The 57,671-nt window shown below is 27.5% G+C and carries 50 protein-coding genes and 2 tRNA genes (2 of these 52 only partly in view); 13 read left to right on the top strand and 39 right to left on the bottom strand.

Annotated elements, in window-relative coordinates; all coding sequences use genetic code 11:
• The 6 genes from ABIV_RS04615 to ABIV_RS04590 all read left to right on the top strand — a co-directional run.
• On the top strand, positions 1-590 hold the 3' end of the coding sequence (locus tag ABIV_RS04615; RefSeq protein ID WP_228254335.1) for a fibronectin type III domain-containing protein. The gene continues 685 nt to the left of window position 1, outside the view; only the last 590 of its 1,275 coding nucleotides appear in the window; its start codon lies off the left edge, out of view; its stop codon occupies positions 588-590.
• Between the two features lie 3 nt (positions 591-593).
• Positions 594-1,787 (top strand): tRNA (guanosine(46)-N7)-methyltransferase TrmB, encoded by a 1,194-nt coding sequence (gene trmB / locus ABIV_RS04610; RefSeq protein WP_114838785.1) that lies wholly within the window; start codon positions 594-596, stop codon positions 1,785-1,787.
• Entirely contained in the window at positions 1,787-2,449 is a 663-nt protein-coding gene (locus ABIV_RS04605; protein WP_114838784.1) for a cell division ATP-binding protein FtsE, read from the top strand. The genes trmB and ABIV_RS04605 overlap by 1 nt, the downstream gene beginning before the upstream one ends.
• Positions 2,436-3,254, top strand: a complete 819-nt coding sequence (locus tag ABIV_RS04600) for a cell division FtsX domain-containing protein (RefSeq protein ID WP_114838783.1) — start codon at positions 2,436-2,438, stop codon at positions 3,252-3,254. The genes ABIV_RS04605 and ABIV_RS04600 overlap by 14 nt, the downstream gene beginning before the upstream one ends.
• Positions 3,247-4,551, top strand: a complete 1,305-nt coding sequence (locus ABIV_RS04595) for a murein hydrolase activator EnvC family protein (protein WP_114838782.1) — start codon at positions 3,247-3,249, stop codon at positions 4,549-4,551. Before ABIV_RS04600 ends, ABIV_RS04595 begins: the two co-directional genes overlap by 8 nt.
• A 121-nt stretch (positions 4,552-4,672) precedes the next feature.
• Positions 4,673-6,520, top strand: coding sequence for a GGDEF domain-containing protein (locus tag ABIV_RS04590; RefSeq protein ID WP_114838781.1), 1,848 nt, complete (start codon positions 4,673-4,675; stop codon positions 6,518-6,520).
• A 22-nt stretch (positions 6,521-6,542) separates the two neighbouring features.
• Here ABIV_RS04590 and ABIV_RS04585 read toward each other — a convergent pair whose 3' ends face one another.
• Complete coding sequence (locus ABIV_RS04585) at positions 6,543-6,875, bottom strand: hypothetical protein (protein WP_114838780.1); 333 nt, start codon at positions 6,873-6,875, stop codon at positions 6,543-6,545.
• Positions 6,876-7,026: 151 nt separating this feature from the next.
• Here ABIV_RS04585 and ABIV_RS04580 point away from each other — a divergent pair, with 151 nt between their 5' ends.
• Complete coding sequence (locus ABIV_RS04580) at positions 7,027-7,599, top strand: class I SAM-dependent methyltransferase (RefSeq protein ID WP_114838779.1); 573 nt, start codon at positions 7,027-7,029, stop codon at positions 7,597-7,599.
• A 7-nt stretch (positions 7,600-7,606) separates the two neighbouring features.
• On the opposite strand, the gene ABIV_RS04575 is transcribed toward ABIV_RS04580, so the two are convergent.
• A complete protein-coding gene (locus ABIV_RS04575; RefSeq protein WP_114838778.1) occupies positions 7,607-10,045 on the bottom strand; it encodes a PAS domain-containing sensor histidine kinase in 2,439 nt (812 codons plus the stop codon).
• A 24-nt stretch (positions 10,046-10,069) separates the two neighbouring features.
• On the bottom strand, positions 10,070-10,861 hold the full coding sequence (locus ABIV_RS04570; protein ID WP_114838777.1) for a substrate-binding periplasmic protein: 792 nt from the start codon (positions 10,859-10,861) through the stop codon (positions 10,070-10,072).
• Positions 10,862-11,034: 173 nt separating this feature from the next.
• On the opposite strand from ABIV_RS04570, the gene ABIV_RS04565 reads away from it, so the two are divergent.
• Positions 11,035-14,403, top strand: a complete 3,369-nt coding sequence (locus ABIV_RS04565; RefSeq protein WP_114838776.1) for an ABC transporter substrate-binding protein — start codon at positions 11,035-11,037, stop codon at positions 14,401-14,403.
• A 33-nt stretch (positions 14,404-14,436) separates the two neighbouring features.
• On the opposite strand, the gene ABIV_RS04560 is transcribed toward ABIV_RS04565, so the two are convergent.
• From ABIV_RS04560 to ABIV_RS04550, 3 genes are all read right to left on the bottom strand, one after another.
• Complete coding sequence (locus tag ABIV_RS04560; protein WP_114838775.1) at positions 14,437-16,989, bottom strand: methyl-accepting chemotaxis protein; 2,553 nt, start codon at positions 16,987-16,989, stop codon at positions 14,437-14,439.
• Between the two features lie 151 nt (positions 16,990-17,140).
• Positions 17,141-17,635 (bottom strand): redoxin domain-containing protein, encoded by a 495-nt coding sequence (locus ABIV_RS04555; protein WP_114838774.1) that lies wholly within the window; start codon positions 17,633-17,635, stop codon positions 17,141-17,143.
• Between the two features lie 99 nt (positions 17,636-17,734).
• Complete coding sequence (locus tag ABIV_RS04550) at positions 17,735-18,331, bottom strand: peroxiredoxin (RefSeq protein ID WP_114838773.1); 597 nt, start codon at positions 18,329-18,331, stop codon at positions 17,735-17,737.
• Positions 18,332-18,500: 169 nt separating this feature from the next.
• On the opposite strand from ABIV_RS04550, the gene ABIV_RS04545 reads away from it, so the two are divergent.
• The 3 genes from ABIV_RS04545 to ABIV_RS04535 all read left to right on the top strand — a co-directional run bounded on the left by ABIV_RS04545 (position 18,501) and on the right by ABIV_RS04535 (position 22,056).
• Positions 18,501-19,094, top strand: coding sequence for a LysE family translocator (locus ABIV_RS04545; protein ID WP_114838772.1), 594 nt, complete (start codon positions 18,501-18,503; stop codon positions 19,092-19,094).
• A gap of 28 nt (positions 19,095-19,122) precedes the next feature.
• The gene (gene sigZ / locus ABIV_RS04540; RefSeq protein ID WP_114838771.1) at positions 19,123-19,683 is read left to right on the top strand and encodes an RNA polymerase sigma factor SigZ; all 561 of its coding nucleotides are present in this window, start codon (positions 19,123-19,125) and stop codon (positions 19,681-19,683) included.
• A gap of 78 nt (positions 19,684-19,761) precedes the next feature.
• A complete protein-coding gene (locus ABIV_RS04535) occupies positions 19,762-22,056 on the top strand; it encodes a glutamine--tRNA ligase/YqeY domain fusion protein (protein ID WP_114838770.1) in 2,295 nt (764 codons plus the stop codon).
• Positions 22,057-22,093: 37 nt separating this feature from the next.
• Here the strand turns inward: ABIV_RS04535 and ABIV_RS04530 are convergent, their stop codons facing one another.
• Together ABIV_RS04530 and ABIV_RS04525 are read right to left on the bottom strand one after the other, a co-directional pair.
• Complete coding sequence (locus ABIV_RS04530) at positions 22,094-22,696, bottom strand: RraA family protein (RefSeq protein WP_114838769.1); 603 nt, start codon at positions 22,694-22,696, stop codon at positions 22,094-22,096.
• A gap of 9 nt (positions 22,697-22,705) precedes the next feature.
• Positions 22,706-23,509, bottom strand: a complete 804-nt coding sequence (locus ABIV_RS04525; protein ID WP_114838768.1) for a DnaJ domain-containing protein — start codon at positions 23,507-23,509, stop codon at positions 22,706-22,708.
• A 186-nt stretch (positions 23,510-23,695) separates the two neighbouring features.
• On the opposite strand from ABIV_RS04525, the gene ABIV_RS04520 reads away from it, so the two are divergent.
• On the top strand, positions 23,696-25,384 hold the full coding sequence (locus tag ABIV_RS04520; protein ID WP_114838767.1) for a protein adenylyltransferase SelO family protein: 1,689 nt from the start codon (positions 23,696-23,698) through the stop codon (positions 25,382-25,384).
• Positions 25,385-25,450: 66 nt separating this feature from the next.
• Here ABIV_RS04520 and ABIV_RS04515 read toward each other — a convergent pair.
• The 11 genes from ABIV_RS04515 to rpmB all read right to left on the bottom strand — a co-directional run bounded on the left by ABIV_RS04515 (position 25,451) and on the right by rpmB (position 34,876).
• A tRNA-Asn gene (locus ABIV_RS04515) sits at positions 25,451-25,525 on the bottom strand.
• A 36-nt stretch (positions 25,526-25,561) separates the two neighbouring features.
• Positions 25,562-25,636: transfer RNA gene (locus tag ABIV_RS04510), tRNA-Asn, on the bottom strand.
• Between the two features lie 73 nt (positions 25,637-25,709).
• A complete protein-coding gene (locus tag ABIV_RS04505; protein ID WP_114838766.1) occupies positions 25,710-26,627 on the bottom strand; it encodes a radical SAM protein in 918 nt (305 codons plus the stop codon).
• A gap of 79 nt (positions 26,628-26,706) precedes the next feature.
• Positions 26,707-27,744: a uroporphyrinogen decarboxylase gene (gene hemE, locus ABIV_RS04500; RefSeq protein WP_114838765.1), complete on the bottom strand. Its 1,038-nt coding sequence runs from the start codon at positions 27,742-27,744 to the stop codon at positions 26,707-26,709.
• Between the two features lie 30 nt (positions 27,745-27,774).
• Entirely contained in the window at positions 27,775-28,287 is a 513-nt protein-coding gene (locus ABIV_RS04495) for a YqhA family protein (protein ID WP_205526953.1), read from the bottom strand.
• Positions 28,287-29,324, bottom strand: a complete 1,038-nt coding sequence (locus ABIV_RS04490) for an aspartate-semialdehyde dehydrogenase (protein ID WP_114838764.1) — start codon at positions 29,322-29,324, stop codon at positions 28,287-28,289. Before ABIV_RS04490 ends, ABIV_RS04495 begins: the two co-directional genes overlap by 1 nt.
• On the bottom strand, positions 29,324-31,906 hold the full coding sequence (gyrA, locus tag ABIV_RS04485; RefSeq protein ID WP_114838763.1) for a DNA gyrase subunit A: 2,583 nt from the start codon (positions 31,904-31,906) through the stop codon (positions 29,324-29,326). Before gyrA ends, ABIV_RS04490 begins: the two co-directional genes overlap by 1 nt.
• A gap of 127 nt (positions 31,907-32,033) precedes the next feature.
• Positions 32,034-32,255: an HP1242/YdcH family protein gene (locus ABIV_RS04480; protein WP_114838762.1), complete on the bottom strand. Its 222-nt coding sequence runs from the start codon at positions 32,253-32,255 to the stop codon at positions 32,034-32,036.
• 83 nt (positions 32,256-32,338) lie between these two features.
• Positions 32,339-33,520, bottom strand: coding sequence for a bifunctional glutamate N-acetyltransferase/amino-acid acetyltransferase ArgJ (gene argJ, locus ABIV_RS04475; RefSeq protein ID WP_114838761.1), 1,182 nt, complete (start codon positions 33,518-33,520; stop codon positions 32,339-32,341).
• Between the two features lie 15 nt (positions 33,521-33,535).
• Entirely contained in the window at positions 33,536-34,663 is a 1,128-nt protein-coding gene (locus ABIV_RS04470; protein ID WP_114838760.1) for a potassium channel family protein, read from the bottom strand.
• 24 nt (positions 34,664-34,687) lie between these two features.
• Entirely contained in the window at positions 34,688-34,876 is a 189-nt protein-coding gene (gene rpmB / locus ABIV_RS04465) for a 50S ribosomal protein L28 (RefSeq protein ID WP_114838759.1), read from the bottom strand.
• Positions 34,877-35,023: 147 nt separating this feature from the next.
• On the opposite strand from rpmB, the gene ABIV_RS04460 reads away from it, so the two are divergent.
• Complete coding sequence (locus tag ABIV_RS04460; protein WP_114838758.1) at positions 35,024-35,827, top strand: DNA ligase; 804 nt, start codon at positions 35,024-35,026, stop codon at positions 35,825-35,827.
• On the opposite strand, the gene ABIV_RS04455 is transcribed toward ABIV_RS04460, so the two are convergent.
• The 20 genes from ABIV_RS04455 to ABIV_RS04360 form a co-directional block, all read right to left on the bottom strand.
• A complete protein-coding gene (locus ABIV_RS04455) occupies positions 35,824-36,684 on the bottom strand; it encodes a glycosyltransferase (RefSeq protein WP_114838757.1) in 861 nt (286 codons plus the stop codon). The two genes, ABIV_RS04460 and ABIV_RS04455, sit on opposite strands and share 4 nt — an antisense overlap.
• 2 nt (positions 36,685-36,686) lie before the next feature.
• The gene (gene gmhA, locus ABIV_RS04450; RefSeq protein ID WP_114838756.1) at positions 36,687-37,253 is read right to left on the bottom strand and encodes a D-sedoheptulose 7-phosphate isomerase; all 567 of its coding nucleotides are present in this window, start codon (positions 37,251-37,253) and stop codon (positions 36,687-36,689) included.
• On the bottom strand, positions 37,250-38,692 hold the full coding sequence (gene rfaE1, locus ABIV_RS04445; RefSeq protein WP_114838755.1) for a D-glycero-beta-D-manno-heptose-7-phosphate kinase: 1,443 nt from the start codon (positions 38,690-38,692) through the stop codon (positions 37,250-37,252). The genes gmhA and rfaE1 overlap by 4 nt, the downstream gene beginning before the upstream one ends.
• Positions 38,693-38,695: 3 nt before the next feature.
• Positions 38,696-39,709, bottom strand: a complete 1,014-nt coding sequence (gene rfaD / locus ABIV_RS04440) for an ADP-glyceromanno-heptose 6-epimerase (RefSeq protein WP_114838754.1) — start codon at positions 39,707-39,709, stop codon at positions 38,696-38,698.
• Positions 39,710-39,771: 62 nt separating this feature from the next.
• Positions 39,772-41,499, bottom strand: coding sequence for a polysaccharide biosynthesis protein (locus ABIV_RS04435; protein ID WP_114838753.1), 1,728 nt, complete (start codon positions 41,497-41,499; stop codon positions 39,772-39,774).
• Positions 41,500-42,609, bottom strand: a complete 1,110-nt coding sequence (gene pglE / locus ABIV_RS04430; RefSeq protein ID WP_114838752.1) for a UDP-N-acetylbacillosamine transaminase — start codon at positions 42,607-42,609, stop codon at positions 41,500-41,502. It abuts the gene before it with no gap.
• A 3-nt stretch (positions 42,610-42,612) separates the two neighbouring features.
• The gene (locus tag ABIV_RS04425) at positions 42,613-43,206 is read right to left on the bottom strand and encodes an acetyltransferase (protein ID WP_114838751.1); all 594 of its coding nucleotides are present in this window, start codon (positions 43,204-43,206) and stop codon (positions 42,613-42,615) included.
• A gap of 1 nt (position 43,207) precedes the next feature.
• The gene (gene pglC, locus ABIV_RS04420; RefSeq protein WP_114838750.1) at positions 43,208-43,801 is read right to left on the bottom strand and encodes an undecaprenyl phosphate N,N'-diacetylbacillosamine 1-phosphate transferase; all 594 of its coding nucleotides are present in this window, start codon (positions 43,799-43,801) and stop codon (positions 43,208-43,210) included.
• Positions 43,794-45,026 (bottom strand): glycosyltransferase family 4 protein, encoded by a 1,233-nt coding sequence (locus ABIV_RS04415; protein WP_114838749.1) that lies wholly within the window; start codon positions 45,024-45,026, stop codon positions 43,794-43,796. Before ABIV_RS04415 ends, pglC begins: the two co-directional genes overlap by 8 nt.
• Entirely contained in the window at positions 45,026-46,858 is a 1,833-nt protein-coding gene (locus tag ABIV_RS04410; RefSeq protein WP_114838748.1) for a glucosamine 6-phosphate synthetase, read from the bottom strand. Before ABIV_RS04410 ends, ABIV_RS04415 begins: the two co-directional genes overlap by 1 nt.
• Positions 46,859-46,861: 3 nt before the next feature.
• On the bottom strand, positions 46,862-47,947 hold the full coding sequence (gene wecB / locus ABIV_RS04405) for a non-hydrolyzing UDP-N-acetylglucosamine 2-epimerase (RefSeq protein WP_114838747.1): 1,086 nt from the start codon (positions 47,945-47,947) through the stop codon (positions 46,862-46,864).
• A complete protein-coding gene (locus tag ABIV_RS04400; protein WP_114838746.1) occupies positions 47,944-49,056 on the bottom strand; it encodes a glycosyltransferase family 4 protein in 1,113 nt (370 codons plus the stop codon). The genes wecB and ABIV_RS04400 overlap by 4 nt, the downstream gene beginning before the upstream one ends.
• Positions 49,056-49,826, bottom strand: coding sequence for an AglZ/HisF2 family acetamidino modification protein (locus tag ABIV_RS04395; protein ID WP_228254334.1), 771 nt, complete (start codon positions 49,824-49,826; stop codon positions 49,056-49,058). Before ABIV_RS04395 ends, ABIV_RS04400 begins: the two co-directional genes overlap by 1 nt.
• Positions 49,823-50,428, bottom strand: a complete 606-nt coding sequence (gene hisH, locus ABIV_RS04390) for an imidazole glycerol phosphate synthase subunit HisH (protein ID WP_114838745.1) — start codon at positions 50,426-50,428, stop codon at positions 49,823-49,825. Before hisH ends, ABIV_RS04395 begins: the two co-directional genes overlap by 4 nt.
• Positions 50,412-51,566 (bottom strand): glycosyltransferase, encoded by a 1,155-nt coding sequence (locus ABIV_RS04385; protein WP_114838744.1) that lies wholly within the window; start codon positions 51,564-51,566, stop codon positions 50,412-50,414. Before ABIV_RS04385 ends, hisH begins: the two co-directional genes overlap by 17 nt.
• A gap of 260 nt (positions 51,567-51,826) precedes the next feature.
• Positions 51,827-53,443 carry a hypothetical protein gene (locus ABIV_RS04380; protein WP_114838743.1) on the bottom strand — a complete coding sequence of 539 codons (1,617 nt, stop codon included), beginning with the start codon at positions 53,441-53,443 and terminating at the stop codon, positions 51,827-51,829.
• A complete protein-coding gene (locus ABIV_RS04375; protein ID WP_162917973.1) occupies positions 53,427-54,692 on the bottom strand; it encodes an MATE family efflux transporter in 1,266 nt (421 codons plus the stop codon). Before ABIV_RS04375 ends, ABIV_RS04380 begins: the two co-directional genes overlap by 17 nt.
• Entirely contained in the window at positions 54,685-55,254 is a 570-nt protein-coding gene (locus ABIV_RS04370; protein WP_114838741.1) for an acyltransferase, read from the bottom strand. The genes ABIV_RS04375 and ABIV_RS04370 overlap by 8 nt, the downstream gene beginning before the upstream one ends.
• 9 nt (positions 55,255-55,263) lie before the next feature.
• Entirely contained in the window at positions 55,264-57,255 is a 1,992-nt protein-coding gene (locus tag ABIV_RS04365; RefSeq protein ID WP_114838740.1) for a hypothetical protein, read from the bottom strand.
• Position 57,256: 1 nt separating this feature from the next.
• Positions 57,257-57,671 carry the end of a glycosyltransferase family 2 protein gene (locus tag ABIV_RS04360; RefSeq protein WP_114838739.1) on the bottom strand. Its footprint extends 536 nt past the window's final position, so the window shows 415 of its 951 coding nt (coding positions 537-951); the start codon falls outside the window, past its right edge — the gene reads right to left on this strand; it ends in the stop codon at positions 57,257-57,259.

Below are 57,671 nucleotides of genomic sequence, written 5' to 3'. Positions count from 1 at the left end.
CTTTACCAGAAGGTATTTTAAGTCTTAAAGCAACTACAGACTTACCAAGAAAAATTGCTTTAAACTGGGAACCTTCAAAATCAGAAGATGTTATAAAATATAATATTTATAGAAGTACAGATGCAGAGAGTGGATTTGATATTGTAAAAGCTGTAAATGCACAAACTTTAAATTATGAAGATTTTGTAAATGAAGATGGGAAAGTATACTTTTATAAAGTTAGTTCTATTGATAAAGATGGTTTAGAGAGCAATTTAAATGTAAATGCTGTAATGGGTATTACATTAAACAAATTAAGAAAACCAGTAATGACACTAGCTCAAATTCAAGGAGCCAAAGCTATTTTAAATTGGCAAGCAGGAGATGATAGAGCTGAGTCTTATACAGTTTACAAAACTATCAAAGAGGGATTTTTTAAAGCTAAAACTATTAAGTTTCAAGGGATTAATGCTTTAAGATTTGAAGATAAAGATATTGTAAGAGGTGTTCAATACAGCTATGCAATTCAAGCAGTTGATAAAAATGGAATTCACTCAGAAATAACAAAAGAGACAGAATTAGTATTACCAAAATTAGCGGAGATTAACTAATATATGCCTCATATTGTATTTAATAAAATAAACAAAGAATTAAATGTACCATCTTCACTTGATGGTACAAACTTTAACTTTATTGCAAAGTCATATAATTTTACTGATAGTCCTAGAAAGACAGAATATAAAATTTCTACAACAAGAGATAAAAAAGAGTTTTTGTTAACTCTTAGAGAAAAAGAAGAGAAACTACTTCTTAAACCAGATAAAGTTACAAGAATTAGTCCTGTTCAGTTAATTAAAGATTCACTAAACTCTTATGCAAAAATTACTGAAGCTGAGATTGCTTTTTCAAATACTCAAAACTTTTCGCAAAAAGTTGAGCCTACTCAAGAGTATTTAAAAGATATTGACTATTTTGTAAATGATTTCAATACAGATAAAGAGATTCAAATTGAAATTGGTTTTGGAAGTGGAAGACATCTTTTACATCAAGCAAAAACTAACCCTGATGTTCAATTTATTGGTTTAGAGATTCATACTCCTTCTATAGAGCAACTTTTAAAGCAAATTAAAATACAAGAGATAAAAAATATTTTAGTTGTAAATTATGATGCAAGACTTTTTATGGAGTTTATTAAATCAAATAAAGTAGGAAGAATTTTTGTGCACTTCCCTGTTCCTTGGGATAAAAAACCACATAGAAGAATTTATTCTAATGATTTTATCAATGAAGCACTAAGAGTTCTTAAAATAACTGGAACTTTAGAACTAAGAACGGATAGTAGAAAATATTTTGATTATTGTGTTGAGTTATTAACAAACCTTCCAAAAGGTAAAATCACAATAGATATAAATAAAGATCTTGCTGTATCTAGTAAATATGAAGATAGATGGAAAAGACAAGGGAAACATATCTATGATGTAGTTTTAACTTGCGAAGAGAATGATGCAGAGATTAATCATGAATTTGATTTTAGCTTTAAAAAAGAGATTAACTTTTTAGAAGTGATTAAAAGAATTCCTACAAAAACACTTGTAGAAAAAGATTATTTTGTTCATGTAGAAGATATTTTCACTATAGAAAATAAAGAGAATTCTGGGCTTATTCAAATCACTTTTGGAAATTTTGATAGACCATTAAGCAAATATATTTTAGTTGAAGAAGGGAAAGCTTCATATTTTCAAGACTCACCCCTACCAACAAGTGCAAATATTAAAGCACACCAAAAAATTAAAGAGATATTAGAATAATGATAGAAGCCAAGAATATATATCTTTCTTATGATGAAAATAAATATGTTATAAAAAAAGGTAACTTTTCAATAAAAGAGAAAGAGTTTATATTTATTGGTGGAACTAGTGGAAGTGGTAAATCAACTCTTCTAAAATCTTTTTATGGAGAAATTCCTTTAAAGCATGGGGAACTGAAAATTGCAGGACAAAATGTTTTTGGAATAAAAGGAAAATCCTTAAGAAGTCTAAGAAAAGATATAGGTATTATTTTCCAAGATTATAAACTTATTAATGAATGGACTATTGAAGAGAATATTATGATTCCATTAAAAATCAATGGTTATTCAAACGATATTTCAAGAGAACAAGCAACAAAACTTTTAAATCATGTTAAGTTATCACATAGAGCTGGTTATTATCCAAATGAACTAAGTGGTGGAGAGCAACAAAGAGTTGCAGTAGCAAGAGCTTTAGCTCATAACCCTAAGATAATCATTGCAGATGAACCAACAGGTAACTTAGATGATTACTCTGCTGAAGTTGTATGGAATCTATTAAAAGGAGCAAATGAGCAACTAGGAATTACAGTTGTTGTTGTTACTCACAGAGTTCCAAAAAACTTTGGTATTAGATTTAGACAATTATCTATTGAAGATGGAATAATTTATGAAGTTTCTTAAAAATACTTTTGCCTTTGTTGTACCACTTACAGCAATGCTTTTATCATTTATTATTTATCTATTTTCATCAAATATATTAAATAACTATAAAATAAAAATTGCAAATGATTATTCTATTGTAGTTATAACAAATACTCCTATTATAAAAGAGGATATTACAGAGCTTGGTGGTATAAAAGTTGAGAAGATTATAACCTTAGAAAAAAATGCAATAATTGATAATATAAAATCTGATTTATCTTCTACTTCAATTGATTTATTAAAAAAGAAATTACCTCATTTTTATAAAATTAATTTAGAGACCTTCCCCACAACAAGTCAACTTGAAACTATAAAAGATAAATTATATGCAAATAAAAATGTTAGAAAAGTAGAGATTTTTTCAAAAAATCATAATAGTGTCTATTTATTGATGTTATTACTTAGTCAAATCTCTTTTATACTTTTTACAATTATTACTATTTTTGCAGTTATTATGATTTCAAAACAGATAAGAATTTGGTTTTATGAACACCATGAAAAAATTACAATTTTAAAACTACATGGAGCTTCTATTTTATATAGTTCTTCAACTATTTTAAAATATGCAATTATTAGTTCATTTATCTCATTTTTTATTGTTTCTGGAATATTTATCTATTTAGTTGATAATATTGGTGTATTGTTGCCTAATGATTTAGAAAATATTGTACAAGTTACACTATCTTTTGATGAATCACTAATGAAGATTTTTCTTCTTTCTTTTGGTATTTCAATACTAACTATTATAGGTGTATTATTAAAGTATAAAATAAAATATGATTAAGAAATTAACTCTACTATTTATAGTATCAATCACTCTTTTAGGAAACTCAACAAAAAGTATTGATAAAAAAATTGAAAATAATAAACTAATTCTACAAAAAAATAAAAAAGAGCAAGAACAAAAAGATTTACAAATAAGAATTCTTGCAAAGCAAATTGATAATCAAAATAAAGAGTTATCGAGATTAGAAAAAGCTATAAAAATAGTAAATGAAGATATAGAAAAACATCAAACTCAGCTATCAAAAGCAAAAGATGCTCTTGTTTCTTTACAAAAAGATTCAAAAGATTTAATTAATGAGAAAAAAAACAATGAAGAGAAAATTGTAGATACAATTATCAATGAATTTTCTTCATCTATTGCTTTAAAACTTGCAGGAGAAAGTAGTGTTCAAGAGCTAATTGACTCTGAGGTTTATACTATTCTTTCTCAAAACTCTAAAGATGAAATCATAAAAATAAATAATAACTATGAGTTAGTGACTCAAAATAAAAAAGAGAATCAACAAAAAATAAATAAAATTAGTGACTACATTGAAGATAGAATAAAAAAGAAAAAAGAGTTAAATATTTTAAAAAGAACACACTCAAAATCTTTAGTATCTTTGGAAAAAAAACATGAAGAGTATCAAGTAGAACTAAAAAAGACTGTTCAGCAACAAGACTCATTAAAACAACTTCTTGGAAAATTAAATATCTTAAAAAAAGAAGAGATTGAAAAACAAAGAAAAGCTGCAATTGAAAAAGCTAAAAGATTAGCTGCTTTAAAGAAGAGACAAAATAAAAAAGCTCAAAAAAATGCAGATTATGAAGTTAGTGATGAAGATAGAAATAATAGCTATGCAAAAAATCTTGACCTAGATGTAAGAATGATTGGTTCTTCTACATCTGGAGTAAAAATTTCAAAATATAGAGGGAGAAAAACAATAGCTCCTCTTGATTCATTTCAAGTTGTAAAAAAATTTGGTAAATATTTTGATCCTGTTTATAAGATTGAATTATTTAATGAATCTATTGTTTTAAAAACAAAAGTACCACAAGCAAAAGTAAAATCAATTTTTAATGGAAAAATTGTATATGCTAAAAAAGATGCAGGTATGCTTGAAAATGTTGTAATTGTACAACATAGAAATGGTTTACATACAATCTACTCTCATTTAGACCAAATTTCTCCATCTTTAAAAGTAGGAAGATGGATTAAAAAAGGTTATGTAGTAGGAAGAGTAAGTAACACTTTAACTTTTCAAGCAACTAAAAATGAAATGCACATAAATCCAAGAGATCTCTTTAAAATATAATATTCTCAATTATATTAAATTAAATGAAAATAAAATTTAATTTTTATATAACTTATCTAATTTTTTTTTTAGATTTATTAAGGCTAGTTTATATAGAATACTCCCTTAAAAAAGGTATGCAATGAGAAAAAATATTACGCTTTATACAATTGTTATGATAATTATGCTTTCTGTTACTATTTCTATATTTAGTTTATATAACTTAAGAAAAACTGGAATTAAATCTGCAATACATAATGCACAATCTATTTCAGAAGTAGTAAAAAGTGGATTAACAGCACATATGATAAATGGTAATATGCAAGAAGTTGATACTTTTATAAACTCTGCTTCAAATATTAAAAATGTTGAACAGTTATGGCTAGTAAGAAGTAAATATGTAAATGAACAATTTCCTACTTCTCATCTAAAAAACCCTCCAAGAGATGAGTTTGATAAAGAAGTTCTTCAAACTGGTAAAATGAAATATAGTATTGAAGAAGAGATAACTAGCACAACAGTAAGAGTTACCATTCCATATAATGCAGTAGCAGAAAAAGGAATTGATTGTCTTAAATGTCACCAAGTAAAACAAGGGACAACCTTAGGAGCTGTTTCTATTGTATTAGATATAAGTACTATAAAAGAGATTGGTATTGAGTCAATATATGTAATTACTGTACTAATTTTAACAACTATTATTCTCTTTATCTTAGTAAGTAAAAGACTAATAAACCCTTATTTAAGACTATTTGATAAATTTAAATTAAATATTAATCAAGCAACTCATGGAAGATTTAAAGGTATTGTTCCTCCAATTGGTTTATCAGCAGAAATGATAAATATCACAGAAGATTACAATAACCTAATACAATCTTTTAAAGACACAGCAATAGATATTGATAAAAAACTAAAAGGCTTTGTAGGTTTTAAAAACTCTACTAAAAATAGAAATCCTTTAAAAGATTCAAAAGAAATTATTGATAACTTATCAAATCTTTATCAATTTAAAAAACAAATTGAATTAGATAATACAAAAGAAGAGATTTATAACAGACTAGCAGAGGTTTTAAAAAATAAATTTAATCTAAAAAACTTTACTTTTATTGAGATTGATACTAAGAAATATAAGATGTCAAAAATGTTAGAAAGAGGAGAATCTTTTTACTGTAAAGATGCTTTATTAACTAACCCTGAATCATGTAGAGCAGCAAGAACAAAAAGTGATGTGATGTCAGTTGATTTTCATAATAGTTGTCCTCACTTCAATAGCAAAGATAAATTCTATTACTGTTTTAATGTTGATATTACTCAAAATTTATATCTAATTATAAACTGTGTTTGTGATACAAAAAAAGAGTTAGAAGAGTTAAAAGATAAAACAATTTTTATCAAAAGTTATTTAAAAGAGTCTATTCCTTCAATTGAAGTAAAACTATTAATGAATGCTTTACAAGAATCTGCATTTAGAGATGGATTAACAGGTTTATATAATAGAAAATTCTTAGAAGAATATACTAAAAAAATGCTTCCACAAGTAAGAAGAGATGGAACAAAAATTGCTTTATTAATGTTAGATATGGATCACTTTAAATCTGTAAATGATGAGTATGGTCATGATATTGGAGATAAAGTACTAAGAGAATTAGCAAGAATATTAAATGAAACAGTAAGAGAATCAGATATCATCATTAGATATGGTGGAGAAGAGTTTATGATTCTTCTAATGGGTGTAAACTCAGCTGATGATGCTTTAAGTGTTGCTAGAAAAATTGGAGATAGAGTAAGAGAAAATGAAATAGATGTATATGCGGGTACAAAACTAAGAAAAACAGTTAGTATTGGTCTTTCTATGTATCCAGAAGATTCTACATCTTTTGAAACAATTATTAAAAATGCAGATATTGCTTTATATAAAGCTAAAAATAGTGGAAGAGATAAAGTAATTAGATTCGAAGAAGAACTTGTTTCAAGTGTTGATTTATTTTAAGAGTAAAACTTTATAATAAGTCTTACTCTTCTAAATAATCATGAGTTATACAATGCTCACATCTAATAATATCTTCATATTCAATGGTTTGTAACTCTAACTCACTAAACTCTTCTTTTATAATTTTAATGGCCTCTTCATCTGCTGAATATAAAATAGATTTACCTTCAACATTACCACTAACAACTTTATCAGTTTTAGCAAGAACTTTTTTTAAACTCTCTTCCCAATATTTAAGTAACTCTTCATTATCTTCTAATTCATCATAACGAATATCCCATTGAGCACATAAATCAGGTAAAAGTCCACAAGTTCTTTTATCATAAAAATCTATTGTTATTCCTTGAAGTTTCATGACAACTCCTTATGTATATATTTTAATTTTATACCCTCTGCTCTTAATAAAATATTGCTAAAAAAATTAGTAATTAAAATTAAGATTATTAATCTTGAACACACTCTTAATTAAAGTAGCTGTATAATACTAAAAACTTAAAAGAGATAACATGGCACTTGAAGATAAAATTAAATGGAATAATAAATATAAAAATACCCCTACTTTATTAGAAGATAGACCTCAAAGTAATAAATTAAGTGAAGTAATTTCTTTTACAAAAGGGAATAAAGCTTTAGATGTAGCTTGTGGTTCTGGACGAAACTCAATTTTTCTTGCAAACAATAATTTTTTAGTAACTTCAATTGATATTTCAGAAGTTGCTCTTGAAGAATTAAACAATAAAAATAATAAAAACATCACAACAAAACTTGTTGATTTAGATAGCTTTGAGTTTGAAAAAGAAGAGTATGATTTAATTATTATGACAAACTTTTTAGATAGAAAAATTATTCCTCAATTAGTAAACTCTTTAAAAGAAGATGGCATTTTATTTATAGAGACTTATATGTTTCATGAAGAGAATGAAAAACCACCTTCAAATCCAGCTTTTTTATTAAGTGAAGGGGAACTAAAAACACTTTTTGATGAAAGAGTTGAAATTGTATTATATGATGAATTTTTTAATGAAGATTTTGAATTATATAAAATGAGAAAACAAGCAATTGTTGTAAGAAAAAAATAGAGTTTCCTTATTTAAAAGGAAGTTCTATTATAAAACAAGCTCCTGTAAAATTTTTACTCATAAATTCAAAGCTTTCATTTTCGACAAAAAGCTTACCTTTCATATGATTTTTTATAATCTCTTGACTCATGTATAAACCTATTCCTGTTCCTTGAGATTGGTGTTTTGTTGTAAAGTAAGGTTCAAAAACTCTTGTCATAATTTTTGAATCTATTCCCCCTGCATTATCTTTTATTTTTATAACAACTTTTTGATCTTCCAAAAAAGAATCTATAAAAATAAATTTATCAGATTTTTTATCTACTAAAGCATCTTCTGCATTTTTTAGTATATTCATCATTACTTGAATAAACTCATTTTTTATACCATAGACTTCTATCTCTTCTTCTAAATTAGTTATTACAGCAATTTGTTTATTTTTTCTATTCATACTTGATAGAGATAAAGATTCATTTATAGTTTTACTTATATTAAAAAGTTTTACTTCTTTATCAAGCTTTAAAAAACCTCTAAAATCTTCTATTGTTTGAGATAAATATTGAGCTGACCTATTTATTGCATTTAAAGATTTTTCTTCATTTTCAGGATCATTTATTCCTATACTTTTTTGTACCAAAATACCAGTTGCAGCAGTTGAAATCACAGATAAAGGTTGTCTCCATTGGTGAGCAATATTTCCTATCATTTCTCCCATTGCAGCCATTTTTGATTGTTGGAAAAGAGCATAATCTTTCTCTTTTAAAAGTTTCTCTCTTGTTTTTTGTTCGGTAATATCACTAAAGATTCCTATATAATTTACTACATTTTTATTTTCATCATAAATAGTATTAATAGTAAGCCATTCAATAAAAAGAGCTCCATTTTTATTTTTATTTGTGATTTCTCCTTCCCAAAAACCTTTTTCTGAGATATTTTTCCACATTTTTTTATAAAACTCTTTTGTATGAACAACTGATTTTAAGATACTTACTTTTTTATTCACAATATCGTTTTTTGTATAACCTGTAATCTTCTCAAAGGCTTTATTTACATCTAATACTGTGGTATTTTTATCAGTAATCATAATTCCATCTCTAGTATTACTAAAAACAGTATATGCTTGCTTTAACTTATTTTCTTTCTCTCTTTTAACTGTTATATCAAGTCCAATAATAACTAAAAGCCTTTGCTCTTCTTTTATTATTGAAGATAGGGTAAAATCAATTATTCTCTCTTCATTAAATTTATTTATTGCAATAAGTTCATCTTGATATTTTTTTTGATAAAAGTTACTAACTTTTTCTTTTATTATCTCTTTATCTTCTTCTCTCCAACACTTTAAATCCCAAAAGCTTTTATTCTTTATTTCTTCAAAGGTTTGGCCTAAGAACTCTAAAGCAAGATTATTCATCTCAATTATTTTTCCATCACAATCAATAACTGTAGCTAAGAAATGAGAATCTTGAAATAGTAGTTTAAACTTCTCTTGGTCTTGAATTTGTCTTTTTTGAAGCTTTAACTCTTGCTCTTTTTTTCTATTATATAAATAGAAGAAAAATAGTGCAATTAAAATACTTAAAATAACAATGATTGTAGTAATTATGAAGAAGTTATATTGTTTTTTATTCCAACTTGCAAGGCTCTTTTCAAAATTTAATTTAACAACAATACTTAAAGGATAACTATCTGTTAAAATATAAGTTACCATATATTTAACATCATCAATTATTTCAATTCCCGTATATTGATTTTTTGAAATAGCTGCTTGTAAAAGGTCACTTCTTTTAATCTTTTTACCAATTTGTCTATGCTCATTTGTAGAGACAAGAAGAACTCCATCCAATCTGATCATTTCAAAAATAATTTCAGAAGAAGAGATATTACTAAAAAATCTATCTTTAAAATAGTCACTATTTAAATTTATAATTACATCAAACTCTTCTTTTCCTAAAACTATTTTTTTCGAAATAGGAATAAAAGATTGTGTAGTTGAATCAAAACTCTCTTCTTGAGTATAAACATCACTTCCAGAGATAAAATCTCTTCCTATCCAAGGAGTATTAATTTTTAAGATTTTATCGTCAAAAATAGGTTTAGGATAGAAGTTTTGATTTTGAATATGTAGACCTATGTTATATAAATTAGAACTAAATTTTATTTTTTCATTTTGAAGAATATTCATTGATCTAATTTGAGGATAGGCTCTTATTATTTCTTCTAATCTTCTATTTATATTTTCATTTTTATCATCAAGTTTTAAAATAGATTTTATATTTACAATTGTTTGTTCAATATTTGCTAAATCTTGGTTTAACTCTTTTGAGAAAGATTTTGCATTTAATTTAGAGATTGTAAGATAGTTTTCCACTGCTTCTTCTTTTAAAATGGAAGAAGAAACTAAAATACTAATTATAATTATAAAAAAGGCAAAAATTACACCTAATAATAATTTTATTTTACTAGCCATATTACTATACCAAGTTTTATTTGATTATTTAAGTTTTAAGATTGGTTCAAGACCATGTTTTTTTGCGATTGAAAGTAGTCTTCCATCTTTTTTAATTTTTCGAATAAAGATTTCAATTCTATTATAGAATTTGTCATCTCCGTAGGCTACTGCCCAAGCATATTCACTTAGATAATATACTTTTTCAGGTTTTACAACTCTTGCCCATTGAGTTTGTGCAAGCATTTTTTTAGCATAAGGATAATCAGTCATAAAAACATCTGCTCTTCCAGCTTGAACTTCTTCTTCTCTTTGCTTAAAACCTTGAATAACAACTAAACTTGCATTTTGAAGTCTCTCTTTCATTACAGTTTCATGATAAGTTTCTTTAGCAACTGCAACTACAACTCCTTTTTTATCTATATCATTCCAAGATTTAATTTTTTTATTAGAAGTAGTTGTAATTGCATAAATATCACTTTGTAAGTGAGCAGAAGTAAATCTAATTTGTTTTATTCTTTGTTCTGTTTTTCCTATTGCATACATTGCAATATCACACTTATTTGTTTTTACATCTTCAATTAAACTAGGGAAAGAACTCTTCACAAATTTTAAATTTACATTTAAATCTTTTGCTAATTCTACTGCTAAATCACTATCAATACCTTCAATATTCTGTGTTCTTGGGTCAACATAAGAAATTCCATAATATTGAGGCCACACACATACTTTTAATTCATTTGTACTAATAACTTTATCAAGAATACTTTTGTCATTTGCATAAGAATTTAATATTAAAAATAGAAAAAATAGAATAGATTTATTAATTAAATGCATCATTAAAACCTCAAATAAAAATAATTTTTAAATTTATTATAAATACAGCTAATTAATCATATCATAATTTTTAATATTTAATATAAAATAAGCTAAAATTTTTAAAGGTAATTTAAAAGTAATTTTAAAATATACATTCTGTATTATTTATGTCTACCTAAAAAGGAAACAGCATGTTAAAAAATAATTTTCTTTTTCTTTGTTTACTCTTATTAAGCTCTACTCTTTTTGCAAATGAAAAAGTAATATTACAACTAAAATGGTTTCATCAATTTCAATTTGCAGGATATTACGCTGCAAAAGAAAAAGGCTTCTATAAAGAGTTAGGCTTAGATGTAGAAATTAAACAAAGAGATTTAAAATACAATAATATTCAACAAGTTGTGGATAATGATGCACAATATGGTGTTGCAGATTCAGTACTATTCTTATATCAAGAAAGAAAAGAACCAATTGTAATTGTTTCTCCAATCTTCCAACATTCTGCAAATATTTTAATTTCAAGAAAAGATAGTAATATCTCAACTGTTTACAATTTAGATAATAAGAATATGATTTTCTATCCGAATGATACAGATGGCTTTTCTATTTTAGCTTTACTAAAAAAATTTCATTTAGACCCAAACCTAATTAGAAAAAGAGAGAAAAACGATTATCAAAAGATTATAAATAAGCAAGCAGATATTATGCCTGCATATATTACAAATGAACCTTATTTATTTAAAGAAAAAGGTGTTGAAATTAATATTATTAATCCAATGAATTATGGTATTGATATATATGGAGATATCTTATTTACAAGTAAAAAAGAAGCATTAGAACATCCTAATAGAGTAAAGAAGTTTAAAGAAGCCACCCTAAAAGGTTGGAAATATGCTCTTGAAAACAAAGAAGAAATTATACAAATAATAAAAGAAAAATATAATACTTCTAAATCAATTGAACATTTAACATATGAAGCTAAAGCTATAGAGAGTCTTATTTCCAAAGATACAATTCCTTTAGGATATTTAGATAAAGGAAGAGTAAAATATATTAATGATTTATATAAAGAGTATGGCTTAATAAAAAATGAACTTAATTTAAATGATTTTATCTTTGAAGATTATATAAATAATAATGATTTAAATCTAACAAAAGAAGAAAAAAACTACTTACTTAATAAAAAAATCATAAAAATACAAAATCTAAAATCTTTTGCTCCTTATAACTTTGAAATTGCAGACCAAGCTAAAGGTTATACAATTGAGTATATGAAACTCTTAGCAGAAGTATTAAATATTAAAGTTGAGTTTATTAGTGCTGAGTCTTGGACAAATGCATTAGAAATGATAAAGAATGCAGAGATAGATCTTCTTCCAAATATTGTTCGAAATCAAGAGAGAGAAAAATATATGGATTTTACAGAATTTTCTGATGTTCATTTTCTTACTGCTTTAGGAGTGAAAAAAAATTCAACTATTAAATCAATGAATGATTTAAAAGGAAAAACTCTTGCTATTTTAAAAAATACCTTTTTAGAAGAGATAATAAGAGAAAAATACCCGGATATAAAGCTACTTACCACTAAAACAACCAAAGAAGCTTTAGAAGCTGTTTCAAATTCTGAAGCTGATGCAGTAATTGATAATCTCTCTACAATTGAATATTTTATTAATAATGATTGGCTTAGTAATATAAAAACTATTAAACTTACTCAAGAGAGTAAACTTCCTATAAATACTCCTTTATATATTGGAGTTAAAAAAGATAATCTACTTTTAAAATCAGTTCTAGAAAAAGCAAATCAAACAATTAAGCATAATAAACTTGCCAAACTAAAAGCAGACTGGCTTATAAAAAATTATGAAGACCATATAGAATTTAGCAAATTAGAATATGACTATTTAGAAAATAAAAAAACAATAAACTACTGTATAGATCCAAACTGGATGCCTCTTGATAAGATAGAAGATAATAATCATCTAGGATTAAGTTCTGAATATATAAAAATCTTTGAAGAAAAACTAGGTGTCACTTTTAATTTAGTAACAACTACTTCTTGGAGCAATACTTTAGAGAAAATTAAAAATGGTTCTTGTGAATTAGTACCTTTTATTCACAAAACCTCACAAAGAAAAAAGTTTTTAAATTTTTCAAAACCTTTTCTTTCTTATCCTTTAGTTATTGCAACAACACTAAAAGAACCATATATTGCTAATTTAAAAGCCATAGGGAAAAGAAAAGTAGCCTATGTAAAAGATTATTCATACAAAGAGACTCTTCAATCAAAATATCCAAATATAGAATTTGTTGAAGTAACTTCTATAAATGAAGGATTAAAAAAAGTTCAAAAAAACAAAGTTTTTGCTCTTATTGGATTATTACCTACTGTTGGCTTTGAGATTCAAAAAAACTTTTCAAATAGTTTAAAAATTTCTGGAGAAGTGGAAGATTTATGGGAGTTATCTATAGCTACTAAAAAAGAAGATTTTGTTTTAAATAGTATTATCAATAAAATTCTATTATCAATTTCTGATGAAAAAAAAGAAAAACTATTTAATAAATGGAACTCTGTAACTTATGAAGAGCATTTAAATTTAGGAAAAATTCTTATTATTGCTACTATTTTTTTATTTATCATTCTTCTTATAACATATAAAAATAGACAAATTAATAAGCTTAATGAAGATATGAAAAAATATATAAAAATAGTAGATGAACATGTTTTAACTTCTTCAACAGATTTAGAAGGAAATATAACTCAAGTTTCAAAAGCTTTTTGTAAAATAAGTGGCTATAAGAAAGAGGAGTTATTGGGTAAAAACCATCGAATTATTAGACATAAAGATACACCTAAAAAGTTATTTATAGAACTATGGGAAACTTTACTTGAAGGTAAAACATGGAAAGGTGAAATCAAAAATAGAAAGAAAGATGGTAGTCATTATTGGGTAAGTGCAAATATCTCTCCTGTATTTAACAAAAAAAATGAAATTATAGGTTACACCTCGATTAGACATGATATAACTGACAAAAAAAGAATTGAAGAGATTTCAATTACAGATGAACTTACAAATCTTTATAATAGACGATATTTTAATGAAATATTAGAAAGAGAGATAAATAGAGCAAAAAGAGACCAACACTATTTTGCCCTTATAATTTTTGATGTAGATTGTTTTAAACAATATAATGATAACTATGGACACCCTAAAGGAGATATTGTTTTAAAAGAGATAGGAAAAACAGTAAACTCTTTAACAAAACGCTCTTCAGATTATGGTTTTAGGATAGGAGGAGAAGAGTTTGCTATAATTTTTACTCCACACTTTAAAGAAAATGCTCTTGAATTTGCACAAATAGTAAATAAAAGAATTGAAGATTTAAAAATAGAACATAACTTTAATAAAGCAAGTAATTATGTAACTGTTTCAATAGGTCTTTATGTAGAAACAGGAGAAAAAATAGAGAGCTCTGAAGCAATTTATAATAATACAGATGATGCTCTATATGAAGCAAAAGAAAAAGGAAGAAATCAGTTTGTTTTATACACAAAATAGAAGAAAGGAAAATCCTCCTTTCTCCTTTTAAGATTATGAGTTTCTTAAATCCTCACATCTATGTTCTTTAATTTTATCAATATAATTAAATACTTTTGAAGTATTCTCTTCAATATCTTGTGCAATATTATGAAGAACTTTATCAGTTTTATCTTTTGCATCTATATCAATATATTTTTGAACATTGCTATGAACTTTCTCATGAGCTATTAATAATTCATTCCAATCACTATTTTTTGTAAAGTTTTCATTTGAATGTGCTGCAATCCATTTTCCAAGGGCACACTCTGTATGAGTTTTAACTTTTGCTGTTTTACCATTTCCTAGCTCTTTAAAGTTTGTCTCTTTAAAAGCGATATGGTCAAGTTTTAATTTTGTAGTATCAAATACTAAATCTACATCACAAACTTGATTTGATTTAGAAGTATCAAACTTTGTTCTATTTATCACAGCTACCAATCTTGAAGCTATTTCACTTAGAGTCATGGCTTTTTGAGAAACTATCTCTGAAGCATTTGCATTCTCTTGCGTAGCTTTATCAAGTTGAGTAATTACAGAATTTATCTGTTCCATTGCTCTTGTTTGTTCATTTGTAGCTAATGTAACTTCATTTACATTACTTGTTACTTGTGCAACTTTTTCATTTAGATAATTGAAACTTTCTACCATTTTATCAGCAGTCTCTTTACCCTCTTTTGTTTTCTCTTGAGCAAAAGTAACTAAATCTTTAATCTGTTTTGCAGCTTCTGCTGATCTATTTGCTAGATTTCTAACCTCAGCAGCAACAACAGCAAAACCTTTACCTGCCTCACCAGCAGTTGCAGCTTCAACAGCTGCATTAAGCGAAAGAATATTTGTTTGGAATGCAATTTGGTCAATTATTGTAATTGCTTCAACAATATCATCAGTTGCATTATCAATCTCTTCCATTGATTTACCAGTTCTATGAGCTAATTTATCATCTTCTGCACTTGTTGTTTTTAACTCTTGTGCAATTTTAGACATCTCTTTTGCTCTTTCACCTGTTGAAACAATTGTAGAAGTTATCTCTTCAACTGCAGCTGCTGTCTCTTCTAACGAAGCTGCTTGCTGTGTTGCAGAAGCAGATAGTTGTTCTGAAGTTGCTGCTAACTCATTTGAATTAATAGATAAACTCTTACCTGTTCTATCAATCATTGATAGAATTTCTGAAATAGAGTCTCCTAAAGCATTTGCTCCTTTTGTTAAAGAACCAATATTTCCACTTTTATCACTTTTTATTTTATAGTCATATTTTGCATTTCCAAACTCAATTAAAGCAAGGGTTACCATCTCAATATTATCTCTTGTCACTTCTAACATTTGATTAATATTTTGTTTTAAAAGTTCAACCTCTTTATTTGAAGCTTTTGCATCTATTTTATATGTATAAAAACCATCTTTTGCTTTTTCCACAATATCGATTGCTTCACTAATAACTATAGCATCTTGTTTTAATCCCTCTTCAATATTATCAAGATATTTATTGAATTTACTAGCTAAAAGCCCTACTTCATCATTTCTTTCAAGCTTTATTTTTTGGCTTGGATCATTGTTTTTTATAAGATCACTAATTGCATTTGTTAAAATATTTAAAGGCTTAATAACTGTATTTTTTAAGTTAAATAAAATAGCAACTAAAACAATTAGACCAAAAACAACTAAAATCAAAATTGAAGTATTAATAAATTTTTCTGCATTATATATTGTCTCTTCAACAATAGCTAAAGGTCTTGCAGCTAAATATAATCCAAGATTTTTATCCCTAAAATCCTTTACTTCTATACTTGTATAAAAATATTTATTACTTATTAAATAACCATCATTTAAAAGTTTATCCATATCAATAGTTTTTGCATCTTCTAAAAACTCTTTATTTACAAACTTTTGTGAAATTAGATAATCTTTAAACTTGTTTGTTTCATCAAACAGTTCTACTTTTTGTACCTTTAAGTCCATTAATAATAAAAAGGCATCTTTCTCTTTATCAAATTTCTTAGCAACAGAATTTAAACCTTGGATAAACTCTAAAGAACCTAAGTGAGAACCATCATCATCTTTTATTGGAACAACCGTTCTTAAACTAAGTCCAGCCTTACCTAATTCCATTGTATTTACAGGTTCATTTGTAGTATTAACTTTAACTACACTATGTCTAAATGAACTTAAGTCATCCCCAAACTTATCTGTTTTCCAAGCTCTTACAAAAGATTTATTATCTTTAGTATGAATATGTACCTTTATATTTTTAAAAGGTGTATGATCTTTCATCTCTTTTGATATAGTTTTTAAACTAAGAATTGCTAATTCTCTGTTATCTTCCCTAAGAGACTTCTTGATTCTTCCATCATTTGCAATTGACAATGCATTTGAAATACCAACATCCATTTTTACTTGGATACTCTCATCTATATGAATTTTTAATTCATTTAATGTATTTTTGTAAATTTCTTCTTCAGTAATATTTTTATAATAGTTAAAAATAAGTAAACTTATAACTAATGAAACAAAAATTATAATTACTGTAACAAAAGAAAATTTTTTCTGAATACTCATATTCTTGAACATTACACTCTCCTTCTAAACACCGTATTATAGCACTTATTGGCTAAAAACATATTAGTAATGGTTATTTTTAAAGTAAAGTATAATTATTAATTACATTAATAACTAAAAACAAAGAAAAAAAACTTTTTTAGAAATAAAAATAGATATTTTATTATTTTATAAGGGCCATTCTTGAATATAATCCAGCCGTAGTTGTATAACCAACTTCACTAAATTTTAAATTTTTATTGCTATCGTAGATTAAAGTAGTAGGGAAAACACTAATATTAAACTTTGTAGAGTGGTAAGCATTTTCATCATTTACTACTTTAAAAGAGAGTTTGTTTTTTTGTAAATAACTCTCTATTTCTTCTTTTGTACCCGATTGAACAGCAATAGTAATAACTTCATAATCCTTAGAAATTCTCTCTATGTTTGCAGCTTCAAGATGACAAGTTGGACACCAAGTTGCCCAAAAATGTATTATAAGAGGTTTGTTTTCAACAATAGTATAAATTGTGTCATCTAATAATTTCACACTTTTTATATCAAAATCATTTTTATTTAAATCAGAAGAACGATAATAACTTAGGGCATTTGATACAATAAACAAAACTAGTGCAAAGAGTATAAATTCTTTAAAATATTTTTTGATTTTATCTTTCATTTAGGAGACCTTGAAGAGTTTTCAAAGAAGTATACAATTTTTTTGTGTATTAAGTATTAAGACAAGGTTTCCCTTGTCTTATAAAATATTTATTATATATTATAGTTTGTCAGAGTTTTTACCTAAGTATTCAGCAACACCTTCAGTAGAAGCTTTCATACCTTCGTCACCTTTATTCCATCCTGCTGGACAAACTTCACCATGCTCATTTGTGAAAATCATAGTATCAACCATTCTAATCATCTCATCAATATTTCTTCCTAATGGTAAATCATTGATTACAGCGTGTCTTACAGTTCCATCTTTATCAATTAAGAAAGATCCTCTTAATGCAACTGAATCACCAAATAATACATCATAATCTTTAGAAATTTGTTTACTTAAATCTGCAACCATTGGGAATTTTACTCTTCCGATTCCACCATTTTCAACTGGAGTCTCTCTCCATGCGAAGTGAGAAAACTGAGAATCTACAGAACAACCAATTACTTGAATACCTCTTGCTTCAAAATCTTCAACTCTCTTAGAGAAAGCAATAATTTCTGAAGGACAAACGAATGTAAAATCTAAAGGCCAGAAAAATAATACTGCACCTTTCTCACCAATATTTTTATATAAATTAAAATCCTCTACAATTTGTCCATCAGCTAATACTGCTGTTGAAGTGAAATCTGGAGCTTTTTTTGTTACTAACATTTTTATTCCTTTTTTTATGTTTTAAATTTTTTATGGTGAAATTATAATAGAATAAAATTAAATTAAAATTAATAAATTTTATTAGTGGATAAAAATTATCCTTTATTTCTTGCATCTTTTTTATTTTTTTTTCGTCTACTTATATAGACAAACTTAAAAAAGGATTATTATGAGCTTATTTTTAACAATGTGTACATTTTCACTTGTGATGTCAATTACCCCAGGTCCAGTAAATTTAATAATAGTAAATTCTGGAATAAACAATGGATTAAAAAAAACATTTGCTTTTATATCAGGAGCAACTATCGGTTTTACTCTTCTTCTTTTATTAATTGGATTAGGATTAAATACTTTTATAGCAAAGCAGAGTTCCTTTTTTACTTATTTAAGTATAGGTAGCTCTTTATTCATTATATATATAGGATATAAAATTATTAAGATAAAAGACAATATAGATATTTATAATAATGAAGAAAAAACTCCTTATTTTTATGAAGGCTTTTTAATACAATGGCTTAATCCAAAAGCTTGGATAGCTTCTATTTCAGGCGTATCTCTTTTTTCTTCTTCTGATTTTGTTTTTTATAGTTTTATTTTAATTTATTTTTTCATTTGTTATTTAAGTCTAATATTTTGGGGATACATAGGAGAAAAAGTTAGCTATTTACTAAAAATAAGAGAGTATCTAAAATATCTTAATATTATAATGGGTTCACTATTGATACTCTCTGCTATGTACTTATTTTATATACAATTCATTTAGTTATAATTATTTTAATAAAGGAGTGAGTATGAATAAATCAACAGAAGAAGTATGGAAAGAGTATCATAAACAACTTCTTGGTTTTATTAGTAGTAAAGTTTCAGATAAACAACTTGCTAAAGATATTTTACATGAAGTATTTATAAAAATTCATTCAAAAATACATACTCTAAATGACATTACAAAATTAAAAAGTTGGGTTTATCAGATTACAAGAAATACAATAATTGACTTCTATCGAACAAATAAAGATATAAAAGAGATTCCACAATGGGTTGAAAAACCTTTTGAAATTGATTCAAATGAAAGCATAAAAGAAGAGCTTTCTTTATGTTTAGGATTTCTTATAGAAAAACTTCCAACAAAATACAAAAATGCAATACAACTAACTGAAATGAAAAATAAATCTCAACAACAACTAGCAGATAGTGAACAAATATCTCTTTCAGGGGCAAAGTCAAGAGTTCAAAGAGGGAGAAAAATATTAAAAGAGATGCTTTTAGAGTGTTGTCAGTTAGAAATTAATAAACATAACCGCATTGTAGAAGTTCAAATAAAAGATGAAAAGAATTGTAAACTACTCAAATAAACTATTTTACACAATATAAGCACTATTTGGATAAAATAATTGCCTTATAATAGTTTAAAAATCAAAGGTTTAATAATAATGAGTGAAAGTAAAGATTTTCTACGTGTTATAGTTGAAGAGGACTTAAAAAAAGGCAAATATAAAGAGATTGTTACAAGATTTCCACCAGAGCCTAATGGATTCCCTCATATAGGACACGCTAAATCTATCTGCATAAATTTTGGAATTGCACGTGATTATAATGGTCATTGCAACCTTAGAATGGATGATACTAACCCAACAACAGAAGATACTAAATATGTTGAAGCCCTTAAAGATGCTGTACAATGGCTTGGATTTAAATGGGACAAGGATATATATTATACTTCTGATTACTTTCCTAAAATATATGAATATGCTATAAAACTTATAAAAATGGGAAAAGCATATGTGGATAGTATCAATGAAGAGCAAATGAGAGAGTTTAGAGGAACTGTTACAGAACCTGGAAAAAGAAGTGAGTTTGCAAATCGTTCTATTGAAGAAAATTTAGACCTTTTTGAAAGAATGAAAAAAGGTGAATTTAAAGATGGAGAACATGTATTAAGAGCTAAGATAGATATGTCTGCTGCTAATATGAAGATGAGAGACCCTCTTTTATATAGAATTAGACATGCTCATCATTTTAGAACAGAAAATGAGTGGTGCATCTATCCAATGTATGATTTTGCTCACTGTTTATCTGATTATATTGAAGGAATCTCTCACTCTATTTGTACTTTAGAGTTTGAAAACAATAGAGATATTTATGATTGGGTTTTAGATACTCTTGAACTTGAGCCACCAAGACCATATCAACATGAGTTTGCAAGACTTGGAATCAATTATACAGTTATGAGTAAAAGAAAACTGCTAGAACTAGTACAAGGCAACTATGTAAATGGTTGGGACGACCCTAGAATGCCAACAATTGCAGGATATAAAAGAAGAGGATATACACCTGAATCTATTTTAAACTTCTGTGACCAAATAGGTATAGCAAAAGCAAACTCAATGGTAGATGTTTCTCAACTTGAATTTTGTATTAGAGATGATTTAAATAAAAAAGTACCAAGAGTTATGTGTGTACTTGATCCTTTAAAAGTAACTATCGAAAATTATGAGGGAGAAGAAGAAATTGATGCACCTTATTATCCTCATGATGTACCTAAAGAGGGTTCAAGAGTAGTTCCTTTTTCAAAAGTAGTCTATATTGAAAGAGATGATTTTAATGAAAATCCACCAAAAGGTTTTTATAGACTTACACCAGAACAGCCAGTAAGACTTAGACATGGATATATTATCTCTTGTAAAGAAGTTATCAAAGATGAAACTGGAAAAATCACTGAATTAATTGCACAATATTATCCTAACTCAAAAAGTGGTTCAGATACAAGTGATATTAAAGTTAAAAGTGCTATTCAATGGGTAAGTGAAAAACATGCTAAAAAAATAGAAGTAAGACTTTATGATAGATTATATAAAAATGAAGCTCCTGAAGGGTTAGAAGATTTAAACCCTAACTCTTTATCTATTATCAAAGATGCTCTTATTGAGCCTGCTGTAATAAGTGATAAAGTAGATGAAAGATTTCAATTCGAAAGACAAGGGTATTTTTATGCTGATCCTATTGATTATACAGATGAAAATCCAGTATTTAATAAGATTGTAGGATTAAAAGATTCTTGGGCTAAAAAAAATATAGTTGAAAGAACTCACTCAAGTACTGTAGAAGTTAATTATTCTGTTGAGAGTGCTCATCACTCTATTTCAACAAAAGTTAAAAAAGAGATAGTTCATGGAGAAGCACAAGCTTTAACACAAGAGCAACAAAATCTTTTTGATAAATATACAAAAGAGTATAGATTAAATAGCGAAGTATCTAATATTTTAGTAAGAGATGAACAACTTACATCTTTTTATGAAGAGACACTAAAAGAGTTAAATAGTCCAGTAAGCATAGCTAATATTGTAGCAAATGAGGTAGCAAAAGAGTTAAAGCAAGAAAATGAGTTAAAATTTACTTCAAAGCAAATTGCTCAACTTGTAAAAATGGTTGATGAAGAACTTATCTCAAGTAAAATTGCAAAACAAGTATTTGAAGAGATGACTCAAACAGGAGAAAATCCAGAACAAATAGTTGAAGCAAAAGGTTTAATTCAAATAAGTGATCCTGCAGTGATTTTACCTATCATTGATGAAGTGATTGCTAAAAATCCTGACAATGTAGAGAAATATAGAGCAGGAAACCAAAAACTTTTTGGCTTTTTTGTAGGACAAGTACTTAAAGCAACAGAAGGAAAAGCAAATCCAAAAGTTGTAAATGAACTTGTAACAAAACAATTAAAGGCATAAAAAAAGGCTAGTTAAAAACTAGCCTTTAAATAAACTACTACTCATAAAAAGAGTCTATCTTTTTTCTATGATTCGCAGCCCATTTTTCAAAGCCCATAGCTTTTTCTTTTTCTACATTCTCTTTAGTTTGATTATAAATCTCTTCAGCTTTTTCTTTTGGAATAACTGCAATTCCCTCTTCATCAGCAACAATAATATCCCCTGGATTTACAGCAATACCACCAGCAACAATTGGAGTATTTAAAGGAAGAACTGCTTTTTTAGTTCCTGGCATAGGAAGGACTCCCCTACCAAAAATAGGAAATTTTATCTCTCTTACTTCTGCAATATCTCTCACAACACCATCAATTACAAAACCTCTTATTCCTAAACCTCGTGCAATAGCACATACATTTCCACCAGAAACTGCATAATCCATTGAATTAGTTTGAGCTACAATAATTGAACCCCTTGGAGCTTCATATATTGCTCTATGTAATGCTAAGTTATCTCCTGGCACCATATTTACTGTAAAAGCAGGTCCTGAAACTCTAGGTATACTTTGCCATAACTCTTTCATACCAGCATCCATAAAACTCTCTCTTTTTAAAGGTCCTGCATAGTCACAAGGACTAAATTGAGCAAACTTTTCATAATCCATCTATTCTCCTTAAGAATGTAGTTTTTTAATAACTTGATAAGCCTGATTTATCTCTTGAGTTTTAGCCGTAGCCTCTTCAATGTAACTCTCATCTTTGTCTTGAGAACTTATAATATCAGGATGATACTCTCTTACAAGTTTTCTATAGGCTTTTTTAACAGTATTCATATCATCACTCTCTTTTACACCTAAAATTTCATAGGCTTTTTTAGGAGTCATTGTTTCTTGATTACTTTTCATTTTTTGTTTCAAACTATTTACAATAGCATCATAAACTTCAGCTGAGATATTTAATTGTGTAGCAATATCTCTTAAGACTTTATCTTCTTCACTACTAATACCTTTGTCTACAAAAGCTAATTGAATTAAGAAACTAATAAACTGTCTTCTTTTTAAAATACTTTTACCTAGAAGTTTATTTAATGAGGCAGCTATCTCTTTTGTATCATCTATTCTTTGTTTCTCTTCATTGAAAATCTCTTTCATAATAGCTCTAGTTTTCTCTTTTTCATCAAAAACCTTTGAGATATCATCAAACATCATTCCTATTAATTGAGCTTCAAGTTCATCTACTCTTCCATCTGCTTTTGCAACTTTGGCTACTAAAGCTATAAAATGTCCAAGATAACTCTGCCTAAATAACTCTTTTGAAGCTGATAATTTATTTAAACTCTTTTTTGAATAATATTTATATAGTTTAACTGCAACAATCGAAGCAAAAATAACAGATAGGGTTAAAAGAGTATTTACAATAAAAGTGTAATACAATATCACAAGTAAGATTGCTATAAAAATCCATTTTTTTAATTTCATAATCTAAGATACACCTTTATATAGTTAATTTCTTGGAAATTATATCTACTTAAGCTTAAGTGAGTTGATATTCTTCTTATAATTTATTTTGACTTAATAAAAATTTTTAACTACTTTTTTTTCTATGTATTTCAAATATTTATGTTAAAAATCTTAATAAATAAAATTTAATGGATAAAGATAATAATGAAAAAAAATATAGAGACTTTTGAAGAACTTTGCACTTTTGCTGATTACTCTTTTGTAAAAGAACTTAACTGTGACCCAGAGGCAAAACAAAATGGTAATAACAAATCATCAAGAGAGGTTTATTCAGGACACTATGTAAATGTAGAACCAACACCTATAAAAGAACCTATATATATTTCCCATAGTAAAAACTTTTTTAAAGAGTTAGGTTTTAGTGAAACTCTTTTAAAAGAAGATAATTTTATCAAAATGTTTTCTGCTGATACTTCAAAACTACCAGAAACTATTAAAAATAAAACTTGGGCTACAGGATATGCGTTATCTATCTATGGTACAGAATATTATGCACAATGCCCTTTTCAAACAGGAAATGGATATGGAGATGGAAGAGCAATCTCTATTTTTGAAGCAGTTTTAAATAACAAAAGATGGGAGTTTCAACTAAAAGGTGCAGGAAAAACACCCTACTGTAGAGGAGCTGATGGGCGTGCAGTTCTAAGGTCAAGTGTACGGGAGTTTTTAGCACAAGAACATATGCACTCTTTAGGAATTCCTACATCTAGGTCATTGACACTATTTACTTCTAAAAAAGAGCAAGTACTTAGACCTTGGTTTAGAAAAGAGTCTTATTCAAGAGACCCTGAAGTTATGATTGAAGAAGATGTTGCAATAACTACAAGAGTTGCCTCTTCTTTTATTCGAGTTGGACAACTTGAACTTTTTGGAAGACGAGCTAGAAAACATGAACATAAAGATGCTTTAAAAGAGTTAGAACAACTTGTTCTACATCTAATCAAAAGAGAATATAGTGAAACTATAGATGATAACTTGAATTTAGAGAAAAAAGTACTTCTATTAGCAAAGCAGTTTCAAGATAGACTTACTTCTTTAGTGGCTAACTGGATTAGAGTGGGATATTGTCAAGGTAACTTCAATAGTGATAACTGTGCAGCAGGAGGTTTTACCCTTGATTTTGGACCTTTTGGTTTTATAGAGATGTTTGACCCTAATTATCAGCCTTGGACTGGTGGAGGTATGCACTTCTCATTTTTCAATCAGCCACAAGCAGCACAAAAAAATTTTAAATCATTTTGTTCTGCTTTAAAACCTCTGATTATCTCAAACCTAGAATCAATAAAGGAACTTGAAAAAATAGAAAATGATTTTTCTGTAATCATGCAATCAAAAATAGAAAAAATGTGGGCTTCTAAACTAGGTCTTATTGAGTTTGACTTTGAACTATTTAATGAACTTATTAATCTTATGATTGAAACAAAAGTTGACTACACAATATTTTTTAGGGAATTATCAAATATACCAAAGGATATGACAGAGCTTGAAAATAGTTTTTATACTAATATTGAAAATGAAATTATCAAATCAAAATGGAATAGTTGGTTAGAAAAATGGAAAGCTAAACTAAAAGCAAATTCACAAAAAAAACTAGAAGAACTTTCAAAACAAATGAAGCTTATAAATCCAAAGTATACTCTAAGGGAGTGGATATTAGTTGATGCATATAAAAAAGCCCAAAAAGGAGACTATACTCTTATAAATGAACTACAAGAGATAATGACAAATCCATATTCAAAACAAACAAAAGAGATAGAAAAAAGATATTATAGTAAAAAACCCTCTGAGTTTTTTGGAATAGCTGGAGTATCTCATGTGAGTTGTTCTTCATAAAAAAAGAGCAAAAAAAAAGCTTCTAGATAAAAGAACCTAGGTTCAAATATCTAAAAGCTTTAAAAGTGGCTCCGGCACCTGGATTCGAACCAGGGACCAAATGATTAACAGTCATCTACTCTACCACTGAGCTATGCCGGAATTTAAGTTTTTTGTTTATTTAAAGAGAAGTTTAAGTGGCTCCGGCACCTGGATTCGAACCAGGGACCAAATGATTAACAGTCATCTACTCTACCACTGAGCTATGCCGGAATCTGACTTCCTCTTTAAATGGACTGGAATTATAGTCAAATCTTTTTTGTTTGTCAAGACTTTTTCGAAAAAATTATGAAATTTTATAAAAACCTAAGCCACTGCTATCAATCAAAGATATTCTCTTTTCTTCTACTAATTTTTCTAATAATTTTTTTGATACTTTATCAAACATATTTTCTATATCTTCTTGAGTTAAAGGTCTTCGTTTTAACATATTGATAATTTCTTCTTCAGAGAATGAAGATTCTAATTTTGGTCTATTTTTATATGCTATATTTACATTTATACCTTCAAAACTATTAGCTATTTCTTGCAAAGTTTCAAAAGATACTGGCTTCACTTCATATGCAGGTGGTCTATCAATTGTACCAATATCTACCCTATGAGGTTTTATCTTTTTAACTGCTTCATATAAGGCTTTTATCTCTTCTTCTTTATCATTAAGTGTTTTTACAAATAGAATTTCAAGTACAAAGATATTTTTTGTTTCACTTGAGAACTTTATCATACCTTCAACTATCTTTTCAATATCAATTCCACTATGTATTCTATCAAGCTTTTTAAAACACTTTTCACTTACACAATCAAGTGATAGTTTTACTGTATCTATTTTCAATAAAGCTTTATAAATTTTTTCATCATAGATTGTACTTCCATTTGAAAGAATAAGTGTTTTTGCACTCTTTTTTACTTTATTAAGTTCATCAACAAGCTTTTCTAAATCTGGATATAGAGTTGGTTCTCCATTTGCTGTTATTGTTATAACATCTATTTTTGGATGTTTCTCAAATGAGGCTTTAACTTCTGCTACTACTTCAGCTACACTAGGATAAGTAGTCATAGTATCAACTGTTTTAGCTTTTTCAAGTTCACAATAAAGACAATCAAAGTTGCATTGTTTTTTTGAAGGAGATAGGTCTATACCTAAAGAGATTCCAAATCTTCTTGAAGGAATAGGTCCAAAGATAATATTGTTTGAATATGACAAATAAAAATCCTTTTAAAATAAAAAAAGAGAAGCTACAAGAGCTTCTCTTTTATGTTAAGTTTACAATAATCTAATTTATTTATTTTTTTGAAACTCTTTGACACTCACTTACAAAGTGAATTGCATTTTCTACTGGCACATCAGGTAAAATTCCATGCCCTAGGTTAAAGATATGTCCTTCACCTTGCATTACATTTTGAATAGCTTCAACACATTGAGTTGTTGCTTCTTTTGAATATAATCTACAAGGCTCCATATTACCTTGTAATACATATTTTTCACCTAACTTCTCTTTTGCTAGTGCCATTGGTGTTCCCCAATCAACTCCAAATACATCAAAGTTTCCATATACTCCACCTCTTTCAATGAAAGCAGCAACCCCTTTAGGGAACATGATTACTGGAATTTCTGGATATTTCTCTTTTACATATTCAGCTATTTCAACCATATACTTCCAAGAAAACTCATCATATTTTCCTGGTTCAATTGCCGCTGCCCATGAATCAAAGATTTGAACAACATCTGCACCTGCTTCAATTTGTTTAACCATATAATATTTAACTACATCAGTTACTTTTCTTAGAATTCTATGTAAAAATTCTGGATTAGAATACATCATTTTTTTACAAATATTATAAGTTTTAGTTCCTTGTCCTTCAATCATATAAGTTGCTAATGTCCAAGGTGCTCCTGTAAATCCAATAAGAGCTTTATCTTCAGGAAGTCTTTGTTTTAAAAGTTTGATTGTTTCATATACATAAGTTAGTTTATTAGCAGCCTCTTCTCCACCAATTAATCTATCTAAATCAGCTTCTGTTTCAAGTGGGTCATTAAATTTAGGACCAAAACCTTTAATAAACTCTAAGTCCATTCCCATTTCATCAGGAATTACAAGAATATCACTAAATAAAATAGCAGCATCTACTCCTACAATATCAAGTGGTTGAATTGTAACTTCACAAGCTTTTTCTGGGTCATGACATAAATTTAAAAAGTTACCAGCTTTTGCTCTAACTTCCATATATTCAGGTAAATATCTTCCTGCTTGTCTCATCATCCATACAGGAGTATAAGGAGTCTCTTTTCTTAAACACGCATCTACAAAAATCTTTGACATAATAAACTAACCTTTAATCTATTTCTATTATTATTTTTTTCCAACTTTACCTAAAAAGTAAAGTCCTACTGATAAAGCAGCTACAGCAAGAGCAAAATAAAGCATCTCTAATGCTCCATTATATTCTGTATGTAAAACTCTTTGGAAGAAGTTTACAACTAGAACCATTACTATTACTTTTGCTATTTTATCTTTTAATTGGTCTAGTGAAGTGATTGTTAATACTCTTTGTTCATCTTGCATTTCTTGAATATGTTTAATCGGAGAGATAAAAAGTTCATAAATACCAAAAGAGAAAATCAGCATAACCACAGCAATTAAATATAAATCTACTGCACCTATAATACCACTTACTAAATCTTCATGAAAGTTTTCAGGATGAGCCCCAGTAACTATTGTATCAAAAGCATATTTTGCTACAACAAAAATATCCATACTTGCGATTACAAATAGTACTATTGCTCCTAATAATCCAAAAAGTACAGCAAGAAGTACAAGAAATCTTGACTTCCACATTGTACTTTCAAAGATTTGTCCTATCATTAAATTTCATTCTCCATTTCAATCCATTTAAGACCAATTCTTACTGCATTTGTAGCAGCCCCTACTCTTACTTGGTCTGCAACATTAAAATAGTGAACGATATTTGGAGAATAAACATCTCTTCTAATTCTTCCTACATAAGTTGCATCTGTATCTGTTGAGATAATTGGCATTGGGTAAGCATTGTTTTCTAAATCATCAATTACTTCAACATTTTCAAATCTCTCTAAAGCTTCTCTTACTTCATTTACATCTACTTCTACACCATCTTCAAAAGTAACTGTAATAGACTCAGAGTGAGATCTTAAAACTGGAACTCTAACACAAGTTGCAGCTACAGCAATCTCTTTGTGCATGATTTTTTGAGTTTCATTTACCATTTTCATCTCTTCTTTAGTAAATCCATTTGCTTGAGCTACGTCAATTTGAGGAATTACATTAAGAGCAATTTGGTGAGCAAATGCATTTTTTTCACTATCTTCTAAAGAGAAAGCAAAAAATGCTTGCATCTGTTTTACAAGTTCTTCCATACCAGTTTTACCAGCACCTGAAACTGCTTGATAAGTTGATACATCAACTCTTTTAATTCCATATAATTCATCTAATGGTTTTAAAGACATTACCATTTGAATTGTAGAACAGTTTGGATTTGCAATAATTCCTGTTTCTCTCCAAGATGCAATATCTTCTGGATTTACTTCTGGAACTACTAATGGAACATTTGCCTCCATTCTAAAGTGACTTGTATTATCAATTACAACAGCACCTGCTTCAACTGCATATCTTGCATATTTCTCAGAAATTGAACCACCAGCAGAGAAAAATGCAATCTCTACTTCATTCTCTTCAAAACAAGTTTCAGTTAATTCTAATACAGTAATCTCTTTACCATCATATTCTACTTTAGAACCAGCACTTCTAGCACTAGCTAGAGGTACTAACTTATTTATAGGGAAGTTATAATCTTTTAATACTCTAAATAACTCTTCACCAACAGCACCAGTTGCACCTACAACTGCTACATTAAATTTTCTCATTATTCATTTCCTTTATCATCATTATTATCAATTTCTAAAGTGTTTGTATCTTCTACATTTTCACTACTGCTATTATCTGAAAGGTTAAACTCATTTAAATCAATACCATCCATAGTATCTGCATTTTCAATATTTAACTCTTCATCTTCTTCTTTTGGACATTTTGCAATTGATACAACTTTATCTTTTGCATCAACATTTACAATAATTACCCCTGAAGTATTTCTTCCAGCTTTTCTAATTGTTTGCATATCAACTCTAATCATTTTACCAATTGAAGTTAATGCCATTAAATCTTGTGATTCATCTACAAGAACTGCTCCAACTACATTTCCAGTTTTTTGATGTAATTTCATAGAAATAACACCTGAACCAGCTCTGTTTGTCTCTCTATATTCAGAAACCTCAGTTCTTTTTCCAATACCTTTTTCAGATACTGTTAATAACTCTTGCTCAATATTATCAACAACATTAGCATCAACTACGAAGTCAGAATCATGTTTAAACTTAATACCTCTAACTCCTCTTGTAGATCTTCCTTGCTCTCTTGTTTTTTCAATATCAAATCTAATACATTGACCTAAGCTTGTGAAAATCATTAGGTATTGAGAATCTGGATTAGTAATTTTTGCTGTAACAATTTCATCTGCATCATCAAGAACAATTGCTCTTACACCATTACTTCTAATATTACTAAACTCTACTAAAGATGTTCTTTTTACAATACCATTTCTTGTGAAGAATGCTAAAGACTTAGACTCATCAAAGTCTGTTGTTGGAATAATCTCCATAATCTTTTCATCTTCTCTTAAATTGATTAAGTTAACAACTGCTTTACCTTTTGCAGTTCTAGAACCTTCTGGAATTCTATAAACTTTTAACCAATATAATTGTCCCATATTTGTAACAAACATTAAGGTATCGTGGGTATTGGTTACGAAGAATCTCTCAATAAAGTCATCATCGTGAGTAGTTACAGCTACTTTACCTTTACCACCTCTTCTTTGTTTCTCATAAGATTTAATTGGAACTCTTTTTACATATCCATTATGAGTAATAGTAACAACCATTGGCTCATTTGGAATTAAATCTTCAATATCAATTTCATCATAAGAATCTTCAATTTCTGTTCTTCTTGGTTCAGAATATTTCTCTTTGATTTCAGTTAATTCTTCTCTAATAATCTCATTTAACTTCTCTTCAGATTTTAAGATTGCTTCAAGTTCAGCAATAAGAGTTAATAACTCTTGATATTCAGCTTCTAATTTATCTCTTTGTAATCCTGTTAATCTTCCAAGTCTCATATCTAAGATTGCTTGAGATTGAATAGTACTTAATTCAAATCTATCTTGAAGTTTCTCTTTTGCCTCTGTATCAGTTGAAGAAGCTCTAATAATTCTTACAACTTCATCAATATTATCAACAGCAATTTTTAGACCTTCTAAAATGTGTGCTCTTGCTTTTGCTTTTTCTAAATCAAAAATTGTTCTTCTAATAATTACAGTTTTTCTGTGAGATAAGAACACTTTTAATAATTCAGGTAAAGTAAATACTTTAGGCTCTTTATTATGTACTGCTAAAAGAATAATTCCAAATGTAGTTTCCATAGGAGTTGATTTATAAAGATTGTTTAAAACGATTTCACTCATTGCATCTTTTTTAAGTTCAATTACAACTCTAATACCTTCTCTATCAGACTCATCTCTAACTTCAGAAATACCTTCAATATGTTTATCTTTAGCTAAAGTAGCAATTTGCTCAATAAGTCTTGATTTATTTACTTGGTATGGTAACTCATCAAGAACAATTACTTCTTTTTTACCTTTTGTTTCAATATGGTGCTTAGCACGGATTTTTACTCTTCCTCTACCCGTATTATATGCATCAATAATTCCTCTTCTTCCAAAAATAGTACCACCTGTTGGGAAGTCAGGACCTTGGATAAACTCCATTAACTCATCAGCAGTTGCTTCTGGATTATCAATTACATGTAATACAGCTTCTAATAACTCATCAACATTATGAGGAGGAATTTTTGTTGCCATACCAACAGCAATACCTTCACTTCCGTTTAATAAAAGAGTAGGAACTCTTGTTGGTAATACATCTGGCTCTTTTAAAGTATCATCGTAGTTTGGTACGAAGTTTACAGTATCTTTATCAATATCTCTTAAGATATCTTCAGAAACTCTTGTCATCCTAGCTTCTGTATACCTCATAGCAGCCGCATTATCACCGTCAATTGAACCAAAGTTTCCTTGTCCATCAACTAATGGTGCTCTCATTGAAAAATCTTGTGCCATTCTTACTAAGGCATCATAAACAGAACTATCACCATGTGGGTGGTACTTACCAATTACATCCCCTACAATCCTTGCAGATTTTTTATATGGGCTTCTTGAACTCATACTTAAATCATGCATTGCATAAAGAATTCTTCTGTGTACTGGTTTTAAACCATCTTTTGCATCTGGTAATGCTCTACCTATGATAACACTCATAGAGTAATCTAAATAAGAACTCTTAATGCTATCTTCAATATTAACGTCGATTATGTCTTGATTTTCAAAAAGGTTTTCCATTAATAAATGCCTTTATACTAAAATTTAGATATTTTATCTAAAAAAGGCTTAGTATTCGGTGTTTTTAAGCAAAAAAAAAGGATGAAAGCATAAAACTTCCATCCTTTTAAATAAATAATCTATAAAATTATAGATTGTTATCTTTTTTGTATTTTACAATAATATCAAAAACTTCATCTTTAAGTTTTAATTTCTCTTTTTTCTTTTTTTCAACTTCGAATTGATCAACATGGTTTTTTTCCATTTCTTGAATCTCTTCATCTAACTCATTATGCTTATCAAATACTTTGATAAAGTGTGCGTCTTTTTGTTTTAATTCTGTAATAATATCTCTATATTCGTGAAACATTTTTCACTCCTTCTTTTTATATGGTTTATAAGAAATTATAACACTATAGCACTTAATTAATTTTAAATTTTTAACGAAAAAAATTATGTTCTATAATCTGCATTTATTTCAACATATTTGTAACCTAAATCACAACCATATGCTGTAAATTTTCCCTCACCTATTCCAATATTACATAAAACTTTATATTCACTATTTTTTAAAACTTCAGCAGCTCTTGCTTCACAAGCTTCATCAAATAGAATTACTCCATTTTCATAAACTTTTACATCATTATATGAGATTACAAGTTTAGTCTCATCACATTCAATTTGACTTGCTCCTATTGTTGAAGCTATTCTTCCAAAATTTGGGTCTTCTCCAAAAAGTGCAGTTTTTACTAATAAAGAGTTAGAAAGTGCTTTTGCTGCAATTTCTGCTTGTTTATCATCTTTTGCTCCAACCACTTCAAAAGCTACTGCTTTTTTAGCCCCTTCTCCATCTGCAACCATTAACATTGCCATATCATGCATTACAAGTCTTAAAGCCTCTTTGAAAGCCTCTTTATCATAAGCATTTGATTTTTTATTTGCTAAAAGAAGTACTGTATCATTTGTAGAAGTATCTCCATCAACAGAAATAGCATTAAAAGTTGAATGTGAATTAGCTTCAAGTAATTCTTTCATGTCTTCTCTTTTAATTGCAGCATCTGTACAAATAAAACAAAGCATTGTTGCTAAGTTTGGATTTATCATACCAGCACCTTTTGCAACAGCTCCTATTTTAAAAGAACTTCCATCTTGAAGTTTTACTTCATACATACAAGTTTTAGGATAAGCATCTGTTGTCATAATAGCTTTTGATAAATTCTCACCTGATTTGGCAGATAGATTAAAAGAGTTTGCCCCTTTTATAATTTTCTCTTTTGGTAATGGATTTGCAATAACTCCAGTAGAACTCATAATTGGATTTAATAAATCATGATTTAAAGAGGCAAAAACTTCATTTATATCATCAATTCCTTTTTGTCCTGTCATTGCATTTGCATTTTTTGAATTGATTAATACAAAATTAGTTTTAAAACCTTTTTCATACATTTGAAAATGTTTAAGTGGAGCAGCTTGAAATCTATTTTTTGTAAAAACTGCTTCAACCTCGCAAGGAGTATCAGAGTAGATAAATCCTAAATCATTATTTCCATTTGGTTTTAATCCAGCATGAATTCCATCACAGAAAAAACCATCAATTTGATCAATAAAACCTTTTATCGGTAAAATTGTAAACATTATTATCCTTTTATTTTATAAGTCATCTGGTTTCTCTTCTAAAGAGATAATTCTTTTTGCTTTTGAAATAGCTTTTTGGTTTCCTACAAGTAATAGTTTTGATTCTGCTGTTATAATTGTAGAAGCTTTTGGCATTTGGATAAATCTACCTTTTTTCTCAGTAATACCAATAACAGATACTTTGATTTTATCTCTTAATCTTAAATCTTTGATTTCTCTATTAATTACCCATGAGTTTTCATTTACAAAAGCTTCTTCCATATCAATAGGAGTATCTCTTTTATATAAAAACTCTTCAAGTACATTTTCCATATCTGGTCTAATCGCCATTGCTGAAACTCTTTTTGCCATAAGTGAAGGTGTTGCAACAACTTTATCAGCCCCAAGTTTTTTAAGTCTAATTTTCTCATTTTGTGTTTCTGCATTAGAAATGATTAAGAAAGGACTTCTTCCAAGCTCTTTTTCATATAATCTAACAGAAGCAATAAGAGTAATATTGTTTGAAATATTTTTAGATAAAGAGATTACACCCTTTGCAGAACTAAGGTGTGACTTTAAAAATGCTTCTTCCTTATAAGGTTCTTCCTTTACAAAATAAGGATAATTACACTCTTTTGCAATATCCTCTAAGTCATCACTTGGATCAACTACAACAAAAGGAACATGGTTTTCATTAAACTGCCGTGCTAATTGTGCAGTATATTCATTGTGATAGAAAATCACAAAATGTCTTCTAAGCCTTGCAATTTTGTAAAGCATTCTTCTTTCCTTTAATAATTCTCTCAAAGTACCATTTGTAATTACATCAATTACAATACCCACAGCAAAAATTAAACTTGCAAAACCTGCAAGCATAAGGCATACTGTAAATACTATTGTAACATTTTTGAAATTTGCTTCGTTTAATGCACCAAAACCTGTATTAGTTAGTGTATAAGCTGATTGAAAAATAGCATGCATAATTGAATAATCTTCAAGATATACATATCCTATTGTTCCTATCATCATAACAACTTGGATTAAGATTAGAGGAAGTCTAATTGGTTTTAATTTTGAGTAGATTAATGGATTTAGGTCGTATTCGGGTTTACTTCTCTTAACTTCCCAGCCAAGAGCCTTTTTGATTCTAATAAAAATGCTCATGAAAGCACTTTACTTAGTGCTTTCTTATGAGTTCTTTTTAAGAGTTCTTAACTCTTTTGCAGAGATTTTGATTTTTCTAGTTGTACCATCTTCTAAAGTAACTCTAACAGTTCTTAAGTTTGGTAAAAATCTTCTTTTTGTTTTGTTATTTGCGTGACTTACGTTGTTTCCAACCATAGGTCCTTTTCCTGATACAGCGCATCTTCTTGCCATTTTAATTTCCTTAATTTTTTTTAGTGAAAAATATTCGCGTATTATATCGTATTCTTCTTAAGTTTGGTTTAAACTAAAGGCAATCTTTTAAAATATTTCTAAGGCGAATAATTATAATATTTTTTATTATTTACAAAAGGATATCTTTTGAAAAAATTATTAGTCATCATAGCACTTAATATCTTTCTTTTTGGTTATGAATTACAAAAACCTAAAATATATGAAAAAAATATGGAAATAAATAATTGGCTAATGAGTGAAAAACTTGATGGAATAAGGGCTTATTGGAATAAAAAAGAATTACTTACAAGAAATGGAAATAAAATAAATGCTCCAAAATGGTTTATAGAACAACTTCCTGATTTTGAGTTAGACGGCGAACTTTGGACAAAAAGAGATGATTTTGAAAATATTCAAAATATTGTAATGGATAAAACTCCATCTTTAAACTGGAAAGAGATTACTTATAATATTTTTGAAGTTCCAAATCAAAAAGGAGATTTCCTAGATAGATTAGAAAAAGTAAATCAATATATAAAGAAGAAAAATCCAACTCATTTAAAAGTTATAAAACAAATTAAAATAAAAGATAAAAAACATTTAGAAAACTATTTGGAAGAACTTATTTCAAAAAAAGCAGAAGGAATAATAATAAAAAATCCAAAGAGTGAATATTTTACAGGGAGAAGTTCTAATATTTTAAAAGTAAAAAAGTTCTCAGATATGGAAGGAGAAGTTATAGGAATAAATATCTCTTCAAAAACAAAGGTATTAAAAAGTTTAAAGATAAAACTTTTAAATGGTACTACTTTTAATCTAGGAGGTGGTTTTAGCAAAAAACAAAGAGAAGCTCCACCTAAAATAGGAGAGATTATTACTTTTAAATATTATGGTTTTACTAAAAATGGCAAACCTAAGTTTGCTTCATTTTTAAGAGTTAGAAAAGATTAAATTGAGTTTATTACTTTATTTACTCTTTCAAGAGCTTTTTCTAAAGTATACTCTTGCGCAATTTTTCTATTTTGTTTTTTGATTAATTTTAAATCATTTTTATTTTGTAAAAGTGCATTTACTTTAAATTGCATACTTCTATCATCTGGACTTTCCATCATTGAGAAAACATCCACAAGCTCTTTTGCAGGATTTGTTGCTGTTACAAAAACTGCACATTTGCAAAACATTGCTTTTAAAATATTTGAAGCAAAATTCTTACTATGAGTTGGTAAAATAAAAATATCACTTGCTAAAAATAAGTTATCTCTATTTTTATACTCTTCTAACAGTAGAATCTTCCCTTCAATATTTATTTTAGATAGTTGAAATTTTAAACTTGTAATTTGTTTTTTATCCCCTTCAATAATTGCAATAAAATTATCAGAGGCTAGTTGTAAAACAATAGAGATAAACTCTTTTACTCCTGAAGATTTTAGATTTTTACCAGTAAAAAAGATAATCTTCTTTTTAGGGTCAAGGTTTTGCTCTTGGCAAAACTCCTCTTTAACCTCTTTTGGTTTTTTATATTCAATATCTATACTAGGATATAAAACTTCAACTTTTTCAATATTTTCTTGAAGATTTTTTAATAATTCATGGTGAGCAGTTTGAGAATTTACAAAAACCTTTTTTGCATTTTTTATATTCTCAATAGCCTCTTTATCAAAACTTCCTGAATGAAAATAGATATCAGCAAACTCTTTTTTCCCAATTACCTTAGAAAATAAAGAGGCTTTTTTTAACTCTTGAAAATTCTCTTGTTCAAGAAGTTTATCTATTAAAGGAGTTTTTGCTTTGTAGTTTATTGAGAACATTTTTAAGATAACTCATTATCTATAATTTGACAAATAGTATGTCCAAAAAGTATATGCATCTCTTGAATTCTTGGAGTATCATTTGAAGGAACTACTAAATTAACATCACAATAATTATTCATCTCTCCTCCATCACGTCCTGACATACCAACAATTTTACAACCTATTTCTTGCCCTACTTTAAAAGCATTAATTACATTTTTAGAGTTTCCAGAAGTAGAGATACCAAAAAGTAAATCTCCCTTTTGAGCTAAAGCTTCTACTTGTCTATCAAAAACCCTATCAAATCCATAATCATTTCCAATAGCAGTTAAAGCTGAAGTATCAGTTGTAAGAGCAATACCAGGAAGTCCACGTCTCTCTGTTTTATATCTTCCTGTTAGTTCAGCGGCAATATGTTGAGCATCAGCAGCACTTCCACCATTTCCAAAAAATAGAACTTTATTTCCATTTTTTAGTGTTTCAACTATTAACTTTGAAGCATCTTCTAATGGCGTTGCCATTGTTTCCATTACTTTTTGAATAGTTTCTAAATGAGCTTTAAATTCACTTTCTATTACATTTTTCAACTTTTTGCTCCTTGGATTTTCTCTATTGTTTTTGTAGTACTCTTTCCATCAACAAACTCAACCAGCTTTGTCTGTTTTGCAATATCACTTCCTACAACTTCTTTACCTTCGTAATCAGCACCTTTTACTAAGATATCAGGTTCTACTACTTTTATAAGTTCATAAGGAGTATCTTCATCAAATATCACAACATAATCAATGCACTCTAAAGCTGAAAGAATATAAGCTCTATCCTCTTCATTATTTATTGGTCTATCTTCACCTTTTAATCTTTTAACACTCGCATCTGAATTTAAACCTAAGATTAAAACATCTCCAAAAGATTTTGCTACATTTAAATAACTTACATGACCTCTGTGTAAGATATCAAAACAACCATTTGTAAATACTACTTTTTTACCCTGATTTTTTAATCTTAAAGAGATTTTTTCTATTTCTTCTCTTGATTTAATATGTAATTCAATTGAGCTTTTATGTAAACTTGCTTGATACTCTTCAATCTCATCTAAAGTAGCAGTTGCACTTCCAATTTTACTAACTACAACCCCAGCAGCTAAATTTGCAAACTCAACACTATTTTGAATATCACAACCTAAACTTAAAGCAAAACCTAAAGAGGCTAATACAGTATCCCCTGCTCCTGTTACATCATAAACTTCCCTTGCAACAGTAGGTTTAATAATAACCTCATCATTATCTAAAATAGCAATTCCATTTTCACTAAGAGTAATAAGAGATACACCTAAAGAAGCATCAGCTTTTAATTTTTCTAAAGCTTTTCTTAAAGAGTCATCATTTTCTATTTGAATACCAGAAGCTATTTGTGCCTCTTTTTTATTGGGAGTTAAAAGATATGCTCCTTTATATTTAGAGAAATCATTTCCTTTTGGGTCAACTAAAACTTTTTTATTATATTTATTTGCATAAGAGATTACTTTTTCTAAAAGCTCACGAGTAAGAACACCTTTATTATAATCTGATAATAAAATCGTATCATAGCTAGTAATCTTTTCTTGAAGTTTATCAAAAATAGCTTTTGCACTTGTAGATGAAATAGAGTTTTTACTCTCTTTATCATACCTTACAACTTGTGAATGAGAAGCCATAAGTCTAGTCTTTCTTGAAGTTTTTCTTCCACTTTGCTCAACTAAAAAAGATTTCACACCTTGTTTATCAAGCATTGATTTTACTTCATGTCCAGCTTCATCATTTCCAATTACTGACATTACAGAAACTTCACTTCCAAGTGCTACTAGATTGCTAATAACATTTCCAGCACCACCTAAAACCTTTGTCTCTTTTTTTATATCTACAACTTGAACTGGTGCTTCAGGAGAGATTCTGTCGCAAGTACCCCAAAGGTACTCATCTATCATTAAATCTCCAATAACTAAAATTCTTGGTTGATATTCTGAAACTAATTTTTGAATATTTTGCAACTACTATCCTTTTTTTACTTCAGTTTCAAATAGTCTTTTAATCTCAGGAAGATATGCTTTAATACCCTCTTCCATTGAATACTGTGGTTCATAATTTAAATTCTCTTTTGAAGCTTCAATATTAGCCTCTGTAAAGAACTGATAAGAACCAATAAATGGATTTGGAATATACTCTTTTCCATTGTCAATTTCTAGTTCTTTTTGTAGAATATTTACAATATCTTCAAAACTTCTAGCTTTACCTGTTCCTACATTATAAACACCACTTTGTTTTGGCTCACAAGCCTTTATGTTTGCTTGAATTACATCTTCAATATAGATAAAATCTCTTAGGATTTTATCACTTCCTTCAAATAGCTTTGGAGTAAGTCCTTTTAAGATTTGGTGTCCAAATTGTACTACCATAGAAGCCGTTTTATTTTTATAAAACTCTCTTGGTCCAAAAACATTAAAATATTTAAGTCCTACAATTGAGATATCAACACCTTGATTGATATATTTATAAGAAATATTATCCATCATAACTTTTGAGAAGCCATATACATTGTTTGGTTGTTCATATCCAACTTCAAATCTATCACTATCTCCATAAGTAGCAGCAGAACTTGCATAAATCATATTAGCCCCATGATTAATAGCAATTTTTAATAAATCTTCATAAGCATTTACATTTGTTTGAATCATTAAGTCTTGTTCTTGTACTGTAGTATCAGAAATAGCTGCTTGATGGAAGATATAGTCAAAGTTATAATTGATATCTAACTCTTTTAAAAGTTTTTTATCATTTATATTACCACTAACAACTACACCTTTAAATCCTAAAAGGTTTTTAAAATGTCCAAAACTTTTTAAATTTCCATTTGAAAAAGTCTCTTCATTTCTAAAGCAATCAAGAGCAATAATATTTGCTTTTGGATAGTTTTCTTGAAAGTAAAAGCACAAGCTTGAACCAATGAAACCTGCAGCTCCTGTAATAAGTATTGTTTTGTTATTAAAATCTATATTAGTATATTTCATAATAGTATTCTCACTTTAATTTAAAAGATACTATTTTAGCAAAATTTTGATTAGATTCTAAATCAATTTAATTTATGGTCAAACTCTGGCACTATCTCTTTTAGTTTAGCTATTTTATCTTCACAAACTAAAAGCTCTTCAATATCTTTATTTAACTTCTCTATATCATATTTTGTAGGACTTGCTACTGTGATTGATTCATATTGTGTTTTCATATCACTATCATTGATTAAAAGTTCTTCATAAAGTTTTTCACCAGGTCTTAAACCGCAATACTCTATTTCAATCTCTTTTCTTCCACTTAATTCAATCATATTTTTAGCTAAATCCACAATCTTAATTGGCTCACCCATATCAAGAATAAATATCTCTCCACCTTTTCCAATACTAGCTGCTTGAAGTACAAGTTCACAAGCTTCTGGAATAAGCATAAAATATCTTGTAATATCAGGATGAGTTACCGTAATAGGACCACCTTTTTCAATTTGTGATTTAAATTTAGGAATAACACTTCCACTACTTCCTAATACATTTCCAAATCTTACAGCTACTATTTCAGTATTATCTTTTGTATTAATATTTTGTGCATATAATTCACAAATACGCTTTGTAGTACCCATCACATTTGTAGGTCTTACTGCTTTATCTGTAGAGATAAGTACAAACTTTTCAGCTTTGTATTTAATAGCAAGGTCAATACAATTTTTAGTACCTATAATATTATTTGAAATTCCTTCTAAAATATTTCCTTCTACAAGGGGTACATGTTTATAAGCTGCTGCATGGATAACAATCTCGGGTTTATACTTTTTAAAAGTCTCTTCTATAAAACCAAAATTTCTAACTGTTTGCATAACAGGAATAACAATATCAGAACTTAACTCATCTGTTATACTATAAAGATTAAACTCACTATGATCAACTAAGATAAGCTGTTTTGCGCCAAATTTTTTACACTGCCTACTAATCTCACTACCAATACTTCCTCCAGCACCAGTAATAAGAACTACTTTATTTTTTATAAAATTTTCAATTTGCTTTTTATCTAAATCTTTTGGATGCCTTGCAAGTAAATCTTCAACAGAGATATCTTTTAACTGCGTAGAAAAGTCTTTATCTCTTAAAATTTGTTCTAAAGAAGGAAGAATTTGTATCTCAGTAAAATACTCTTTTAACTCATTATAAACAGAGTTTATATCTTTTTGAGTTGCACTTGGAATTGCAATTACAAGAAGGTCATATTTTTTGCCTTTTTCTTTAAACTTCTCTTTTGATAATATTCTTATTCCATCAATACTTCTACCTTGAATAATCTTATCATCATCAATGAAATATCTTACTTTATATTTACTAGGTCTAAACTCTTCTTCAAGTTTCATACCAGCTTTTCCTGCTCCAAAAATAACTACTCTTTTTGTCTTTTGAACTTTACTTCTATTTACTACAAAATAGTATGAATACATTAAAAAATTTGCAGAAAAAACAAATAAGAAAAGCTCAGATGCCATAAGAGCAAATCTAACTTCTCCATGAAAATATGGTGCATATAAAAAGAAAGGTGTAATATAAACTATACTTTTTAAAATAAATGTTTTTTGAGTTGCTTTGCTCCAAGAAAGAGAAAAATCTTTAAAAAGTATAAGAGATGAAATCATTCTTAAAGCTATTACAGTTAAAACAAGAAACCAATCAAAAGGTTTATGAAATATAAAAAAAGTCCAAGCAAATGAAAAGATAGTAAGAGTAATAATAACTAGAAAGTTTAATATTCGTTTATCTATGTGAAACATCTACTTTTCCAAATTTTCTTTTATAATATCACATATCATTTTTACATCATCTTTTTGCATAGTAGTACTACTTGCAAGGCATAAACCTTTTTTAAATAGCTCTTCACTTGTACCATTTAAAAATGACTTTGAAGAGTTGAATAGTGGTTGTAAATGCATAGGTTTCCAAAGCGGTCTTGATTCAACATTTGCTTTATCTAATAATTTCATTATTTTTTCATAAGAGGTTTTATTAAAAGTTAAAGCAGTAAGCCATCTATTTCCTCTACTATTTTCAAGTTCAGGCATAAACTCACACTCTTCAATACCACCTAAAAACTCTTTATACCAAGAAAATATTTCTCTTTTTTTTGCAATTCTATCTTCTATTACTTCCATTTGAGCAACACCAATTGCAGCTAATACATTTGACATTCTATAGTTATAACCATACTCTTCATGTTCATAATGAATAAAAGGTTCTTTAGCTTGAGTTGAATAGAACTTTGCTTTTTCAATCCATTCTTTATTATCACTTACTAACATTCCACCACCACTTGTAGTAAGAATTTTATTACCATTAAAACTATAAACTCCAAAATCACCAAAAGTTCCAGTATGTTTTCCATTCAATGTAGCACCTAAAGACTCAGCAGCATCTTCTATTAAATAAACTCCATACTCTTTACAAATATCACTTATCTTTTGAATATCTGAACTCATCCCATAAAGATGCGTTATGATTAAAGCTTTAGGTTTTTTATCACAAGTTATTAGATAGTCTTCTAAAAGATTTGGACAAATATTCCAAGTACTTTTATCACTATCTAAAAATACAGGTATCGCATTTTGATAGATGATTGCATTAATTGAACCTATAAAAGTAAATGTTGAAGCTAAAACCTCATCCTCTTCTCCTATTCCTAAAACTCTTAATGCAAGATGAATTGCAGCAGTTCCAGAAGTTACAGCAAGTGCATTTTGTGTACCAGTATAAGTTACAATACTTTCTTCAAACTTATTAACATATTCTCCTAAGGGAGCTATATAATTACTTTCAAATACTTTTTCAATATATTTTAATTCATTTCCACTCATATGTGGTGCACTTAAAAATAGTCTTTTATTCATTTTTTATAATTCCTCAACTTCACAACATGGATTACCATAAGCTTTTATATTATCTTTTATATTTTTTACAACTACTGCACCTGCACCAATTAAAGAGTTTTTTCCTACTGTTAACCCTTGAATTACACAAGAACCTATTCCAATATGAGTTAATTCTTTTATATTTACATTTCCAGCAAGAGCCACATTAGGAGAGATATGTACAAAATCTTCTATTTTACATTCATGTTCTATTACTGAACTACTATTTAATATTACTGCTTTACCAATAATTGAATTTGCATTTATAACTACATTTGGCATTACAATAGTGCCTTCTTCAATACAAACACTAGAAGAGATAATTGAACTAGAATGAATTAAAGTAGCTAGATTAAAGCCCTCTTTTTTTACTTTTTCATAAAGTTTAGCTCGTATAATATTATTTCCTATTCCAAAAGCTATAGGAATATTATTAGAGTCTTTTATATCTTCAAAAGTTGGGTATTCATTCTTTCCGTCATCTATAAATATAATATTTTCATAGCCATTATCTCTTGCAATATCTGCTACTACAAGACCATGACCACTAGCTCCATAAATATATAACTCTTTCATCTTACTTTGTCCCAGTAAATTTTTCCATTGTAACACTATTTGAAGAGCTAATATCACTTCTTTTTACAACTTTTAAAAAAGTTAACCAAAGTATTTTCATATCTAATAGAAAAGATTGATTATCAACATACCAAACATCATATTCAAATTTTTGTTCCCAAGAAATAGCATTTCTTCCATTTACTTGTGCCCAACCTGTAATACCAGGTTTTACATTGTGTCGTCTTTTTTGCTCATCATTATAAAAGTCTAAGTATTCAATTAACAAAGGTCTTGGACCTACAAAACTCATTTCACCTTTTAAAACATTAAATAGTTGAGGAAGTTCATCTAAACTTGTACTTCTAATAAATTTTCCAACTCCAACAAGTCTTCTATCATCGGGAAGTAGATTTCCTTCTTTATCTGTTTCATTTGTCATTGTTCGAAACTTATAAATACCAAATATTTTTTCTTTATACCCTGGTCTTTTTTGTCTAAAAAGAATAGGATTTCCCATTTTCCATAAAATAAGTAAACTCACTACTATATATATTGGTAAAAATAGTATTATTAAAAAAAGTGCTAAAAGTTTATCAAATATTGATTTAAGCATTATTAGATTCCATTTCAGTTTTAATTTTAGATAAATAATCTTTTGCTAGTTTTGAATACTGTCTATTCTCATAAACCCATTCTCTACCATTTGCTCCAAGATTTCTTCTCTCTTCTTCATCTAGATTAACAATATTTAAAATCTTATCTTTTAACTCATTCGCATCTGATGTATTTTCAAAGTAACCACAATTTGATTCATTTATCATAGAAGGATAGCCTGAATAAGAGGCAATTATAGGTTTAGAAGCTAGCATATATTCTACAACTTTATTCATTGATTGTCCATATTCCCATACTTTTGAATCTTTTGTTGATAAATATAAAATATCACATTTTTCTAAAAAATATTTCACTTCATTTTGTTCAATTCTAGGTAAGAAAGTTACGTTAGAACAAGAACTTAATTCTTTTTCAAACTTTTCTCTTAAGTCTCCACTTCCTACTAACATAAAATGTATATTTATATTTTCATTCAATAATTTAATTGCTTGAATAAAAGGTTCTAAAGCATTTGTTATACCCATACTTCCAGCATAACCAACAATAATTTTATTACTAGGAAAAACTTTATCAAAAGGATTCTTATCACTTAAAAGCTCTTTTTGATAATTTTTAGGTTCAAAACCTAAAGGAGAGCAAAAAAATGGTTTTTCATAACCTAAAATATTTTTCACATGTAAATCTAATTTAGGCATTGTTCCTACAATTAAATCAGCTTTTTTGTAACCAAATTTTTCTATTATTCCTATTAATAAAACTAAAGGATGCCATTTAGAAAAACCACCCTCTTCTGTCATAGTTAAAGGCCAAATATCTCTAATTTCAAAAACTAAAAAAGAGTTAAACTTTCTTTTTAAATAGTAGCCATAAAGAATAGAAAAAATAGATAAAGAAGATACGATAACTACATCAGGTTTATCAAGTTTTTTAGTATTAAATTTAAAAAGCCATCTTTCAAAATCAAACCAACTTAATACCCTAGAAATTGATGCTGTTTTTAAATATTTTTTAGTTTTTACCCATACTACAGGTACATCCTCTACTTCTTCAAAGTTATATCTATTTTCACTATCAGGATAATTAGCAAAATGATTTGAATCAGAAGTAATTAGAGTTGCCTTATTTCCTAGCTTATTAAACTCTTTTGTTAATGTAAATAACCTTGCTGGCATTTTGCTATAATTTGGAGGACTAGCATACTTAGAGATACACCAAATTTTCATTATATATCCTTATATAATTTAGGTATAGAGTTAACAACTTTTATTACTTCTTTAAAATCCATTCCTAATGTATCTAAATACCATCTAATATTTTGATATCTTGGTCTATTCTCATCATTTACTAATTCTAAAGCTTTTTCTCTAGTCATTTGTCCTTCTCTAATTTGATTACTTCTAAAAGTATCATGCTCAGTAAATCCTGCTACTGTATAATAAACATAATTATAGAAAGCTGCTGTACCATCTCCAATTCTCCAAGTGGTACTTGTATCTATCGCTGTCTCCCAGTTATATCCATTGATTAAGGTATCATCAACTATCTCTTCATCCCATCTCCAGTAATCAAAAATATGAAAATAGTCTTTTTTCTCAGTAAAACTTCTATAATACTCTCCTGAGAGAGTATCCCATAAAGAACTATTAAAATATCCTGGACTTTCACACATTGCTTTAAATCTCTTTGTATGGTATCTAAGTTGTTTCATAATACCATGACTATAAACTCTTTTTTCTTCAAAATCAGGAGCAATATCTAAGAAACCTGTCTTAAAATGTGTTACTTCTAAAGGATTTACTCCCCATAAGTTTAAACTTATTCCTGTTTGTTTTTTAATATCTTCAACATATCTAAAAAAGTGTTTATCTCCTGCTGTAAGCATTGCCATCATTCCTAAATGAGGGGATTTTAGCCAAGCTTCTAAATTCATCTTAATATTTTTTCTTTTTTGAGAAATATCTGCTGCAACAATAATATTTTCAACACCTAAATCAGCACACATTTGAGAAATATTTCTTCTTCCTAAATCAGTAACCATTCCCCAATCGTAAGTATAAGTTACTGGCTTCATTTCTAATTCTTTTACAATTAAGTGTAAACCATAACAACTATCTCTTCCTCCTGAAAAAGGAACAATACAATCTAGCTCTTTTCCTTTTCTTCTGTATGGCTCTACTATTTTAAATAGTTCTTCTATTGGTTTTGGATTATTTCTTGGTTTATAGTTATGACAATAATTACATACACCTTCATTATCAAATTTAATAAAAGGCATTGTTTCAGGTAAGATACATCTTTTACATCTTTTTATATTTAAATCTTCTTTAAATTCTAAAAGGCTTTCTTCTTCTTTATTAAATTTAAATTCAGGAATTAAATTTTCTATTCTATGGTTATCATCAGAAATATTTAATTTGTCATTTGAAACTGGTATTTCTAAAATAAGAGATTCTTCTTTTATTTGATGAACATTTTCACACGAAATTTGATCTAAAGCATATCTTTCAGAAGCAAAGTATATATCATCTCCTATATATCCAACGTATAAACTACCATTATTAGAGAAAAGTAATAATTTTCCATACTCAGGTAGTACTAATGCACAAGCTACTACACCTCTGCAAAGTTCAAGAATTCTATGTGGAAGTTCTGAAATTTCATTATTCTGTTTTAGATGTTCTTTCGCTATAGCAATTATTACTTCAGAATCAATTTTTAATTCACGATTCTCACTTAATTGTTCCCAAATCTCATTATCATTTACTATAATTCCATTATGAATTGCACAAATGTTATCTTTTATTACAGGTTGATTATCCCCTAAACCATTAGTTATTAATCTACTATGTCCTAAAACTATTCTATGATTATAAGGTTTTATTTTGTTTAAAAGCTTTTCTATATTGTAATCAGCTCTTGCTATCTCGTATGAATCATCTTTATAATAGATAAGTCCACTTGAATCTATCCCTCTTTGTTCTGAATGTTTTACTAATTTATTGAATTTCTCTTTATCTATTCTTGTTCTTGAAATTTGTCCAAATATTCCACACATCTATTATTTTCTTCCTTTATCTTCATAAGCCAATAATTCTTTAATAATAAGGTTACTTGCGTTACCCTTACCATATAAATTCTTACTAAAATCAACTTTTTTAATTTCTATTTTATTGTATTCACTTAATATTTTATCTTTTTCAGTACCAACTAAAGTGTTAACACCAATTTCTACTAACTCAATCCATTCTGTTTCTTCTCTTAATGTTAAACAAGGTTTTGCAAAAAAGTAAGCTTCCTTTTGCAATCCACCACTATCTGTCATTACTAAAGAACAGTTATCAATAAGCCATACCATTTCAAGATATCCTACTGGCTCTATAATAGTTAAGTTTTCAACACATATATTTAAGTTTTCTATTATTTTTTTTGTTCTTGGATGAAGAGGTAAAATTATTTGTTTTTCACATGCTATTTCATTTAAAGCACTAAAAATATTTTTCAATTTATTTTCATCATCAGTATTCTCTGCTCTATGGATGGTACATAAAATAAAATCATTTTTTAGTTCAATATTATTGGGCTTTACAGCTAAATTTTTATAAAAGATAGCTCCATCTTGCATTACATCACCAGATTTTATTATTTTACAATTAAAGTTTTCAAAGCCTTCTTTCTCAAGATTTTCTATCGCAGTATCTGTAGGACAAAATAGAACATTACTTATTCTATCAGTAAGAATTCTATTTATCTCTTCTGGCATATTCATATTAAAACTTCTAAGTCCTGCTTCAATATGAGCTAATTTAATATTAAGTTTACTAGCTACAATTGCTCCTGCTAAAGTAGAATTTGTATCTCCATAAACTAATATCCAATCTGGTTTTTCTTTTAAAGCAACTTCTTCAATTTTTTCTATCATTTGTCCAGTCATAGCACCATGAGATTTTCCACCAATCCCTAAAAAGTAGTCAGGTTTAGGTATCTTCATTTCTTCAAAAAATATATCACTCATATTTGAATCATAATGTTGCCCAGTATGAAGTATTATCTCTTTTATTTCTTTATGTTTTGCTATTTCTCTACTTATTGTTCCAGCTTTTATAAATTGCGGTCTAGCACCTAAAATTGTTAATATTTTTATCATTTTATTAATTCCTCATAAACTTCATAAAGCTTTTGCTCTTCTATTCTCCAGTTATATTTAGTTAATATTGCCTTTTTACCATTTTGTCCCATTTGTTCAGCTTCAATTGGATTTGAAATTATATAATTAATTGCATTTGCAATCTCTTTAGGATCAAGAGGATTTACACAAAGCCCACAAGTATTTTCCTCAATTATATTTTTCCAATAAGGAATATCAGAAGAGATAACAGGAATCCCAGCAGCCATATACTCAAACATTTTTACAGGAAGAGCATCTAAATAATTAATTAATGGATGTAATGTAACTAATCCAGCTTTTGAAGTTTTATATACATTTAAAACTCCTTCTCTATTTAAAAAACCTAATTCCTCAACTCTTTCCCATTCTTTATAAGACTTTACTTCTTTTTCTACTACTTCTTCACTAAAACTACCTGCTAAAATAAGTTTGATATTTTCAGTATCTGCCATAGCCTTTACTATTTCTTTAATACCTCTAACTTCTGCAATACCGCCAACATAACAGATTTTATTCTCTTTTTCTTCCCAAGTAATATCATTTAATAACTCATCAATTATTGGAAAATTATTTATATCTATACTATTTTTGTTTATATTCAAAAATTTATTTTTTATATATGGTGTTGCCGTAATAATATAGTCAAATTTTTTACAAGTTATTTTTTCGTAAATTTCAAAAGCTTTTGAAAGAGTATACTTCATAAATAAATTTAAATAATGTTTTCCTAATATCTGTTTAGGTAAATCTTCATGTGCATCAAAGATAACTTTTTTTCCTAATTTCTTTAATTTCAACCCTATTGGTATAAGTTCAGGATCATGAAGATGATATATATCACTATCTAATTCTTTAGCTTTCTCAAAAACTTTTTCAACAGTTTTTGTCATACGAGAAAACCTACCACCCGTTCTTTCTCCTATATCATATATATTTACATTATTATTTACTTCATCTCCCTTTCCATCTGCAATAACTAAATTAACATTGTAATTTTCTTTTTTTGCAAGAGAAACACACATTTTAACAAAAATTCTTGTGTCATATCGGAGATGAGCTGATGTTAAGTGTGTTATTTTAACTTGCATTATTTGGTTCCTAATAATTCTTGGATTTTTTGATATGGAGGATAACTTATTAATACACCTTTAAGTGGTCCTTGATACACAAACATACTTCCACAAGCTACAGCATCTACATTAGAATTTTCAAAAACTTCTTTTATATGATTTAGATTTCCCGCTCCTCCAAGAGCAATGATAGGTATATTCGTGTTTAATTTTATCTCTTTTAAAAGTTCTAAATCATACCCTTTCATAACTCCGTCATTATCACAAGAGTTTATCACTATCTCACCAGCACCTAGAGATTCTACTTGTTTTATAAAATCAATAGGATTTAATTTAGTATTTTTTTTGCCATTATTTATAAATACTTTTTTGTTTCCCCAAAAATCTTTTTTTATATCTATTGTTACAATTACTGATTGATTTCCAAATATACTAGCTGCTTCTTTTATAAGAGTTGGATTGATTACTGCTTGACTACTTAGAGAGACCTTTTCAACTCCTAAAGCATATATTTTTTTCATTTGTTCTATATTTTTAACTCCACCACCATAACAAAGTGGCATAAAACACTCACTAGCAATATCTTCAATCATCTTATAGTTTGGTTCTTTGTTTTCTACACTTGTATCGATGTCTAAAAACATCAATTCATCTACTTCTTTTTCATTAAATATTTTGATGGCATTTATAGGATCACCTATATATGTAGGTTTTTTAAACTTTTCTGTTTTATAAAGTCCACCTTTATGCAAAAGCAAACATGGGATTACTCTTTTTTGTAGCATCATATCTCTCCAAAGTTTTTAAGTAGTTGCATACCAAACTTATGACTTTTTTCTGGATGAAACTGTACACCATAAATATTGTCTTTATAGATACTACAAGTAAAAATTTGTCCATAATTTGCTCTTGCTAAGATATTCTTTTCATTATTACAAATCACATGATAAGAGTGAACGAAATAAAATCTATTATCTTCTAAATTTTTAAAAATATCATTTGTGTTGCTTGGATTTGTTTTATTCCACCCCATATGAGGGATAGATAAACTCTTATCCTCTAAATCGAACTTGATAGTTGATGCATCTATCCAGCCAAGACCTTTTTCTTTTCCTTCTTCACTACTATTTGTCAAAAGTTGCATCCCTAAACAAATACCTAAAATAGGCTTTTTATTTTCTAGTACCTCTTTTTCTAAAGTTTCAAAAAATAGTGCATTTTTTAGACTATTTATCCCATAATCAAAAGAACCAACACCAGGTAAAAGGTATTTATCAGCTTTAATTATAGTTTCTATATCAGACGTGATGATTGATTCAACTCCAACTTTTTTAAACATATTATAAATAGATTTCAAATTTCCTATTCCATAATCAAGTATTGCTATCATTTTTTACCTTTTTATAAATACTTATAAGCTTACTAAATACAGCTTTTTCTGAAAAATTATTAACTACATGATTTCTTATTTTTCTACTATCATATTTTTCTATATTTTCATACATATCCTTCATAAATATTGATAACTCTTTTAAATCATTATTTTTTACAAGAATGCCTAAATCATCATTTTCGATAATAGACTCTGGACCTCCACACTTTGTAGCAATTATAGGAAGTCCACAACTCATTGCTTCTATAGCTACTACACCAAATGTTTCATATTTACTAGTAAGTACAAAAGCATCTGAATTTCGCAATTCTTCTAAAACATGATTCCTTGGTGCAAACCCCAAAAGTCTTATTTGCTCTTGCATATTTAGTTTGTCTATTTCATTTCTTAAATTATTGTACTCTGGACCATCTCCTAATATAGATAGTTTTACATTTTTATTATTTTTAAACTCTTTTGAAAATGCATTTATTAAAAGAATTTGATTTTTATTTTTATTTAAATTTGCAATATTAACAAATTTAAATTTTTCTTTTTTCTTTTTATTCATTGGTAAAAAGTATTCTGTATTAACTACATTTGGAATATAATCAAATTTTAAATTAAATATATTTTCAAGTATCTTACAAAACTCTTTACTAACAGCAACCCTAATTGAGGCATTCTTATAAACTTCATTATAGATACTAATTTCTTTTTGAGAAACTAATTTTCTTGCATAAGCAGAGGAGTGTTCCGTTACAATATAAGGTATATCAAACTTTTGTTTTCCCCAAAGTGCTACTTTCCCCACTGTACTATTGTGTATATGAATAACATCTATTTTATTATTTTTATAATGTTTCTTTAATAGATGCTTATTGATTTGAGTTCTTACAAATTCATTGAAAAACTTCAATTTAGGAATAGATGGAAATAAAATAAGTTTTACATCCATATTATTTTTTTTATACATAAAAGTACCAAATTTTAAAAATTTCTTTTTAAAAATATATTTAAATGAAATAGGAATAGCTCCAATCACACTAACATTAACTCCATACTTTTCCAATGCTTCTACTTGATCTTGCACAAATATAGATGAATGATCATTGTAGATATTTGGATAAGCTGTTGGTAAAACTACTATATTCATCTAATGTTCCTTAGTTAATAAATTCATTAATATAGAACCTAGCTTTTAGCTAAAAAATATATTCTTTTAAAATTGAAGTACTAACTTCAAATCTTGTAACTATCACAGCCTGTGACTTTAAATATAGCAACATTCTTTTCCTTAAATAGATATACAGCTTTTACACCTTTGATACTACAAAAGTTGAAATATAAGGTTCCATCTTCATAATAAATATTAATGAGGAAATTATAAATATATGAATTATTAAAATTTTCTAATTAAAATATTTTTTTAATTTTTTTTCTCTTCATATTTAATATGAATAAGCCTTTATATTTTCTTATTTTTATATCTTCATAACTATTATTGATATTAAAAATATTATCATTATTCAACAAACTTATATTGTTTGTTATTACAGTATTAAATTTAGAGTGAATATCATTCGATAGAACTATTTTATTATTTCTATTGTAAAAAGTATCATAAACAGAATGTAATTTTTTCGAACTATCGTTTATATATTTTCCTTCTTCATAAAAAAGTATTAAAAGAGGTCCTTTTAAATTATTAATTTCACTTATTTTTTTTGCAGTATTATGATATATTAAACCAAGGTTCTTGAAATATTTTGTACTATCTACAGCAGATTTGGATTTAAAAATGACTAATAAAACTAATATAAATATAATAGGTATAACTTTACTATCATCTTTTTTGAGAAAAAATAAGAACAATAAAGACATTACAAAACAGATAATTCCAATTATAACGTAATATGAATTTTTAAATATATATATTGGATTTGAGCCTGGTTGATAATTTTCTGAAGAAGTTGATAAAAAAAACAATAAACCAAAAGTCAATACAAGAGAAACAATACTAATAAGAAAAAAAGATTTTTTCAAATTACATAGTAATATTCCAAAAACAGCCGATATTGATATAAGTCCTAAAATATAAGCATCTATTATATAGTTTCCAATGATTGTACCACCTCTTGAGGTAACTAAATATACAAAAAGTAACCCTACTAATTGAACTAAACCTATTATAGAAATCAATTTTATTTTAAAAAATTCTTTTTTTATTGTTCCTAGTAAAAGCCCTATAAAAGCAAGAAGAGCACTTGGCTCAATTAAATATAGAAAAAATGGAGGGAACCCTCCTGCTGCTCTACCTTTATATTGAACTTGAAACATTTCATTTAGATAATTTAAAATCATATTTTTTAATACAATATAGCCATCAAGATAGATAATAATTGATAGGATTAAAAGAAATGCACAAATACTTCCAAATATTAAATATCTTAGATTTCTAAAAAAATCTCTCTTACTACTAATATAATATAAATAAAAAGCTATAAATATTACAAAAGAATAGGCTTGAATTTTTGTAAATAAAAGAAATACAAGAAAAAAACCAATAATAAAAAATTTAATTTTATTATTTGACAATAAATCTATACATATCGAAACAAAAAGTAATATCAATGTAAAAAGTTGCATAGGATATGTATATGAAGAAATTTCTAAAATTGCTGGACTAAATACATATAAAAGTAAAAATATAGAACTTGCTATTATATTTACCTTCTTATTTAAATACCACAAAGATAACATTAATGTAAAAGTTGTAACTAATAAAGTTGCGATACCACTTACATATTCTAAAGGTATAGGTAGATTTGAAATTAATCTTAACCATAGCCATAATAAAATCCTATCAATAAATTCAAATCCATTTTCTGGATACAAAGAAGGAATTATATATTGTAATGGATCATTTGCATCAGTAAGAGAAAACAAATATTTAAAATTAATTAGAAAATAAAAAAAACCAGATAACATGATATATAGAAAAATATAATTTCTTCTAATTTTTTCGAGCATAACTTTCCTTAATTAAAAAATGTTTTGTTGAAAATAAATAAACTAGATAACTTTCTACAAAAAAAACTAATCCTGTAGAAAATGCTGCACCATAAATTCCGAGCCATGGTATTAATACTATATTAAGGATAATATTTAAAATTACACTAAATATTATAATTTGTGAAAATTTTTCTGGTTGATTTATTTGATTTAAAAGGCCTATAAATGGTCTATAAAATGATGATAACATTATTAACCCAGTTAAAATAATAAATACATTCCAACTTTCAACAATCATAGTTTTATTCAAACTAAATATATTAATAAATATAAACTTATATGACATTATCATTACTATACCTAATCCAAATAAATATATTAGATATCTCTTTCTAACTTCATCTATTGTGTGATTGATTACATCTATCTCATTTTTAAAATATGCTTTTCCAAAAATAGGGTCAACATTATTCTTTAAAATAGTATAAACTTGTGCAAATCCTTCAGCAACCATTGAGGCGAAGCTATATACTCCAACAGCACCATATCCCAAAAAGGCACCAATCATTAATATGTCAATACGTGTATTTGTTTCCATTAAAGCTCCACCCCACATTCCTTTTAAACCAAAAAAGAAATGCCGTTTAATCCATCTTTGTTTAGGAAGACTTAAGATAAGAACTTTAAAAAACATAAAACTAATCATCATAATAAATAAAATAAATTCAGAAATAAAGAATACTGAAATTAAATACTCCACATTAATGCCAAGATTGTAAAATAAAACTACTGAAAATAATAGTAGTACATATCTTAGAAGATTAAAAAATGCATAGTTTTGCATTAAATTTAAACCATTTAAAGACATCAATAATATTTTATTTAAAGAAAAAAATAAAAGAGATGGAATAATTAAATAAATTGATTGTGAAAAATTCTTTAAATCAAAAAAGTTATTTAATAATGGAGTAAGTAGATATAAGATAATGATAATAAAGAATGTAAAAATTCCTGATAAAAATAATGCAGATACAACAGATGATGAAACTTCACTAACTCTTCTGATATAATGAGAATTATGTTTTAATACAGAAAACTGTATTCCTCCTACACAAAACTGTGATAATACAATTACAAAAGCTAAAAAAAAGTTAAAATTTCCAAGTACAATCGAGTCATATACAGAAATAATAAAAATATTTAAAAATATTCCTGATAAGCCAGCAAAAAACAAACTTAAATAATTAACTATAATATTTTTATGCATCAAGTTCCTTATCATTATTTGTATTTCTTTTTTTTACAACCTTTGCAGGAACTCCAACAGCAATAGAATAAGGAGGTATATTTTTTGTTACGACACTTCCTCCCCCTACCACTGAGCCTTTTCCTATAGTTACACCCTTATTGATACAAACATTAGCACCTATCCAAACATCATCTTCAATTGTTACACCTGCACAAATATACCCTTGCTTATATATAAACTCTTTTGGATCTTCAAAATTATGGTCTGCAGTGTTAATGACACTTCCTGACGCTATTCTTACACCTTCACCAATTTTAACACCACCAAATCCATCAATAATGACACCTTGATTTAAAGTCGAGTTTTTACCAATTGAAATATTCCATGGAAAATATATAGTTACTCCATCAGATATAGATTTAGACCTAATATTAGGAGCGAATATTTTAATTACAAAATACCTAAAATAATGAAAAAAAGGAAATGGTAAATACTTTACAAATCCATATAAACCTAAGTATATACCATGTAAAAACATATTCTTAAAATTATTCATCTCTTCTTTTGATTTAAACGTCATTTGTAATACTTAATACAATTTTGGTGCATTGTTAATGGTATTAAGTGTATCATTAAAACTTAAGTTAATCGTATCTAAATACCATTTCATTGATTCAAAACGAGGTAAATTTTCTTCTTCTGATAATTTTATTGCTTCATCTCTTGTTATTTGACCTTCTCTAATCTGATTACTTCTAAATGTGTCATTTTCTGTTAAACCTGCCATCGTATAATATATATAGTTATAAAATGCAGCTGTACCATCTCCAATTCTCCATGTGGAATCTGTATCTGGAGATTTTTCCCAATTATAGTTATTTAATAATATATCATTAATTATATTTTCATTCCATTCAATATAATCAAATAAATTGATAAAGTTATGTTCCATAACATAGTAACTTGAAAATGCAGACACTGTATCTAATAATGAACTGTTTATATAACTTGGTGTTTTTAAAAAGTTCATTCCATAGTAAAATAACATCTGAAATTTCTTACTAATTGAAAGAGTATAAGTATTGGCTGTACCATGAGTTGGTGAGATACCACAAAAACCTGTTTTGAACCTCGTAGTTTCTAGAAGATTTTCACATAATATTATATTTTTCACTTTAGTTTGTTCAGCTATTTTATTTGACCAATAAAAGTACTGTTTGTCTCCAGCCATAAATAGTGGAATCATCCCAAGCTCTGGATTCTTAAGCCAAGCAGATACATTTTTTCTTATATTATCTCGTTTTTTCTTTATATCAGCCGACACTAAAATATGTTCAACACCAAGTTTACCACACATTCTCATTTGATTTCTTCTAGCTAAATCAGTAACCATTCCCCAATCATAAGTGTATGTAACAGGATTTAAACCAAGTTTCTCTTTTATGTAATGTAAACCGTAACAACTGTCCCTACCACCGCTTAGTGTTACTAGACAATCATATTCATTATTTGTTTTAGTAAGAATTTTTTTTAGTTCTTCAATCCCTTTTGGCTCATGTTTTTTGTAACTTTTACAATAATTACACACACCATCATTATCAAATTGAATAAATGGCATTGTTTCAGGTAAAATACATTTTCTACATCTTCTTAACTTAGCTATCTTTTCTTTATTTAACTTATAAACTTCGTAATATTTAGTAAAGTCTATTTTTTCAAAAGCATCATTTTCCAAAACTTTTAATTCATTTAAAGAAAGGTTTTCAACATTTCTATTCTTTAGTTCAATATTTGGCTTTAAATCTTTTAAAACATCAACATTATTAAATTCTAGTTCTAATGCTTCTAAATCATTTAAACTAAATATAGCTAAAGAATTAGGTACTACATGTTTTATAAAGTTTATATCGTAATTATCTTCTAAATTAGATTTTTCTATAACCTGTTCTATTATAAATTTTTCTGAAGCAAATATCATTGAACTTGAGTCTTTAGATTTGACATAAAATAAAGATCCATTATTAGTAGACAATAATAATATGTTAAGTTTTTTAAAAACAGCTGCTATATTGGCAACACCTTCAATTTTTTTAAATGTCTTACTGATAGATGCAACTAAATCATTGTTGATAAGAAATTGGTCAAAAATTTTAAAAAATACCTCTGTATCGATATCAAAATTTTTTATCAAATTTTTATTATCTTCCCATAGCTGAGACTCATTCGTTATTATTCCGTTATGAACTCCTACTATGTTACCAATATCAACAGGTTGATTATTATCATTGTTTTCTGCTTCTCCATTAGTTACTAACCTTGAATGACCTATTATTACCACAGTCTCCTCTTTATTTTTGGTCAGTAAGTTTTTAATAATTTTTTTATAGTCATCTCTTTTTATTAGTTTTGATGGAGAAATAGAATCTTTTATATATTTTATACTACTACTATCTATAGTTATAAGTCCAGAAGCCTCTTTACCTCTAGTTTCAGATAGCTTGTACAGGTTGTTGATAGTACTCTCTACATTCAAGTTTTTTATACTTTTTCCATTTGATGCAAATCCAAATATTCCACACATTTTATTTCCTTTTTGGATCTTTGTTATAGTCCATATCCATCCATATCGCAAATAATATCAATTGAATCGTTATTAGAAATGTTGTAGCTGTTATATTAAACGTTGTAGATGGGAATTCTCCGGTTGAAAAATACATATAAAACAATCTAATCGTTCCGGGTATCAATATAAACATAAAATTAAAGAAAGCAACTAAATAAAATAAAACTAACGGGTGAAAATCAAGTACTGTATATCTTTGCCACAGTCTTCTAAAAAATAACTTAGTTAAAATCCAACTAGTCTTTGGAATATATTTCCATAATACTATTTTACTTTTTTCTCTATCATACACAGGTCTAACTTCAACATCTGCTACTGTATACCTTTGAATGTTTAACATACATAAAATATCAGCATTATAACCATATCCAGTA

The organism is Halarcobacter bivalviorum (assembly GCF_003346815.1).
Classification (GTDB): Bacteria; Campylobacterota; Campylobacteria; order Campylobacterales; family Arcobacteraceae; genus Halarcobacter; species Halarcobacter bivalviorum.
This window is presented reverse-complemented; position numbering and strand designations above follow the sequence as displayed.

Bases quoted from the DNA above. Each gene is read 5' to 3' on its own strand.
- trmB (WP_114838785.1), top strand. From the start codon at position 594: ATGCCTCATATTGTATTTAATAAAATAAACAAAGAATTAAATGTACCA.
- ABIV_RS04605 (WP_114838784.1), top strand. From the start codon at position 1,787: ATGATAGAAGCCAAGAATATATATCTTTCTTATGATGAAAATAAATAT.
- ABIV_RS04600 (WP_114838783.1), top strand. From the start codon at position 2,436: ATGAAGTTTCTTAAAAATACTTTTGCCTTTGTTGTACCACTTACAGCA.
- ABIV_RS04595 (WP_114838782.1), top strand. From the start codon at position 3,247: ATGATTAAGAAATTAACTCTACTATTTATAGTATCAATCACTCTTTTA.
- ABIV_RS04590 (WP_114838781.1), top strand. From the start codon at position 4,673: ATGAGAAAAAATATTACGCTTTATACAATTGTTATGATAATTATGCTT.
- ABIV_RS04585 (WP_114838780.1), bottom strand. From the start codon at position 6,875: ATGAAACTTCAAGGAATAACAATAGATTTTTATGATAAAAGAACTTGT.
- ABIV_RS04580 (WP_114838779.1), top strand. From the start codon at position 7,027: ATGGCACTTGAAGATAAAATTAAATGGAATAATAAATATAAAAATACC.
- ABIV_RS04575 (WP_114838778.1), bottom strand. From the start codon at position 10,045: ATGGCTAGTAAAATAAAATTATTATTAGGTGTAATTTTTGCCTTTTTT.
- ABIV_RS04570 (WP_114838777.1), bottom strand. From the start codon at position 10,861: ATGCATTTAATTAATAAATCTATTCTATTTTTTCTATTTTTAATATTA.
- ABIV_RS04565 (WP_114838776.1), top strand. From the start codon at position 11,035: ATGTTAAAAAATAATTTTCTTTTTCTTTGTTTACTCTTATTAAGCTCT.
- ABIV_RS04560 (WP_114838775.1), bottom strand. From the start codon at position 16,989: ATGTTCAAGAATATGAGTATTCAGAAAAAATTTTCTTTTGTTACAGTA.
- ABIV_RS04555 (WP_114838774.1), bottom strand. From the start codon at position 17,635: ATGAAAGATAAAATCAAAAAATATTTTAAAGAATTTATACTCTTTGCA.
- ABIV_RS04550 (WP_114838773.1), bottom strand. From the start codon at position 18,331: ATGTTAGTAACAAAAAAAGCTCCAGATTTCACTTCAACAGCAGTATTA.
- ABIV_RS04545 (WP_114838772.1), top strand. From the start codon at position 18,501: ATGAGCTTATTTTTAACAATGTGTACATTTTCACTTGTGATGTCAATT.
- sigZ (WP_114838771.1), top strand. From the start codon at position 19,123: ATGAATAAATCAACAGAAGAAGTATGGAAAGAGTATCATAAACAACTT.
- ABIV_RS04535 (WP_114838770.1), top strand. From the start codon at position 19,762: ATGAGTGAAAGTAAAGATTTTCTACGTGTTATAGTTGAAGAGGACTTA.
- ABIV_RS04530 (WP_114838769.1), bottom strand. From the start codon at position 22,696: ATGGATTATGAAAAGTTTGCTCAATTTAGTCCTTGTGACTATGCAGGA.
- ABIV_RS04525 (WP_114838768.1), bottom strand. From the start codon at position 23,509: ATGAAATTAAAAAAATGGATTTTTATAGCAATCTTACTTGTGATATTG.
- ABIV_RS04520 (WP_114838767.1), top strand. From the start codon at position 23,696: ATGAAAAAAAATATAGAGACTTTTGAAGAACTTTGCACTTTTGCTGAT.
- hemE (WP_114838765.1), bottom strand. From the start codon at position 27,744: ATGTCAAAGATTTTTGTAGATGCGTGTTTAAGAAAAGAGACTCCTTAT.
- ABIV_RS04495 (WP_205526953.1), bottom strand. From the start codon at position 28,287: ATGATAGGACAAATCTTTGAAAGTACAATGTGGAAGTCAAGATTTCTT.
- ABIV_RS04490 (WP_114838764.1), bottom strand. From the start codon at position 29,324: ATGAGAAAATTTAATGTAGCAGTTGTAGGTGCAACTGGTGCTGTTGGT.
- gyrA (WP_114838763.1), bottom strand. From the start codon at position 31,906: ATGGAAAACCTTTTTGAAAATCAAGACATAATCGACGTTAATATTGAA.
- ABIV_RS04480 (WP_114838762.1), bottom strand. From the start codon at position 32,255: ATGTTTCACGAATATAGAGATATTATTACAGAATTAAAACAAAAAGAC.
- argJ (WP_114838761.1), bottom strand. From the start codon at position 33,520: ATGTTTACAATTTTACCGATAAAAGGTTTTATTGATCAAATTGATGGT.
- ABIV_RS04470 (WP_114838760.1), bottom strand. From the start codon at position 34,663: ATGAGCATTTTTATTAGAATCAAAAAGGCTCTTGGCTGGGAAGTTAAG.
- rpmB (WP_114838759.1), bottom strand. From the start codon at position 34,876: ATGGCAAGAAGATGCGCTGTATCAGGAAAAGGACCTATGGTTGGAAAC.
- ABIV_RS04455 (WP_114838757.1), bottom strand. From the start codon at position 36,684: ATGTTCTCAATAAACTACAAAGCAAAAACTCCTTTAATAGATAAACTT.
- rfaD (WP_114838754.1), bottom strand. From the start codon at position 39,709: ATGAAATATACTAATATAGATTTTAATAACAAAACAATACTTATTACA.
- ABIV_RS04435 (WP_114838753.1), bottom strand. From the start codon at position 41,499: ATGTTTCACATAGATAAACGAATATTAAACTTTCTAGTTATTATTACT.
- pglE (WP_114838752.1), bottom strand. From the start codon at position 42,609: ATGAATAAAAGACTATTTTTAAGTGCACCACATATGAGTGGAAATGAA.
- ABIV_RS04425 (WP_114838751.1), bottom strand. From the start codon at position 43,206: ATGAAAGAGTTATATATTTATGGAGCTAGTGGTCATGGTCTTGTAGTA.
- pglC (WP_114838750.1), bottom strand. From the start codon at position 43,801: ATGCTTAAATCAATATTTGATAAACTTTTAGCACTTTTTTTAATAATA.
- ABIV_RS04415 (WP_114838749.1), bottom strand. From the start codon at position 45,026: ATGAAAATTTGGTGTATCTCTAAGTATGCTAGTCCTCCAAATTATAGC.
- ABIV_RS04410 (WP_114838748.1), bottom strand. From the start codon at position 46,858: ATGTGTGGAATATTTGGACAAATTTCAAGAACAAGAATAGATAAAGAG.
- wecB (WP_114838747.1), bottom strand. From the start codon at position 47,947: ATGATAAAAATATTAACAATTTTAGGTGCTAGACCGCAATTTATAAAA.
- ABIV_RS04400 (WP_114838746.1), bottom strand. From the start codon at position 49,056: ATGCAAGTTAAAATAACACACTTAACATCAGCTCATCTCCGATATGAC.
- ABIV_RS04395 (WP_228254334.1), bottom strand. From the start codon at position 49,826: ATGATGCTACAAAAAAGAGTAATCCCATGTTTGCTTTTGCATAAAGGT.
- hisH (WP_114838745.1), bottom strand. From the start codon at position 50,428: ATGATAGCAATACTTGATTATGGAATAGGAAATTTGAAATCTATTTAT.
- ABIV_RS04385 (WP_114838744.1), bottom strand. From the start codon at position 51,566: ATGAATATAGTAGTTTTACCAACAGCTTATCCAAATATCTACAATGAT.
- ABIV_RS04380 (WP_114838743.1), bottom strand. From the start codon at position 53,443: ATGCTCGAAAAAATTAGAAGAAATTATATTTTTCTATATATCATGTTA.
- ABIV_RS04375 (WP_162917973.1), bottom strand. From the start codon at position 54,692: ATGCATAAAAATATTATAGTTAATTATTTAAGTTTGTTTTTTGCTGGC.
- ABIV_RS04370 (WP_114838741.1), bottom strand. From the start codon at position 55,254: ATGACGTTTAAATCAAAAGAAGAGATGAATAATTTTAAGAATATGTTT.
- ABIV_RS04365 (WP_114838740.1), bottom strand. From the start codon at position 57,255: ATGTGTGGAATATTTGGATTTGCATCAAATGGAAAAAGTATAAAAAAC.